Origin of the sequence: Methanobacterium sp. (genome assembly GCF_016217785.1) — an archaeon.
GTDB lineage: Archaea > Methanobacteriota > Methanobacteria > Methanobacteriales > Methanobacteriaceae > Methanobacterium.
This window is the reverse complement of record NZ_JACRGA010000016.1, coordinates 57,208-113,455: the sequence shown is the minus strand read 5'-3', so window position 1 is coordinate 113,455 and position 56,248 is coordinate 57,208. Positions and strand designations below refer to the sequence as shown.

Genomic DNA, 56,248 nt, shown 5'->3' with positions numbered 1-56,248 from the left:
CTTAATGAAATCCTCAATTTACGGCGTGAAATGTTAAATATACTATGTAACATTATTAAACAGGGAATAAACGAAGGAAACATCCGTTCGGATGTTAATCCCGTTGAGGCTACTGCATTGTTGACTTTAATAGCAAATAGTCTGGATAACATGCCTCCCGATCTTGAGAATTTGCTTGAAAGCCATGATATTACTCATGAGGAGTTTTTAATGGATGTTGGGGACTTTATAGGCCATATGGTTAGTAGTAAAGTTAGTAAAAAGCTAATATAAAACTAATAATCTTAAAATTTCTATTCTCCTTTTCGAGGTTTTTTTCCAATAATGGCAAAACTATTTATATCATGACACCATGTCATTAAATGACGTAATGTCAGTTTATTGAAGGTGATGCCATATGGAAGATCAGATGAAACCCAATAGAGAAGGACCAAGTAAAATGGCGGAAGGCATTGCAATGCAACGATTTGCAGAGTCATCCAAGGATGAAGATGAACGTATCTGTTATGATCCTTATGCAATCCATTTCATCAATCCAGAGATAGTTGAGTTTGGAATTAAACATCCTGAAGAGGCAAAAGCAAGGATTGAAGCAATGGAAAATCAGTTACCCGGTTTGAGCAGTTCCATCATAGCCCGAGTCAGATACTTCGACGATATTGTAAAGGAATCCATTGGAGATGGGCTTCAACAGCTGGTTATACTGGGTGCAGGCTACGATACCAGGTCTTACAGGATTGAAGGACTGGATGAGAAGGTGAAAGTGTTTGAAGTGGATCACCCCAACACCCAGAACTTCAAAAAGGAAAAAATCATAGAAATCTTCAGATCACTCCCGGATCACGTAACCTATGTGCCAATTGATTTTGAAACCCAACAACTTGGCCAAATGTTATTTGAAAATGGATATAATGAATCATTGAAGACTTTATTTATAATGGAAGGATTAATCATGTACATTCCCCCAGAAGCTGTGGATGAAACACTCAATTTCATTGTAAACAAATCTGGAAAGGACAGCCAGATTATCTTCGATTACTACCCTGAATCAGTGGTGGATGGAACCACTGCACTGGCAGTGGGTCAAAATATTCGAAACTTCCTGATACAAATGGGGGAACCTTTACAATTTGGAATAAAAGAAGGAACCATTGGAAAATTCCTCTCAAGTTACGGATTTTCAAAAATCAATGATGTAACCAGTACAGATTACAAAAAAGCATATTTTGATGGAAAAAATAAAAATAGGAATGTTTGTGACCTTCTATACTTTGCCCAGGCAGTGGTGGAATAAACTAATGCAATTCAACCAATGCAATGAGGATATTTGCGAGGATATTTGCTAATACTAGTTAAAATCCCTCAAAATATTCATTAAAAGGGGTATGCTCTAGGTATAAAATTCAGAACATCAGTAGCTTTGAAATTGTACCCATACTCTTCACAAGCAAGATCACCAGCCAAACCATTAATATATGCGCCTAAAAATGCGGCTTCAAAGGCATCTCGACCCTGGGCAAGTAGTGCCCCGGTTAAACCAGCCAGACAGTCCCCGGTTCCACCTACAGTCATTCCTGGATTTCCAGTACTGTTTAATTTAAGTTTATCATTACGGGCTATGATATCCACCGCTCCCTTTAAAAGTACCGTGGTTTCAGACTCTCTTGAAACCTCTTTAACCACCTTAATTTTGTCTTGCAGATCTTGAGGAGCTCCTATACCGGAAAATTCCCTGAATTCTCCGGCATGAGGTGTGATCACTGTTTCATAGATTCTTCGCGGTAGAACTCCAGGTCCTAGCATTTTCAGGGCATCAGCATCTATGACCATTGGTTTTTCTATTTCCACCACCAGATCATTAACTGCCAGAGAGGTTTCCTCTTCCCTACCTATTCCACATCCTAAAACAACTGAATCAAAGTTTTCAGAAAATTTAACTATCTCATCGGTGTCTTTGGGATTCATGAAGTCATCTGATAAACTGTGAACGATCAGATCAGGAGAATAGGATCGGATTACTTGTGATAATTCTCTGGGGCATGCCACCACAGATATATCTGCACCTGCACCTAGAGATGCTAGTGCAGCCAGTGCCGGTGCACCGGAATACTCTTTACTTCCCCCAATTACCAGAACTTTGCCATTTTGACCTTTATGAGATTTTTTATCCCGGTTGGGAAGTCTTAACAGATCCCCGGGTCCTGTAAATAATTCTGCTTCCCGGGGAATTCCGATATCACAGATCTCTAAATTTCCTATATATTCCACACTGGCAATGTTCAATCCAACTTTCACCTTATGAAAAGTCACGGTAACATCAGCACGAACTGCATTATCAGCAACCATTCCCGAACCAGGGTCAACACCCGTAGGCACATCCACTGCTACTTTAAACCCTTCAGACTGGTTGATAATATCCACTGCAGTAGATACTGGTTCTCGGAGATTTCCACTTACACCCGTGCCAAGAATAGCATCAACTACTACTTCTGCATCTGTTTCGTGGAGATAGGATGAGTCTCTGATTATGTTAAGTGAGAGTGGGCTGGTTCCATTACTCATCTTCTCCAGAACATTCCAGTTCAGCCGAGTTTCTGATGATTTAATGAGGGAAGGTTCAGATAAAAGGAATACTTCAACTTCGAAACCATGATTTATGAGATATCTGGCAGCTACAAACCCATCACCACCGTTACCACCGTTACCCGAAAATATAGCAACTTTACAAGGGTTCCTGTTATTTATAATTCTTCTGGCCAGGCAGCTTCCAGCGTTTTCCATTAGAGACGTTCGGGGAATGCCCATTGCCTCAGAGTTAGCATCTGCAACCATCATATCCTTGGGAGTCATGATATCACTACTTATAATTATAAGAAAGATGATATTTAACCATACCCATAATATTTCAAGGATTCCTGATTTAAAAAATCACTAGAATTTGTATAATAATGGTTTACATCATGGTGATGACTTGCAGACCCCTAAAACTCCCATTCCTTTTGTTCCTTCAATTCCATTTTCAGTAATTAGATATCCAATAATTGCTGTGGTAGGGCTGTTAATCTATGGGATAATTGGATCGCTCCTAATCATGCGCCTTGATATTATAAACTCCATTTATTTCACGGTTATAACCACAGCTACTGTGGGTTACGGAGATATAAGCCCCCAAAGTCCAATACAGAAATTTTTCGTTATTACACTGGTGCTGGGAGGGGCCAGTTTGATTGCTTATGCTTTTACTTTAATAATAATGGTGGTTTCCATGACTGTAGAAGATATTACTTCAGGAGCAAGGCATAGAAGAATGATCAGAGGTGCCAAGAACCATTTCGTCCTCTGTGGATATGGGCGAGTGGGTAGCGCCGTTCATAAAGAGCTTTTAAAAAGAAATCAGAATGTCATTATAATTGAAAAAAACCCCACAATCGTTGAAAAGGAACTCTGGGATGATCCGGGTGTACTGGCCATTCCAGGCGATGCCACCGATGAAAGTGTAATGATTGAGGCCGGGATAAAAAAGGCCAGAGGAGTTATCATCACCACTGGTGAAGATGTGGACAATCTTTTCATCACCCTTACTGCCCGAGAAATACATCCTGAGATATGGATCGTCACGAGAGCTAGTAAAAAGGTAAACATCAAACGATTATACCGTTCAGGGGCAAATAAGGTCATATCTCCCGAAAGTAGTGGTGCTGAGGACATTTACTTCGCAGCAATCCAACCCACCATCATGAAGATCACCGAGATGCATGAAGTGGCAGACATCCGAAAAGAGTCTGAAATCATCCTCAAACACGGCTGTGCCCTGGAAAATATAGAATATCACCTGCCAGAATTCAAAGAACCACTGGCCAGGAAGATAGGTATTACAGAAATGAACCAGCTGGACCGGTTTTTAGATAGTCTGGATAAAGATCCCAAACGGAAAAAATCACTGGAGAGAATCTATGAATCAGTGAGTGGAATCCACTCTCACTGGATCTCAGGACCTGACAAGGAAACCCTGGAAAAAGTAGCCAAAGAACTTAAAAAAGAAGGATTCCTTCTGGGTGTGGACCTTGACGAAGAAGAAATCAAAGAAGTTGCTCGTAAATACGGTCGGCTGGTGGAAGTGGTTATCAAACCCGAGATTAAGATCACCGAAACCCATGATGTGTCGGACATCAGGGCAGAAGCAGAAATCATCCTCAAACACGGCTGTACCCTTAAAGACATAGAATATTATCTTCCTGGTTTCCACGAGCCCCTGAAGAGAAAAGTTGATCTTTCAGAGACAGGTGAGATGGAGAGGTTCCTCAAACGGCTTGAAGAGGATTCGGCCAGAATGGAAGCCTTAGAACGGCTTTACACCCTTTCTGGTGGGGGTATACACTCCCATCACATAACTGGTCCTGACACCAAAAGTTTGGGTCGTGTGGAAGAAGAACTTAAAGAAAGAGGATTCCTTTTAGGTGTCAATCTCAGTCAGGAAGAGATTGTTAAGAAGATCAAAGAATACGGAAGGGTTAGTGAGCTGTTACTCCGACATGATCCTGGTTCAACAGATGATAAAAATATCATCATCAATCATGGAGGGCGAATACTGGATTCAAAACACTACCTCCCCGGTTTAGAGCAAGTAGTAACCAGGAAACTCTATTTAAAAGATTATGAAGACCTTAAAAAGTGTGAAGAAGAATATAAAAAGCCAGATGCCAAACGATCACTTGACACCCTATCACAGATATCTCGAAATATTCACTCCCATACTGTTTCAGCAGCAGATGTTAAAACCATTGCAAAAATCATCAAGGCATTGGATAAATCCGGGGAACTTTTAGGAGTGGATTTACCTGAAAAAGGAATATGGGACATTGTAGAAAGTGCAGAACCTGCAGGTTTCTGCGTGGAATAGTAATATATTAAAATTTTAAAATATGAAATACTTAAATTTAAAAAAGAAATAAAATATATTAAAAGGGAGTAAATAGAGAATAATATTTAATCCCTTTAACCTATAATCCCTTTAAATAGTTTTTTACGTATTTAAAACAAGTCGTGCAGACTTATTTTATAAGCACCCAGGTTTCCACCGAAGTTACCGGCACTCATTTTCAGAACACCTGGAACCTGTACTGCTGCTTCTATACCTGCTTTCATGGCTGCTTTAACTGCGTCTTCATCCACACCGTCGATAACGATTTCGTAAACTCCATCTACATTGGTGGGGATCTGGCATCCTTCCACATCGTCCTTGAGGGTTACGCACATTTTTTCGTTGGTGGAGGCATCCAGGAATTTGTACTTGTTGGATCCCACTTTGGAACCTGAAGCTACTATTCCTCCAGGGAATGGTGTGATTGTTCCGGGGATTGATTCAATAGCATTCACCACTGCTTCTGCAGCCAGTAAACCTGATGCGGGTGCATCAGCCATTATGAATAGGTTTCCTCCGGCAACACCAGATTTTATTCCCAGTTCTTCTTCCACCAGGAAGTCTCCAGCCATGAGTGGGATGGAGTGTATGGTTCTTCCATCAATTTCAGTCATTTTCTCATAACCATCACCGTAGAATTTGAGTTTCTTACCGGTGGTCATCTTCTCATCAGGGTCTTCCATGGCATCGAAGACTGCGGTGGTGGCCGCGGTTAATATACACATTCCCACTCGTTCCAGTAGTTCGTGGTCCAGTTTCTTCTTGCTCATGTTACAGATCATTATGATGTAACCCGGCCGACCGTCGGGGGTTTCTTCTGGTGGGACGTAACAGTCGATTCCGGCCTCTGCGGGGCATCCAATGACTGATGTTCCGTATCCAGTGGCTTCTGTAGCTGCGATCTTCGCCAGTTTTTTGGTTGCTGCGGTTACCAGCAGTCGGGATACCTGTATACCGAATGCTTCTGCAAAAGTATCTTCTATTTCCACTCCGTTTATTTCCATGATAATCACCGACTTGATCTAGTGCTGGAGGTTTTATATATTTTTCCATTTGTTCTTAGGACAATACAACCGATTTAAAAGATTTTAAGGATAAAAATAGCTTTGATTTGATCCAGTGGAGCTTAGATTAATTATTTTGAATACTGCTAATATTTAAATTGATTCTGATAAAAATGATTCGGATAAATCATGATTATATGCTAAAGTTTCTGGGACATTTTCTCCACTGCATCTGCACCGAAGTAGGGCAGTACTGCCACTCCTAAAATTGAAGTCATCCAGAAGGATATCAGTCTCTCCACGAGGGTTGCGGCTGCACTTACCGATGGGGGTATCCCTGCATAGGAGTAGAGGAGTATCATCATACCATCTACTGCACCTAAACCTCCAGGGAGTAATGGAATCATCCCTATAAGGGTTGAAATGACAAAAACAGCGGCTATGATCTCCAGGGGGGCGTTGATATTTAAGGCAATGAAAACAACGTAAACCCTCATGATTTCAAGGCCCCATATTAAAAAAGAAAGTGGTATCCCGTATAAGAGAACCTTACGGTCGGTGATCATTACCTTCATACTATCCTGGAACCCTTCAACCGCGTTAATGGCTCTTTGTTCTACTTTACTGTGCATTTTACTGGAAATTCTTTTTAAAATCCTTAAAAACCAGCGTATAACTCTGTCCCCAAATTCACGGTTTATAGACATATAAAGAGCCAAGCCAAAAGCAATTATTAGTACTATAAGGCACACTATCAGGGTAATAACCATCCATTGGGGCAGGTTAATGTAAAGGACTGCTGTTATTATGGTTATTATGGCTAAAGTTATGAATGGGAATGTGTCAAGCCCTCTGTCTGCAATTACCGTTGCAAAGGCATTTTCAGTGGGAGAATTAGTATATTTACCCAGTATATATGCCCTGACGGGTTCTCCCCCTCCCCTGCCACTGGGGGTGAGGTTGTTAATGGCCAGTCCCACCAGGAGCATTGGAAGAAGATGTCTTCTTTTAATGGGTATGTTCAGTGCAGAAGTGGTAATTGACCATCTTTCAGTCCAAAGACCGTATATGGCCAGCTGAATTACTACAGCCAATGCCAGGTACCATGGGTTGGACTGCTGAATGGCACTTTCAATCTGTTCCGGACCAATGAACAGCACCATTAAACCCAGCACCCCAATACCCGCCAGCATCAGAAGCAGAGTCTTATGCTTCATATCTGATCCATCCTATCTGCATTAATTCTTAAAATCAACCATTATCACTCCACTGACATATCCTCGGTAAAATTCATTGAATATCCAACCCATAATCATTAGATGGGATTTAGCCCATCTTAAATCCGGCATTAGACATGAAAATCATTGATAATATTATACTAATCTATTAAAATGACTATTTAAAATTTAAATCCTGAAAATTTAAATCCCTGATTAAATTTGCACTGTTTCCCAACTGAGATCATGAGTATCCAGTAATATAACTGTTTTCACACCAGATACATACCCGCAGGTTTCGCCAGGATTGATAACCATTGTTTGTCCTTTTACTATTTCTGTGTGATGAGTGTGGCCCCTTATAACCAGATCATATTTTCCGCTTTTCCTAAGGGCATCCACCAGTAATTCATTTGTTCCATGGATGACAGCTATTTTTCTACCACCTATTTCCAATTCCTTGAAATCTTCCAGTGTACATAGTTCAGCGTAGGCTGCCCTTAAACCACGCCTTTCACCATCATTGTTGCCAAAAATTGCTTCTAATGGTGCTTGAAGTTTCTCAAATTCCTTTGACGTGAATGGAGCTATGAGATCACCGGCATGTACAACCAGTTTCACTCCTGCCTGGTTAAATACTTCCACTGCAGCTCTGATTGCTTCCAGATGGTCGTGGCTGTCCGACATTATACCTATCATTTTCATCCCTCAAAACAATCAAATCATGAAAATCAGTAAAATAAAATCACACCAAAAATATTATGTTATGAAAATATATATAACTTTCTATAAATGATAAAAATGGAAAATAAAGGATGATTACCCATTATTAGCTATTTAAATTGATATTAAATTTAATTGATTATTTAAAGAATATATTTCATTCCATGAGAATATTGGAGAATAAACTGTAATTATTTCATATAATAACAAGTAATATTTCTTACTTTTAACATTTAACTTATTTTTCTTTTATTAAACTTATATTTCAATGCCCTTCGAGGATGGTTAATTTTTAAACCGCTGTCGACCCATTACTCATTAAAAAGGGGATTTTTTCATGATTTTCCCCTTATTAATCCTTACACTCTTCATATGATTTATTAGGCAGTTGGACACATTATTAATAAACGAATGATTTTATAATCCACAGTATTGGAGGTAAAAAAGATGGATTTAATTACTATGATCATTATCGGCATAGTGATATTGATTATACTGGGACTTTCCATAAGGATCGTGAACCAGTACGAAAAAGGGGTTGTTTTTAGATTAGGAAAGGTTATTGGGATTAAAGAACCAGGGCTTCGTCTTATAATTCCCCTGGTGGACAGGATGGTTAAACCATCCCTGCAGATAGTTACCATGCCCATCCCTTCCCAGAAGATCATAACCCAGGATAATGTATCCATTGATGTTGCTGCAGTAGCTTACTTCAAGGTGGTAGATGCTTACAAAGCTGTGGTTGAAATTGAAAATTACAACCGTGCCGTGAACCAGATTTCACAAACCACCGTAAGGAGTGTGGTGGGACAGTTCACCCTGGATGAGGTTCTCTCCGAAACACCCAAAATCAACCAGAAGATTCAGGAAATCATCGACGGGCACAGTGAACCATGGGGTATTAAAGTTACCAACGTGGAGATCAAGGATATCAAATTGCCAGATAGCATGCAAAGAGCTATTGCACTCCAAGCAGAGGCTGAAAGGGAGAAAAGGGCTAAGATCATATCTGCTGAAGGTGAATACCTGGCTGCTGGTAAACTGGGTGAAGCTGCAGACATCATCACCGAACACCCTGTGGCATTGCAACTCAGAATCATGCAGGTTTTGAGTAACATTGCTGCCGAGAAGAACTCCACCATAGTATTCCCTGCACAGTTACTCAACAGTATAAGGGATATTAAAGACTTCCTTGGATCAGAACTGGAAGTAATGGAAAAAGACAAAAAATAAAGCTCAGATGGAAGGAGAATGTTGACTGAACTTATTTAATCAGTTATAACAAACACGATAAGCTCAATATGTCAATTTTCTCCTTACCCCCACAGTAAAGCGCCAGATCCATGGAGCAACATTCATCTGAACATCCCATATTTTTTTTATTCAAGTGATGAAACCTTTTCATATGAATCCACTTCACATGAATATTTTTTTTAATTTAAACCCATTTAAAGACAATTTAATTGTAAATCTGTCCTTAGTGAGATTTATATATTAGATTAACCATCTTCTGATTATATGAGAAATTATCTGGGAAAGAAGGATCTAATATTAATTGCCAATCCATTAGGCATGATAATGCAGGGTATAGGCGCAGTGATACTGATACCCATAATAATAGCCCTGATATACGGCGAACATGATTATATCGGTTTTTTGGTCTTTGGATTGTTTTCAATTGGTTTAGGATCCGTCTTGAGAAGGCTACCCGCTGATTACAACCGATTGAAACTCAAACATGGTATGATTATTGCGTCGTTGGCCTGGTTGTGGGCTGCCCTTATTGGGAGCTTTTGTTTGATGTATTCCACCAACATAGACTTTTTAAATGCTTATTTTGAGAGTATGTCTGCCTGGAGTGGAAGCGGACTCAGCATCTACACCAACGTGGAAATACTGCCCAAATCTATTCTGTTTTTAAGGAGTCTCGAACAGTGGGTAGGGGGCTTAGGAGTAGTCATTGTAGTGATAGGAGTTTTAATACGGCCCGGAACAGCAGCAGCCCGTTTATATAAATCCGAAGCACGTGAAGAAAAAATAAAGCCCAGTATCACCGGCACTGTGAAGACCATCTGGTGGATATACCTCCTCTACACCATCCTGGGAATTGTGCTCTATGTGATAGCCGGTATGCCCCTTTTTGATGCTATTAACAATACTTTTACCAACCTATCCACCGGTGGTATGTCCATTAAAAATGACAACATCGGAGCCTATGGCAGCACCGCAATTTACATTATCACCATGATCTTGATGATCATTGGAGGTACCAGTTTCCTGGTTCATTACAAGGCTTTAAAGGGACGGGTTATTGATGTTTTTCATGACATTCAGTTTCAGGCTATGATAATTATAATTAGCGTTTTTTATATTCTTCTGGTGGTTAATGCTAATTTCACCTCAATGGATTCTGCTTTCTTTGTCATATCCGCCCTGAGCTGTACTGGATCAAATATACAGCCAGTAAGTGCCATGGTTAACTGGTCAGATTATGCCAAGGTGATTATTTTAGGGGCCATGATCATTGGTATGTCCGCCGGTTCCACCACTGGAGCTATAAAACTCATAAGGGTAGTAACCCTGGTTAAAGGATTTTACTGGGAGATCAAGAGGATATTGTCTCCCCAAGGTTCGATTATTCCCCGTAAGATCAGTGGTAAACCCGTGGGAGACGTGGAAATAAGGGAAGCTGGAAGTTATACATTCATATACCTGCTTTTCATATTCGTAAGTTGGTTAGTTTTGCTAAGTTATGGTTTTGGAGGAATAGATTCATTATTCGAAGTGGCATCAGCCCAGGGGAATGTGGGGCTTTCCATGGGAATCGTCTCCTCCACAATGCCAGATTTAGCGGAGATTTTCCTGATATTGAACATGTGGATTGGTCGAATTGAGATCATACCTGCACTGGTGCTGTTAAAAGGTTTATGGGATGTTTTTAAAGGTTAGATTTTTCTAAGGAAAATGACTTATATTTTCATTGGATAAGAAATTTATAAAAAGTTCTATTAAGATAAAAATTATCACTTCTAGCTTAAAAAATCAATAAAGAAGTATTATTATGGATCTTTTCACCCATTTCATTGTGCCCTTTGCAATTTTAACTCTCTTAAAGGTTAAAGGTTTTAATGTTAAAGACAGGCTAGCAGGGGGTTTTGGAGGGATTTCTGTTGATTTTGATGTTATTCTATTTGCGGTTGGTTTCCTTGCCCCGGAACTGTTCATATTCACCCACCGGGGAATAACCCATAGTTTCGTTTTTGGACTGGTGACCGCCATCATATTTATTTACATCATCTCCCGACCCTCGGTAAATGGCTTCATCGGCCATTTAATTCAAAGAGACATTAAGGTCAAATTCAACAAACGAAGTGTTCTTTTAGCATATTTTGGAGTTCTCACCCATCTCTTCCTGGACTTCCTGACCACAGGGGGCATACCATTATTTTATCCATTTTCCCTGACCCGTTACACTGCCAATCTTTACTATTACACTGATCTGATCACTACCATTGTTGCCCTGATGGTACTCATCATCCTTTACCTGCGTCTGGATCCCAAGTACAAAAAAATTGCCCTACTAACCTTCATGATCATGCTCATCTCCTTTGGTGGGATTCGTGGCTACGCCAAAATGGATGCCCTATCCAGTCAGACCATGGGTGATGGTTACAACCATATAACTGCCTATCCCACTCAAGATATGTTCACCTGGACTGTGGTAGAAAGTGACAGTGCCACCAACTACCGGGTTTTCACCTACAACACCCTGCAAAAAGAGTCTTCCAATTTAATGGAGTTTAAGAATCTCACTGTTAAAAACGGAAGCTATCAATCTGCTCAGGAGGCCATAAAATATGCTAACATCATCCCCGATGTGGAGAAATTCCGGTGGAATTCCCCTTACACAGTTATAAACGCGACGAAAACCGGTACTGGTTGGAATGTGACCTATTCTGATATTGTCGGAACACATTATGGACCCGGTGAGTTATCAGTGCTGGTGCCTTAAAATAAATAGTAAAAAGATAAATAATCAGGGGATCTAATGCATTCCTCATAACTAATCTCTTTTAACCTTAAATTAAACCTTAATCCAAATTAATCATTAATAATACCCTGTTGACATGTCACGGGCCAGTTTAACATGCCTGGAGCCATCCTCAACTGCTGGACCATGGCCGGGTAAGAGATATTTGATATTCAGTTTACTCAGTCTTTCCAGGGATTTTCTCATTTGGCCCATATCTCCACCCAGATCCACACGACCAAAACCCCCACCAGAGAACACTGTGTCCCCTGAAATTAGAGTTTCCCCATCATATAGGCATATGCTACCAGAGGTGTGGCCAGGGGTGAGTAAAACTTCAAAGTCATGAATTTTGTCCCCTTCTTCCAGTTTATGGGTTACTTCCATTTTTTCCATGGTTTTTCCGAACATAGTGGCCAGGAGGGCATCTTCATCCCCTTCTTCCAGTGCCCGGGCATCAATAGGGTGCATGGCCACTTCCAGATCCAGATAGCGGTTTCCACCAACATGGTCATAGTGGTTGTGGGTGTTTACAATTAGAGATAGATCATCAACGCTGGATCCTGCTTCTTTAATGGATCTTATGATGTAATCCATGTTCTGACCGGTTCCAGTATCCACGATAACATCTTCAAATACATAGACATTGGAATCATATCCCATTCCCTCAATTACAATGATGTCGTTGATTTTCGGCAACAGTTTCACATCCTGAATAAATAATTTTAGAATATTAGATTGTATTTTAGAAGACAAAATATAAAAAAAGTTAGTGGGGTCACCGGGATTTGAACCCAGATCCTAGGATTTCTCTTGTCTCAGTACTCCAATCGATCATCATCCGATTGGTAATACCTAACGTCAGAGCGCGCGTTTCATCAAAGACAACTGGAGTCCCAGATGATAGCCAGGTTACACTATGACCCCTAATGAATTGGCCTTCATAAATGACCTTTTAAATGGTTTAAAGCCAAGGGAGAGATTTGAACTCCCGTGTAATGGATCTGCAGTCCACCGCTTCGCCTCTAAGCTACCTTGGCTCATTAGATACGTTATGTGCTGTTGCTATTTAAACCTTACGGAGAAAATATTCAAACACTAGAACACGGACAGTTGTGCTAACATCATGCTCAAAAAAGATTTAAATCTAATTACCGGATTTAAATCTAATTAGCCCAAAAAATTACCTTTACATCTTAAAAATCAATGAAACTTTTGATATTATTGAATAACACCAGCAGATAATGATAATTGAGATATATCCATTGATTTAAGAGGGGATAATGACAATTTCTTTAGCCATTGTCTGGGGAGGGTAGGACTCCAGGAAGGGTCCGGTGAACATAACCGCCACCTTATCACCAGTTTTCATATCGGTGAAAGACGCGTTATCACGTTTATTTCCATTTTTCTTGAGTATGACTGTTTCTTTGTTAACTTTAACCGATAAATTATAGGCTTGGCTGTTCCCAGTAATCATTCCTTCAACTAAAATGGAATCTTGAGTGTTATTTTCATCTTGAGGATCAGCCTGGCATATGCCTATTATATTACCATTCATATCTGCTTTTTCTTCTCCAGTTGCAAACATAACCCCGTAAACCACCCCCATCATTAACACGACTAATATTGCAAACAAGGTTATGATCTTCATCTTCTCAAATCCTATTCTTTGATGATTACTGGCATTCTATCCCATTTCTAAGAATTGTATAAGTTAATTCTACTATAAATGGTTTATTACTCATCATCATCTTTCTAGGTTATCAAAAAACTTATTAACATTTCCAGAGATAAAAATAATTCACTTAGGAGGTTTCACATGGCAATAATCCCAGATCCAGTAACTATTCTAAACCTGATTTTTTGTATAATAATCGTTTTCCTAGGTTATTGGGAGTATCGTAAAAAAGAGAGTTTAATTGCCCTTTATATAGCTATAACTTTTGGTCTTTTCGGTGTAGCTCATTTGGCTATAATTTTAGGGGTGAAAAGCTCTGATATTTTCATTCTGACCATCAGATCCATTGCTTACCTAGTGATTATCTACGCATTATATAAAACCGCTTTAGGGCATTGGAATAAGGAATAAAACCACTTTATTAACATTAAATTTTCTTTTTCCAATCTATATCCTAATTTCAATTTTTTTCCACCTATTCAATTTTGTCCTATTCAATTTTGTATTTCCTATCCATTAATCCACTATTTAAATTTTGTATTCCTTATCCAATTCTATTTCCAGCGTTTCATATTTTTCCAGGGTACTTTCAAAGAGTTCATCAAATACTGAGGGTAACTCACTATCCAGCACATTCAATCCTTCCTCGGTGATACCTCCCCGGGTTGCTACCAGTTTAATAACATCATGCAATGTCAGATCGGTGCTATGGAGAAGTTTGGCTGTTCCGTAAAGAGTTTCTATAACCATTTCCTCGGCCTCTTTCCGGGTGAAACCACCCTTTTTCAGGGAGGATTCTGTGAATTTCATCAGAATAAAGGAAATGAATGCCGGGGCAGAGCTGGTTAAATCAGCTCCAAGTGCAAACTGGTCTTCTTCAACTATTTTAACCTTGCCCATGACCTTGAAGATTTCTTCCACAAATTCAGCATCCTCCTCTTCCACCTGAAGATTATGGGCCACTAGAGAGATTCCCTCCTTCACTTCAGAGGTTAAACTGGGAATTACCTTGCTTATCTTGCCCGGAAAAATCTTTCCAAAATTTCCCATGGTTAATCCGGCGGCTATGTATATGATGTGGGTGTTAAGTGAGAGATGATCCTTTATTTCTTCCAGTACTTCTTTTACCATACCAGTATTTACGAATATGAATAGTTTTCGTGATTTTCGTGCTACAATTATGTTATCTGGAGCTATTTCAACCCAGGGATATGATTTCTCTAAATCTTTCAATTTAGGGATAGTGCGGGTGGTGAGGATGAGATCAGATTCTTTTAAAACTCCAGATGAGAGAATTCCCCTGATAATCATACTTCCCATGGCACCGTACCCAATGAATCCAATTTTTTCCATGTATTCTCCCCTTTATTCAATGATCTTAGTTTCTTTAAAAACTAATAATTAAAAATCTGTAATCAGCCATTATTACATATTTATGATAAATTTTGCCGTGCCTAACATATTATTTCATTCCCCCGTAGATGGAAAATATCCCATACTTGTAATAGCAGTCCACTTGAGAGAATCCAGCTGATTCCAGTGCATTTAACTGCATTTGGAGTTTATCAGGATTGTTATCAGGGTTGTCTTTGTACTGTTCTGGCAGATACTCAAAACTTTTCTTAACATCCAGTTTCACCTGGTTTTCCTCTATCCATTCACTCCAGAGCACCCGGTACCAGCTTTCCAGTTCATCTGTGGGGGCCTTTACAGTTTCAATATTTAAAAAAAATCCACCGGATTCCAGATGATCATACAGGTACTGGAAGAGGGATTTTTTTTCTTCAGTGTGGAGGTGGTGGATGGCCAGGGAGGAAACTACAAAATCAAAGTTATGGGGTAAAATGTCATCATCCTGTGATCCATTCTCCAATAATTCCTGGAAGGTTTTATGCATGAAATTCATGTTAGGGTAGTCTGAAAGATTTTCCCGAGCATTTTCAAGCATTTCCAATGAACCATCAACCAGAGTGGCATTGATCTTCTTATCTTCTTTTAATAACTCCATGGTAAGTGCAGCATTGCCACATCCAAGATCCAAAACCTTGACTGGTCTTTTAGATGGATTATTCCCTAAAAAATAGCGGTAAAATGATTTTAATATCGCGAATAACCTTTTTCGTTCCAGTATGTATATGTCTGCGTTTTCCATGAATTCCTTTGCATGTTCTCTTTCAGCCCATTCTGATTTCTCGAATTTACTCATGTTAATCGCCTTCTACATTTAATAAAATATGTTAAACCTCAAATATTAACCTTGCACGCAACATCTTTGAAGCTTAAAAAGATGTTTAAAAAAAATTTTGTGATATTTATAAGAAACTTAAAGAAAGAAAACTTAAGAAAAATAAAGGAAATGATTTAAAAAAATAGTATATCAATTTTTACTACTTTTTAGCAGTTCCCTTGAAGAAATTGTAGAAAAATGTTCCAGAGGGTTCTGCTGTTAAATACAAGTCTTTAATACCCTTATCCCATGTTTGGGGTGTGATGAGTCCTGAAATGATGGCCTGGTCTTTTACTCCCTCTACCATGGCAATTATAGTCTTTTTAATGAATCCATCCACCAATTTGGGTTTACTTTCATCCACATAAACCACCCGGGGATCTATCTGGATATCTTCAAAACCAGCTTCCTTTATGAGGGGGTAAAGTTCTCTTCCCATTAATGGATTGCAGTTTAAATCTGTTTGAACCTTGATCAAGCATTGCCAGGCTTTAACTGCCTCCTCAGTTTCAGGGTAGAAGTAACAGGATCCATGATCTCCTTCAATAACTGTGATGGAACCCCCTTTTTTGAGGACTCTCTTCAAACTTACCAGGGCCCCCACCGGGTCAGGGAGATGCTCCAGAACAAAGCATATGAACACATGGTCAAAGGTTTCATCATCAAATGGCAGTTCCATGATGTCCGCAGTTTGAAACTGGACGTTTGAAATTCCTTCTTTATTAATTAAAGCTTTAGCATGATTTAAGGAGGGTGTTGATATGTCTACTGAAGTTATCCCTGCTTGGGGGCTGTTTCTGGCCAGAGTAATGGTCTGTGCACCCACACCACAACCAGCTTCCAGTACCCTACTTCCCTCCGGATAACTGGTGTCATGATGCATGAGGGGAGCCAGTGTTTTTGCCTGATCAACCAGTCTAATTGCTTCTCTTTCAGAATACCCGTGAACGTAATCTTCTCTCATTTAAAATAACTCCAATAATTAAATAATTTACACCGAATTGATAATTTGCAATTTATGATATTTCATTGAATAGTTAAATAGAGTACTATTTAAAACTTCATAGCATACATATGTACATCCCAATTTGGTGGTGGAATTTAATAAAATCCATATTTAAAAAAATGATTGAAATTAGTTTACCAGTTGAGAACACGGGGGAGAATTTTCATGACTTCTTCTAGGCTTTTTGATAACATTAATATACTTAGAATCCCTTTATCCGGCTGGGAGAATATGTATGGATAATCCTTTTCACCTTCTTCCAGGGGATAGAAAGCCAGACTCGCTTTACCCATGAAAATTGGGCGTCTACATCAGCACGGTTTCCACGAGCATCCAATCTGAACCATCCCCCATCCAAATAAACTGCATTCAGACCGTGAAGAACGAAACCATCTTCATGAGTCAGGGTCTGATAACAGAATCCAGTAGGAATATCCATAAATCTTAAAAGAGCAGCTAATAAATTTGATTTGGCAAAACATATACCCTGACCTTCTTTTAAAACATCTGATGCTTGACAGGTCACTATATCACTTTCAATGTCCAGAGAGTGATGAATTTCATCCCTTATAAAGTGGTAAATGGATTTCGCCATTTCAATCTGTTCCAGACCCTGTGCCAATTCCCAAGCTTTCAGTTGAATTTTGGGATTGTTGTAATCTACTACTTCTGAAGGTTTCAGATACGCATTTGAGTCATCTTTTTGTATTAAAGAAAGCATACACATTACCCATACAAATTCTACTCATTAACCCCCAGTTTTACTATTTACAACTTAAACATTCCATCAAGGATCCTGTACTGGAGGTAAATAATATCATCCTTAATTTTCTCCATACTCTCCAAGTACAGCTTAATTGGAACCTCGTCATCATCCAGATCCGGTGCCTGGAAAATGGAATTTGTTGTGGTGCCTCCCACCAGTTCGGGGTGTATCAGCAGGTGTACTTCATCCACCATTCCTGCGCGGAGTAAAACCCCGTTAAGAATACCACCACTGTCGACTCTTACCCTTTTAACCCTAAATTTGGTGTTAAGTTCTTCAAGGGCATTTTCCAGATCCACTTGCTGGTATCCCACCACCAAATAGTCAATGTAACGCTCATCTAAGAAGTCCAGATACTCAGTGGGTGTGGATCTGCTGCATAACACCAGAATATCGTTGATGTAGGGCATTTTAAGTAATTCGCTCCAGATGCGAATCCGTCCTTTGCTATCTGGAACCACCAGTAACGGCAGTTTATCCTCAGGATCCTTCACTCGGGGTTTGAATGATTCTTCAGATTCTTCAAGTGTTTCCCCGGGTTAACACCAAAGCCCTTTAACACAGTGTTGCTGCCCATTAAAACTGCGTCCACATTCCACTTAGAAGCCAAATCATAATAAAGCTCCACATCTGCATTAAAACCTGTTATTCTCCCGTCTAAACTCACTGCATTGTAAAGGATAACCAGCGGTATCATAATAAAAATCCCCTTTTAATTTTTCACCACTTGATTCTTTATTTATATTTTATTCCAATGTATAACAAGTTAGTAGAAATCTATAACAAATTAGTTAGATCATCAACTGAGTACAGATCATCATTTTCCAGGAGTTTCTCCATTTCATTCATTTTAACATGACTAAGAGCCCTTTCCATACCTTTTAAACTGGAATAAATCAGTAAACTAGGTAAGCTTATTCTAGCCACTCCATATTTTTCAAGATCAGAAATACCGAAGTTTTGGAGATTGTAGGGCATCCCTGCAGCAATGGTAACCGGGCCTTTGACTTCTTGAGTGATGGTCTGAACTTCTTCCAGGGTGGCGGTGTATACTATGAAAGCCAGAGTGGCCCCCGCATCCAGATAGGAGTTAGCTCGTTCAATTGCCACGTTCAAAGCCTCTTCCCTGTCAGGTATAGCTTTTAATGCATCAGTACGGCCATTTATAACCAGATCAGGATTTCCCTCAAATTCAGCTGTCTCCCTGGCCAACATGATCTTTTCTACCATTAGTTCTTGGCCAATAAGTTCCATTGGTCCTGATTTCCCCAGTATCTGATCTTCCAGGTTCATACCCGCTGCCCCCGTCCCCATGAACCTGCGCACAGTTTCAGAGATAGTTCCTGCATCCCCGTATCCATCTTCAGCATCGGCCATCACCGGCACATCAACTGCATTCACTATCTGGCGGGTCCATTCCAGGTTATCCTCCAGAGTAACTTCACTCTCCTTTGAATAAGCAGCTCTTATGGAAAAACTGTAACCAGAACACTGCACTCCTTTAAAACCAGCATTTTCAATCATCCGGGCACTGATGGGGTCAAAGGCATTGGGCATTATGAGAGTTTCTTTATCCAAAATAAAATCTTTTAATAGCTTGCTTTTGTTCAAAGATTCCACCTCTATTTATTTATAATGAATATATCACTAAATGTTTTGATTTCCCCTAAAATAGAGTGGTATGAATTCTTTTTAAAAAAATTTAAGTGAAAATTTTTCATCTATTTTTTTGGGAAGTACTGGTTAACGATTTTTTGAACCTCTTCTAACCATAATATACGTTCCTTTGGGGTGCTACTAGCCACCACCCGGAACATTTTCCGGTGGAAATTCTTTATTCCACAGAAATCGAATACGCAGTCCTTCCATATTTTTTCCAGCGGGTCGCCAAAAACTTGTTTTTCCCTTTCTTCAGGTGTGTTGGATGTGTTGAATACAATGGCTGCTTTTGCTACCAGTAAACCCTCTGGCACTCCTGAACCATCATCTCCCTCTTCAAATTCATAGGCCACACCTGATCTAAGCACACGGTCAGTCCATCCTTTCAATATTGCCGGGGGTTGACCCCACCAGTTGGGATGTATTATAATAATTCCCTGGGCCGTTTTTATCTCCTGACGGTGTTTCAAGACCATTACATCGGATGTTTGCCCGGTGGCTAGTTCAGAACCCTCCAGGAGTGGGTTGAACTCTTCTTCATAGAGGTTGTGGGCATGAACCTGGTGTCCGTTTTTCTTTAAAGTATCTAGGATAGTCTGGTAAATGGCATGATTGAAGCTTTCGGGGTAAGGGTGGGCCAGTATGACTGAGATTTCCATGATATAAACTCCGCAATGTTTTTAAATGGTTATTTTTAGCAGTACTGAAAGGGCTATGAATAATATGAGGTTGTTGATGGCCAGTAACAATCCCATTCCCTGGTTGAAGCCCCCGTGGAATAAGATGCTCAGAGTCAAGAAAATGCTCTGCAACAGGAGGAATGATGCGAAAAATATCAGTCCCAAATTGAATTTTGATTTTATTTCCTTATAGTTCTGCCAGTAAATATAAAATAATCCCAGTAGTAGAGCTATGTTGCCTATTCCAATAATTGCTGCAATGTAAAGTGTCCATAGCTCTGTTGTGATACCTACTGCCATTTTTCTACCTCTCTAAGATTATTTTTCAATTGAGTACGCTTTTTTATTATTTATCCACTATTTCTTTCCAGATTTCCAGGAAAGTCTGGTAGTTTTCTTCCATTTTACTGGTTAAAAAGTACATGGTACCGTATTTCTCCCCGGCTGGTGTGACTATCTCATTTTCTTCAAGAACGTCAATGTGGTACCTTATTGTTTTATAGTCCACATTCAGCATTTCTGCAAGTTGGTTAACATTATAGGGTCTTTGGTTCAGGAAATTTATGATTTTTGCCCGATTTACACCGCCCCTGGTGCCTGCAATCAAATACCATAGCATCCTTCTCATGTTAACCTCTTTTAAAAAAACCCTAATTCCGCCTATCTTTTATTAGAGTTATATTAAGGTTATCAGATTTATGTTTGTATATCCAATTTGGATATGAGAGGCTTAAAAAATAAGCCTCTCTTTAATACTGGTCTGAATAATGGAAGTATATTAAAAGAGCACTGATAAACAAGCCTGCATATACCAAAATAGAGGTCAGTGGATAGACAGTATCTATGTTATTTAAGTATCCTGCTGCTTTTAACACTATTACTTCCGGAACACCCCATGGCGATAGATAACACTTATCCCAGTGATAAACCGCGAAATTAGGAATAGTCCCCGCAACTGAAATTATCATTGCTGGAATAAAACTCCGGAATATTACGGTTAAGAGCAGTGCCAGTGGCACAATTACAAGGGTGGTTACCCCCGCCAGTAGCAAATAACTGGTGTAATCAATTAATTCCGTGTTGGTTATAGTGAAACCCAGAATAATAGCACAGAGAATGTTAGTTAAGGCCACACAAACATAAAATCCAATTATCAGGAGAGATACATACCCTAATTTCCCCAGAATAATTTTTAATCGCGAATATGGAGTAGTCAATATATTTCCCATGGTATGGGACTGGTATTCATGTGTAACCGCGCTTATTGCAATAAATGAAGTAAGCAGCGGTCCAATTAAATACACAAAAAATGCTACCAACCTTCCATAAAAGGAGTGCCAGGTATAAATTCCTTGGGTAATCAGGTCATCCCTTACCATAAAGGTAGCTATGGCAATGAGGATTACAGGAGACACCATCCCTAAAAGTCCTAAACTGTAGATATAAGTATTTTTATACTTCTTATATTCAGATTGAAGCAAATTTATCATATTACAAGCTCCTGTGAGTTTGTAATTCCTAAAAATCTCTCTTCCAGTGTTTTAGAAACTGACTCGAGGTTGTAAACGTTTATTTGATTATCGACCAGTTTTTTATTTATAATAACATTTTCTTCACGATTACAGAATATTTTAAACCCACTATCTATCTTTTCATAATCAAAACCTAGAGATTCGAGTAGTTGACTAGTTTTCTGTAATTCGTCAGTTTCCAGAACCAAGAAGTTTTGTTCATTTGCATTAAACATATTTATACTGCCTTCCTGAATCAGCTTCCCCTGATCAATAATTCCTATATAATCAGCGACCTGCTGTACTTCCAGGAGCAGGTGGCTGGATACAAAAATGGTTATACCCATGGATTGGGAGAGATGGCGAATTAACTTCCGCATTTCTATGATTCCAGCAGGATCTAGGCCATTTGTTGGTTCATCTAGGATGAGTATTCTGGGAGAATGTACTAGGGCATTGGCTATTCCCAGACGTTGCTTCATCCCCAGAGAGAATTTGCCCACTTTTTTAGTATTAATACTTGGATCCCCGCTCAGGCCCACTGTCTCCAGTGACTCATTTATCCGCTCTTCAGGTGCTTTGAACATTTTGGCAGTTATCTCCAGGTTCTCATAGGCGGGAAGGTTGGGGTAAAATCCGGGAGTTTCTATTATAGCACCAATATCTGCCAGGTATTCACTGCGGTTTCTACCGATTTTACGGCCAAAAATCTTAACATTTCCATTATCAGGCCTTATAATACCCATTATCATTCGTATAGTTGTGGTTTTTCCGGATCCGTTTCTTCCCAGGAACCCGTAAACCTTTCCTGCTGGGACCCTGATTTCCAGATCACTTACTGCCTTATAATCACCATAGGCCTTGGTGAGATGGTTGGTTTCAATTGCATAATTCATAATACACCTCATTCTAGCTTTTAGACATTTAAGTTCAAATTAACGAGTAAAGAAATTAAAAATCGTTACTGAACTTTTTTTAATTAATCCATAGCTAAAATGAGATTTATTTAGAATAAAAAGATTTTTCCAGTTCCTTTCCGGATCAGTTCCAGGTTTATTCCAGATCTTTTCCACATGAATGTTAAAAAGAATAGTATATTTTAATATATTCTCCTTAAATTAAAAAAAATGATTTTATTACTCTTTATTTAGTTTATTTCCTTGTTATTTTAACGAGAATGGATAGTGCAACCAGCTGCACCAGATTAACCAGAAATAGGGGTAGTCGGGTACCATGTAATTCTGAAATCTTAACATCAATAGGGATTACCAAGAGTAAAGCAATGAAAATGGTGGATACTATATTTTGAAGTAGAAGAAAAGATGAAAAATACAGTAAACCTATGGTGAATTCTGATTTTATTTGTTTATATGTTTTCCAGTATGTTTTGATTAAAAACATTAACAAAACAATGTTTGCAATTCCCATGGCAACTGCCACAATAATCAGTGATAGACCAATTTCTCCCGTTATCATTGTATCAACCATAAATCATGAACTGTGAATAATAAGGGGATGAAATTCCCCTAAATCCAGAAATTCAAATTAATTCACACTTTTCTCTTCGTATCTTTGATTCTTGTCCAAATAGTTCCTTTGATCCTGTATTTTCCCATCAAGCACGTTTACAATCCTTTCGGCCATGTTTCCCACGTATGGTTCGTGGGTTATCATTACCAGGGTAACGTTTTCTTTTTCATGCAGATCACGCAGGAGTTTCAGGATCACATCTCCGGTCTGGGAGTCCAAAGACCCGGTGGGTTCATCTGCCAGGATTATAGAGGGACGATTCACCAGTGCCCTGGCAATGGCCACCCTCTGGCGCTGCCCACCTGAGAGTTTGGTGGGTATCTGATCTGCCCTGTCCTCCAGACCAACTGCCTTTAAAAGTTCCATTGCCCGATCTTTCATCTGTTTACTGGATAGATCTGTCTCATACATGGGTATTTCCACGTTTTCCAGGACTGTGAGGTTGGGTATCAGGTTATGCATCTGGAAGACGAATCCAATCTCCTTGGAACGGAATTCATTCAGTTGGCTGGTTTTCATGAGATCAATACCTGCCACTTCAATGGTTCCTTCATCAGCTATATCCAGGGCTCCGATCATGTTGAGGAGGGTTGATTTCCCGGAACCAGAGGGCCCCATTATGGAAACGAATTCTCCCTCCTTCACTTCCAGGTTGAGGCCGTTTAATGCTTTTATCGTCCCATCATCGTAGCTTTTTTTAAGGCCCCTGATTTCGATGATGTTCTTTCCATTGTCCATAGTTCCATCCTCATGATTTTGATTATTCATAGCGCAACGCCTCGGTTGGGGATAAACGGGATGCTCGGTATGCCGGGTATAATCCTCCGATTATTCCCACTGCAAATGCAACCACGAATGCTTCCAGGAATATTTCCGGTGCAAAGGATGGTTGTATGGTTCCTCCAAATGAAAAGGCCAGCAAAGTCACCACTCCAACCACTGCGATTATGGTTCCCACCACTGCGGCGATTATGGTTAAAACCACGGATTCACCCAGAATCATTCCCAGGATCCTCCTTTCTTTCCATCCTACTGCTTTTAAGACACCAATTTCCCTTGTTCTTTCAAAAACTGACATTATCATGGTGTTTATCACTCCCACACCACCGATTATAATTGCCAGGAGGGAAATAGCCCATGAGGCTGCATCTATGGTGCTGAGTGCACTGTTCATTCTGCCGGCCATTGCTTCGGCAGTGGTAGTGGACAGTTCATTGGGATAGGCTGTTTCAATTGATTTACTTACCTCAGTGGTGTTGGCATCCTCATTGATCTTCACGGCTATGGTACTAACTGTATTGTTATTGCTGGTTAAGTTCTGTAGTGTGGTGAGGGACATGAAAACTCCACCATCAGTCATGAAGCTTCCAGTCTCATATACTCCAGTGATGGTGAAATCCTTCCCGAATAAGTTTATAGTATCTCCCACGCTCTTGTTAAGATCTGTAGAAGCAGTTTTACCAATTATTACTTCATTTTCGCTGGTGCTGGAGTATAAGGATCCAGTTACGTTTTCAATTCCAGCAAGGCTCAGTTTACTAGGATCCATACCAGTCACTGAAAACCCACCAAAACTGCCCGAACCCCCAGATCCTGCACTGGTAGTACCAGTCCCGGTCGATGTTCCAGTCGAACCTGTAGATACTGATGAACCGCTGGTGGAGGTGTTAGTTGCCTTCAGTAGCCCGGCAGTTTCCTTCACTCCAGATATGCTCTGTATATCTGCAACCCGGGTTTCATTGATCCGTCCCGATCCAAAATTACCAGAACCAGTTTGCATTACATTAATTTCAGCAGCTCCTGCTTTCAGGGTGCTGGTTGTTGACTGTTTAAGACCACCTGTGACCATACCCAGGGCCACGATGACCATGATTCCAATTGCAATCCCCACAATTGCAAGGGCACCTCTTGTTTTATTCCTAAAGGGATTTTTTAGGATCAACTTTAAGTACGACATAGTTCTTTCTATTTAAGTGAATTATTAAATGCTTATGCCGAATTCAAGCATTAATCATGCAATAATCATACATAGATTGTGCACAAATTCGCCCAATCTAACATTCACTTACTAAAAATTCACTAAATCCTACTCTAAATTACCTATTCACGCGTAATTTTAAAGAGAATGGATAGTGCAATGAGTTGGACTATGTTTATCAAAAATAAAGGCAATCTTGGCCCACCAATCTCAGATCCATGGAATTCTATTGGTACGAAAAGGGGCAGGGCCAGGAAAATAGTGGAAACCATGTTCTGGAAGAGAAGGAACGTGGAGAAATACAGTAGGCCTATGGTGAATTTGGATTTTACTTGACGGTAAGTTCCCCAGTATGAATATAATAATCCCAATAAAAGGCAAACATTTGCAATTCCAATTGCCACTGCTACAAAGATTACCACACTACCAAACTGCCCATATTCTGCCAATACCATCTTTTAACCCCTTACCTAACTCACCAGATATAGAATTTTAGTTTATTTTAATTCTTTCCAGATTTCCTGGAATGTATCATAATTTCCTTCCATTTTGTCAGTGAGGAAATACATTTCCCCGTACTTATTCTTACCAGTAGATGTGATGACGTTATTTTCTTCTAAAACCTTAATATGATGCCTAATTGTTTTATAATTTAAATTTAATTCTTCTGAAAGCTGATTAGCATTGTAAGGCCTTTGGTGTAGTGCCATGATTATTTTAGCACGGTTAGGTCCTCCAGTTGAGCCGGCGATTAACCACCAAAGCAGCTTCTTCATGCGATCACGTTAGTTCAATTGATTATAAGAATGACTAAGTTTAGTATGATTTCAATTACTAAAATATCATTCTATTGTAATGCACCCAATATAAAAGTTTAATTCATCAAAAAAAGCCCAAACGCACTATGATTATCTGCTACGATTACAGATCCAATACCATGAATACATCTTCACCAGGACCATAATCACCTTGGGCGAATTCATCTATAAAATCTGTTTTATAATACTCACAGGGCACTAGTTCCTTTTCCATGAACCCTACTTTCTTATAGGATTTAATGGCTACTTTATTGTGTTTTGAAGGGCGCATTATCACTTTATCATATCCAAATCCCCTAACCATGCCAGCAAGCACCAATATGGCCTTTGTCCCATGACCATGGCCGATGTAGCTGAGCCCCTTTAACCATATATCAAATTCTGTGATTTTATCTAAAAGATGGAACGATGTGTAGGATATAATCCCCAAATCCTCAGTTATACCTTCCTTTTTGCATATTATAAAACAGCACCCATCCTCTAGCTGGGATCCATCAAAGAAATAATCCATATAATCCTTTTTAAAGTCTTTGTAGGAGGGTATGTTCCCTGATGTATGACCCTGTAACTTGTTCAGGAAATCTGAAAAGTCTGAATAATAAAGCCACTGGTAGGCCTTTTTTCTGTCCCCGAGAGTTGCTTTTCTAAGTTTTATCATTCCAATCACAGTTAAATTATTTACCAAAATCAATTGGTGTTTTTAAACTTAATTATTGTTTTATGAACTCAATCTAGGTCAATTTATTTGTTATTATGTTTCTTCATGACCGCTCCTTCCATGCTAAAAGTAAATTCTTAAAACCTATTCATCCTCACTCACCTTTAAAAATAGGGTCAAAACTATGAATTCACATCCTAAAAATAATAATGGCCCCATGGTGCCAGTACAACTTTTAGACAAGTATGGTAAGAAATAAGCAGTAAATAGCAAGTTTTGGAGTAGGACCATTAAAAATAACAGTATCAGACTAATGGTGAATTTTGATTTAACTTCCCTGTATTGTCCCCAGTAGATGGGAATGATCATTGTTATACAGATTATGTTTGCAACGCTGGTTACTATGACAGCAAACTGGAATATGTGCGGTGAAATCAGCACAGCCTGGAAAATCATCCCCCCAATTGGGTTAAAGACTGAATGTAATGAATTTAAGTACATATTTTAACCTGAAACTCTAATTGTAAAAGATTATGAGAATGATACCCTGATCTATTTTTTTTTATTCAGAATTTTATTCAGAGCAAAAAAATGATTAAAAAAGTTAATAATTGTCAGTAGGCAATTAAAAACTTTTTATTTTTCATCTACTTTGATCTTACCGTCTTGCATATGGATTATTTCATCAGCGAAAGCGGCAGATGCCTGGTTGTGGGTTACGATTACAATGCTCACTCCATCATTCCGGTTTAGATCCTGCAGCACCTGCATTATGGAATTGGCATTTGCAGTATCAAGTTCTCCAGTGGGTTCATCAGCCAGGATGATTGATGGATCATTTATAAGAGCTCTGGCAATTGCTACTCGCTGTTGTTCTCCACCGGAAAGCTGGTTGGGGAATTTATGGTACTTATCATGTAAGCCCATTTTATCCAGAATCATTTTTGCTTTCTCAGAATCCTCATGGATCATGGGTAAAGTGACATTTTCCAGGGCAGAAAGCTGAGATAGCAGATTGAATCTCTGGAATATGAAGCCAATCTCATTTCTCCTAAGAATTGCCTGCTCTTTGACCGATAATTCACTGGTTTGCCTTCCTTTTATCCGGAATAGACCTTTAGAAGGAATATCCAGTATCCCTGCCACGTGCAAGAATGTGGATTTACCAGATCCCGAGGGCCCCATGACTGCAGTGAATGAACCTTCTTCCAGGGTCAGGTTTAAACCTGCAAGGGCATTTACATCCGAATCACCCATGTGATAGATTTTCCAAACATCTTCAAATTCAAGTATATGATTAGTCATTCCTCAACGCCTCCACAACTTGTAGTTTAGAAGCTTTAGTGGCAGGATAAAGTCCTGCAAGTACGCTTAAAATGGTAGCACCAGCAATAACTCCTAAAATTAACCATACAGGCATCATTCCAGGAATATAGTCGGCTAGATTCAGTGCATTGGCAACTACATATATTCCAATAATTCCCAGGATCACACCTATAACTCCTCCAAAAAATCCTAAAAGGCCTGATTCAAAGAGTATACTTCCTTTTATTTCCCAGTTAGTGAAACCAATAGCTTTTAATACTCCCAGTTCCCTGGTTCGTTCCATGACACTGATTAACATGGTGTTGATCACACTTATGATTCCCACCAGTAATGCAATACTGGCTATAAATCCCATGAAGAGCAGGGCCTGATCAGTCATTTCCTGGATTTCCTTCACCTTATCGGATTTGGTTTCCACTGAAACTCCACTTAACTGTTTTTTAACTTCATCAGCAACGGTTTTAGGGTCTCCGTTGGTACTGGCATAGATAACAGCTACCTGATCACCAGCCATCTGCCTGGCTGTTGTTTGGTTTATGTAAACGTAAGGCGCCTGTGCTTCTTTAGATATTCCAGTCACAGTTAATTCCTTGCCTTTGACTGTTATTTTACTTCCAATACCATAACCAAGCTTTTCAACAGCAACCTGGTTAACTACAACACCTTGCGTTCCATTTATTATTTTAGCATCCTTCCAGTTATTGACTCCCTCGAAAAACAGTTTGGTGCTATTCATATCCTCTGAGAAAGCAGTTACTTCACGGAAATCGTGAAGATTGGACATGTTCTCCACCTTGGATATGGTTTGACTATCCATTAAATAAGATCCAGAGGTAGATTCTGGAGAAATTGCTATATCATACATGTAAGCATTGGTTTCATCCTTAATAGCCGTGGTTGTCCCGGCAGTTAGCCCCAAAAGTACCATGAGCATTGCGGCACCTATTATTATCCCCAGCATGGTCAGGGCACTTCTGAGTTTTCTTCTTCTAATGTTGTTTAATGCCAATTTATAGAGATCCATTCTTTCACCTCTAATAATAGAATAACAATCAGGCCGAGAAAATATCGGACTTAGATTTTGTTATATAAGATCATATGAAATTTAAATAGATTTTAAAGCTATTTAATCCATTAAAACAATTTAATCACATATTTATTCATAAGTTCAATGTCCCTCCAGCAGGATTAATGAGGCGGTAAAAAGCGAATTTACTGATTTTTTTATTAATCCAAATCCCCACTTTCATCGGGACACACGATCCTTAGAAATTCTGTATTTATACCATAACTTGCAAGATTACCTCCTTTTGAATAATTTCTCGTTATCGGTTAATCTAATAATAGTTTAAACCTTTAAAAATAGTTATTCCAGAATTTAACCTCATTTCCCCCGTTTTTTATTCTATTTCGCCCGGAATTCCCTAAAAATTACACCCAAATTCACCCAGAATGTGAGTGAAAGTTCAAAAAAAATAGAAAACTACAGATTAAATTAAATCGCGTTTAAAATCAGTTATTTAAAAAAAATCATCCCATACTACTAAATTATATTAAAAATAAGTAAATTATTTGGGAAAAATAGCAGGGCAACAGACATTAAATAATGAAAAAAGAATATGGTTCTCTTGAAACATTAGATGATAAGGAAGGCATATCCATCAATGATGAATTGCCTCTGCAGGGACATTGTCCGCCACGTAGTAAATGTTAGTACTTGATCCTCTAAATTCTTCCCATATCTTCAGGAAAACATCAAAATTTTCTTCCATTTTATCAGAGAGGAAATACAATGCACCGTATCCTTTACCGGTAGATATAACTATGCCATTTTTCTCTAAAACTTCAATATGGTACTTTATGGTTTTATAGTTAAGAGAAAGCCTTTCTGCAAGCTGATTTGCATTGTAAGGCCTATTTCTTAACTCGTCTATGATTCTAGCGCGGTTCAATCCACCTTTAGTGCCAGCCAGTAACTTCCAGAGAAATTTTCTCATAGATTAAACCCCCTATTCCGATTTATCATATTAAAAATCCCTTTTCCGTCCTTTAATAATTTTTAAATTCAATTTCAAGTATTTAATCATCAATTCATAGAACCATTTAGTAATGTACGCCATTAACACTACTAAAATAATTCCTCCAGCTGTCAGGCCGATTCCACATAATACTACCACCAAAATATTCAAAATATCATTACCTGGTGAATTGATAAAGGTTGGGATAGCTAATTGAGGAATGATAAGATGTAAAAAGGGTAATAAAACCCAATATATCCCTGTAAAGATAATGATAAATCCGGCTACAAATAAGATCAATATAATTACTGCAACCACCAGGACTGGTATTGCTACAAATATCAGATTAAAAAGACCTAACCCCATTGTTGCCAGTATTGCCCCAATTATACTGCCAATTGAGGGTTTATTCTGAGCAATTTTAACCATATTGTCTGCTTTAATCTGTCTAGCAACGTTTTTAGGGTTGCCCAGTGCCTTTGAAATTTCTTCTTCAGTTCTACCTTTCTCCAAGCCTATTGCAAAGTGCTCTTCATAATCCGAGATTATGTCTTCTCTGTCCTCCTTTGGAAGTTTTCTCAGGAGTTTGCTGAGCGCTTCAAGATATTCTTTTTTATTCATCCTTAATATCCCCCAAATTATTCGTAATTTCAGAATTCAATAAATTATTTACACCAATAGAGAAGTTCCGCCATTCTTCAACTAATTTTTCCTTTTTTTCTTTCCCCAAGTCAGTTAACTTGTAATATTTTCGGGGAGGGCCATCTTGGGACTCTTTTAAGTATGAAATCACGAACCTCTCCTTTTTTAACCTTTTGAGAAGGGGGTAGATGGTTCCCTCGGAAATGGAAATGTTCTTCGAGATTTCATCCACCATCTCGTAACCGTAACAGTCTTTTCTGTCAAGTAGGACCAAAACACACAGTTCCAGTACTCCTTTTTTAAATTGAGTATTCATGATTATCACTGCATCTTACAAGGTACTGTATAATGCAAGGTACTATTTATAGTTTTAGACTTGACCAGATTGGCATGATCAGGTGAAGATTTTTTCCTCACAGGTCTCGTTAATATAAAAAAGAAGTCACATGAAAACTAAAAACCAAATGTGACATATATACCTCATATAATGGCCCTAAAAACTTTAGAAATGAGTTATTTTAAGGATTAACTGAAACTCATTATTCAAATCATTAATGAAATCGCATTATCCCCTGAAAATGATTCTTCAACTATTCAAATCATAATCCTATTGATTCAAATAATCTGATGTAGATGATAATGATTTGACAGTTACTTCTGAATTCTTCTTAATTACAAATTCGCTGAGGCCTATCTTTGATTCATTATTTTCCCAATGGTAAGTGTAACCTAATCTTGTCCAGGGGAGTCTTTTGGTGAAATAGGAGTATTTAGTGTTATTTATGAACCATATTTTATAGGAGAGATCTGTGGAATTGGGGAAGTTTAACTGGGCTACAGTATCGTTTATCTCATTATCAGCTGAAGGTCTAAATAGATCAGTAGGTTTAACCCATAATTCCACGAAATATGAGTTATTTGTATTTGGGGGTAGACCTAATAGCTGGGCAACCTGTAATTTCAGGTCTTCATCAGTCGTTGGGTTATTGGTAAAGTAACTCTGAATTTCAGGGTAAACTGTCACCCATGTATCACCCCACGAAGTCCTTACACTCTGCCCCACAGGATAACTAGAAGGATATTTCGTCCATGCAACCATTAAAACTCTTTTATCTGCTCCTTCACCCTGCCAGGATAATTTATTGTTGGATTCAGCAATAGGGGTAAGATTATTATAGATATCACTTTCATCAGGAAGCATGGCATTAAATACCGCCCCTCGATAAAATAAATCATAACAGGGGCAGTTATCTGTTGCGTATGAACCAACTGTCAGAACTAAAACCGAACCAAACAGCAGGAACAGTAGAGATCTTTTAATTTTCATACCACCATTATTATTTTTTTAATAAACTTTTTATCCGACCTTTTTTTTGAAACCTTAGCCGAATTTAAGGCATTTTCTAATATTCGGCTATAACCAGTATTTCAAAGTCTTCAGTGGTCAAAGGATTATCTCTGCTGAATTCACCTAACTTACATCCATAAATATCAATTTCATTAAAACCGAGTGATTTAAGAAGCCAAGTGATCTCTGAGGGCACATAGTATCGTTCATTACAGTTTAATGTCATTTTATTTCCATCATCATCTTCAGTTTCCAGCTGGTACTTGTCCCTGAAGGTCATGAGGTCAAATGTGTTTTCACGGTTGGTTGAATAATTGGAATTGGCATTTATGAAATCCTTAACTGAATGGAACAAAGGATAAAGTCCATTGAGGGTTGTGAAGATTAATTTTCCATTATTATTTAATGAACGGGCCGCACTTTCTAATATCTGGAAGTTCATTTCATCGGTTTCCATGAGTGGAAATGCACCCTCACATAACATGATAACCAGGTCAAATTCCCCTTCAAAGGGAAGGCTTCTGGCATTACCTAATCTAAAATCTATTTCCACCCCAACCATACTAGCCTTTTCTCTGGCCCTATTTAACATATTTTCTGATAAGTCAACACCAGTGACATGATAACCTCTTTTAGAAAGTTCAATGGCATGCCTACCTGTTCCACAGCCAACATCCAGTATTTTAGAGGATTTATCATGATTAATCTCTGACTCTATAAAATCAACTTCCCCCATGGTTCCCTGGGTGAATGATTCGTTTTCATATTTTTCTACGTAATTGGTAAATAGCTCTTCGTACCATTGCTTCATTTCTGACACCTAATCTTAATAATCTGATTATAGCATGTATAATCGGTTCATAATTAAAACAGTGTTATTCTAGGAGAGTATTATCTCAGATATTCGATATTTATATCTGGATTTAAGGCAACACCCGGTTTTGCCAATAGCTCCACAAATCTGAAACCCTTTGAAGGGTGGAAGAGATTGGCTGATGCGCAGCTTTTAAGAACCCATAAAGTATCCAAACCCATTTCTGTCCCAGCGCAAGCCAATACCAATTCGTCTTCAGGAATCACCCCTGCATCAGTTGCCATCAAAACGGCCTCCATTGTTACCAGCGTACCTGGGGAGATTAGTTCCAGTGTCTTGGCCATTACATCCAGTGAACTTGGTCTTTGTAGGTGTAGTCTCATGGAAAAAGTTGGTCCAAAAAGAGGGATGGTCCCACGAACAATTTCAACATTCAATCGATCCAGTTGAACTTTGTTTTCAGATGTTATGTTCATAGGCACCTGTTTTAAACCTTTCTTAACCCATTCATCACGTGCTTTTCTGAGTTCTGGTATTTCAGCGAAGAGATCTTTATCCATCTCCTCCACTTCCCAGTACATGCCCTGAGGACAGGTGACACAGACTATATTCTTATCTTTCAGGGTTTCTGCAATCTTAACTGCACTACTCCCAGTGACCGAAGCAACTACCACTGTTTCATATTCAGATGATGCTTTTTTAAGGATTTTTATCAGTTTATCAGTGTTCACCGGACCCGGTCGTTTGAAAACTTTCATATAAACACCCCATATTTACTTAAGATTATCCATTCATATTTTCACTCAAATTCAAAGATGGTCTTTTCAAATAAAATAAATAAACTGGAATGTTAATAACCTACCCCCTGAAGTCCAACCCCCATTTCATAAATTCTCATCTTTAAAAAGCACATGCATCTATTTCAATTCTAATTTCAGGATTACTGAATCATCATTACGTTGAAAGACCTTGAAATCATTCTTCTCTAATACTCGGACTGATGAAATATTATCCACTTCAGTTTCGGCCCTGATTATTTTAACTCTTTTATTATCTATTTTAAGCCATTGAATCAATCCGGCTATGGTTTCCGTCATTATACCTTTATTTCTATACCCGTAGTCTGTTCCGTATCCAATTTCAACTTCTCCATTTCCATCAGGTTCACCATGGAAACAGATCCCCCCAACAATTGCCCTTTTATTTTTCTCTATAATGATCCACATTGTATAAAACAAAGGATCTTTATTTGAATCTTCTATGTTAGGTAGCAGATCATTTATTATTACTTCTTTGGTATTTTCATCAGCCAATGTTTGCGAAGGTAGCAAACCCAGGTCTTTAGCCAATTCTTCTGGTGAATCAATATGTTTTTTTAATTCATCACAGGTTAATGGCATAATTGTTAATCGTTTAGTTTTAATCATACTTACTTTCTGTGGGGTTTTTAAAGAAGGCAATTTTTTCCATAAAAATGCAGAATTTCCATAAAATAGGAGGTGTTGTTTTAATGCGTTAATTAAAAAGGTTGTTAATTAAAAAAGTTCATCACCACTTTGATGGTCGAAGGCTGGGTGCAAATCAAAACGTACAACCCCTACCACTGCTTTTCCCTTCACAGCCCTGGCAATCCTGGATGTTCCTTCACTTCCAAACCCAGCACATAGTTCTATGGCTGTTATTCCATCTGCAACAAGGTTTAGGGCAACATTTTCTGCTTCATCATAGTTTTTCACACCCACCACCGAAAGTTCAATCACTGGCGAATCAATTACTGCACGATGCTGGTCAGGATCGTTTTCCGGTGCAATGAATATGAATGCGGCTTTAGTTGACATGATCTTTATTTAATAAAACATACCCTAATAATGTGCCGTTCGAAAAAAAGTGAACATAAATGAATAATATGAATGAAACTATTATTCATTGAAAAAATTTGTTGAAAAATCAAAAAAAATAAATTATTCAGTATGAAAATTATTTCAGTTTATTAAGGAGGGTCTTATACTACATGTTATACCGAAACTTTGGAAAAACCGGTAGGAAAGTTTCAATACTTGGATTTGGGTGTATGCGCCTCCCCATACTGGAGGGCAACCCTGAAAAGATAAACGAACCCCTGGCAACCCAGATGCTTCATTACGCCATAGATCATGGTGTGAACTACGTGGACACTGCCTATCCCTACCACGGTGCCACCGCAACCCAGGGAGGTATGGGTGAGATCCTGGTTGGAAATGCCCTTAAAAATGATTACCGGGACAAGGTTTATCTGTCCACCAAGTTACCAAGCTGGCTTATCCAGAAAAAAGAGGATATGGATTATTATTTAAATGAACAACTCAGACGTCTTCAAACTGATCATATTGATTTCTACCTCCTGCACGGTCTGGGCCACAGTACCTGGGAAACACTGCAAGAACTGGATGTTTTCCAGTTTCTGGACTCTGCACTGGATGATGGTAGAATAGGATACGCTGGTTTTTCATTCCATGATGAACTTAAACTCTACACTGAAATTGTGGACTCTTATCCCTGGAGTTTTTCCCAGATTCAGTACAATTACATGGATCAGAACTTCCAAGCAGGAAGACCTGGACTGGAATACGCAGCATCCAGGGGTTTGGGAACAGTTATCATGGAACCACTGCGTGGTGGTTGCCTTGCAAAGAACATCCCCCCAGATATTAAAGCCATATGGGAAAGCGCCCCAGTTAAAAGAACACCAGCAGAATGGGCTTTACGTTTCCTCTGGGACCAGAGCGAAGTGGATGTGGTTTTAAGTGGTATGAGTGCCATGGAACATGTTAAAGAGAATATCCAGATTGCCGAGGAGGGTCATGCCCATAGTTTAACTGATGCTGAGAGGAATCTGATCCAGGAAGTTCAGGAGGCTTACCAGGCCCGGACCCATGTTGGTTGCACTGCATGCAATTACTGCATGCCCTGTCCGGAGGGTGTGGATATTCCCCTGAATCTGAACCTGTTGAATGATGTTTATCTATACCAGAATATGGAAAAACCCTCTGGAAATTACAAATTCCTGAAAGCTAAAAGGGGTAGTGCATCATTCTGCACAGAATGTGGGGAGTGTGAAGAAAAATGCACCCAGAACATAGCTATACGCAGGTATCTCAAGGAGACTGTGGAAACATTTGAAAAACCTTAGAAAAAATAATGAATGAATAGAAAATGGGGGGATACTATGGTAAATAATTATCATATTAACCTTGAAGAGTTTCCTTTGAATAAATTCAAACGGGAATTAAAGGATTCTGAACCTTTACCCAGCAGGAAAATATTGAAAGACAATCTTGATGAGAGATTTGAGGTTTTAAAGGAAAATGGAGTTTGTAACCTCCAGGATCTTGTTAATTTATTGAAAACTCCTAAAAAGGCCCGGGAGTTTGCGGGAAAATCAGACTTACCTGAAGATTATCTTCTGATTTTAAGAAGAGAAGTTAACAGTTACAATCCCAACCCAGTTAATCTGGACAAATTCCCTGGTGTTGAAGATGAAACTCTTACTAAATTAAACAGTGCCGGAATTAAGAACACTTCTCATCTATTTAGAAGAGTTAAAACCGTGGTTGATAGGGAAAAGTTAGCTACAGAGCTTGGAATAAAGGATAGTACGCTCTTGAACTGACAAAATTAACAGACATGGTGAGGATTAAATGGGTGGGACCTGTTTTTGCCAGGATTTTCCTGGATTCTGGTGTGGATACTGTGCAGAAAGTGTCAGAGGCGGATGCGAAAACATTTTATAAGAAACTGATTGAAATTAACAGAGAAAAAAATTATACTAAAGGCACATTCACAGAAAGCGACGTTGAACTGTGTGTTAAAGTTGCGAGTATGGTGCCTAAAGTAATAGAATACTAAACTAGGATAAAATACTAAAGTATGGTCCTTTTTTTATCCTTAATTTCTATTAAATCATAATGTTTTTATATAGTTAGTATACAAATTAATATTACTTCGATAGTTATCGAATTATAGAATTGATCATGAGCGTATCCCCATGGACACCCAGAAAATGGCGAAGGTTTTTAAAGCTCTTTCCAACCCCAACCGGTTAGAGTTATACTTGCAAATTGTAGAAAAACATGAAACCAGTTATGAAACTAACTGCGGATGTTTAATTAATGAGATAAGCAAATCACTGAACATCGGCGCCCCTACTGTTTCTCATCACCTTAAAGAGTTATCCAACGCTGAATTAATCTTCACCGAGAGAAAAGGTAAATATTTAGTGGCTAGAGTTAATGAAAAAATGGTTAATAAAGTTAATGAACTTTTAAAGCTCCATAAATGTGAATCTTAATTTTATTTTTAAAACTCAATTCGAAAGTTGTCAAATTGATAAAGTGTATAAAAAGTTGATTAAAAAGGAGGAAGTTTAAAATGAAAACCGCAATAATTTACAAGTCCATACATCATGGAAACACTAAAATAATTGCCGAAATACTGGCCAACTCGTTAGAAGGAGATTTATTTGATTTAAAAGATGTAAATCAAGATATTATCAGGGAATATGATTTAATTGGCTTTGGTTCTGGAATATATTATTTTAGACCCCATAAAAGTTTGAGAAAATTTGTAGAAAGCCTGGATGAAGTGAAAAACAAAAAAGTATTCACATTCATCACCAGCGGTGATGGTAAACCAAACCAGTGGTTAAATAAAAAATTATCCAGTAAAGGTTTCCAAGTCCTGGGAGATTATAATTGCAAAGGACTTGATAGTTATGGACCCTATAAGTTGATAGGAGGACATAATAAAAGCCATCCCAATGAAGAAGACTTCGATAATGCTCGAAATTTTGCAAAGGGATTAAATAAATACTTTGATGTGGATTAAAAGTAGCCTGATTCCTATGTATTGAAATTGCCACTATCGTCTGCACCCAGTTTTCAATAAAAGGGAATTATGTCATGAACTTTAACATTCCATAACTGGTTTAAAACAATGCACTGAATTTTTGAACCAGTTCGTTTATGTCTTTTTCACGGCTGCCCCTCCAAACTATGATCCCAGTTCCCAGGATTGTTCCGCCTTTGGACTGGCAGAGTTTTTTCATCTGGGATATGGCCTGGTTTCCACCGGTTCTGTGGAATGGTAAACCTTTGGTAACATAACAGGCTATATTCTTATCCTGAAGCGAAGGAAGCTGCTCCAAGTAGGCCTTCATCGCGGGTGCCAGGGAGAATGCGTGTACTGGGGAGCCAAATATCAGGGCATCGTATTCCTGGATGTCCGGTTTATTCTGAAAAGTTATATCATTTGAATTTGATTTCACTTTCCCGGCGGTTGTTACCCGTTCAATATTTACTGAATGTCCTGCTGCCAGGAGTTTTACCTGGAGACTCTCCGCCACAGAATATGTATGTTCAGTCTGAGAATAGACTATTATTCCAATTTCCATAATTTATACCCCCTTTACCTGCTTCTATTGGATGATGTTTGATGTATATCCAATGAATTTTTTTACATTACCATCTATGTATTCCATCCTGCTTAATTCTTAGGTTTAATTTCTTTAACATCACTGGTTCTAGGGAGACTCTTATTATTAATTCATGAAAGGGTTGTATGATCATGACTCTACTAGTTTTCAGGGAAACTTATATATTCTATGACTATATAATTATAAATAGTCATAGAGTTTTAATGTGTTATAGGAGATTAGTTATGCCCAGGCCATGGAGTGAAAAGGAAAAGGAGATCATCAAAAAAAACCTTTTAGTTGAAGCCAGAAGACTTTTTGAAAAATATGGTCTTAAGAAAACAACCGTGGATGAAATTGTAAGGGCAGCGAATATATCCAAGGGATCATTCTACATTTTCTACCAGTCCAAGGAAGAACTGTATTTTGATGTTTTGGAAGAGGTGGAACGTGAATTCAAGGATAATATGTTTGAAAAGGCGTTTAATCCAAGTATGAACCGTCGTGAAAGTTTTAAATCTTTTCTTAATCAAATGATTGAATTATTGATTACCATGCCCTTATATAAAGAGATAACTTCTTCCAATTACGAATTACTCCTGCGAAAGCTCCCTGAAGAAACTCTGGAAAAACATGTGAAACGTGATCAGGAGGATGTTTCCAAGTTTTTTAATTACTGGATGAATCAGGGCTGGATGAAAAAAGTGGACATGGACGCCATTAATGGCCTTTTTTTATCCCTGATACACTTTGTTATTCATCGGGATGATTTTAAAGGAAGCAATTTTGAAGCTGCAAAGGATTTATGGATTGACGCCCTGGCGAATTATCTAATAATTGAAGAAAACAAGGCAAAATAATAGAAATTTTTACGAGGGGTGTTATCATTGAAAACAACCATTGAAGATGGGATCATCCGAACCAATAACCTTTCCAAAAATTATGGTCCAGTGAAAGCTGTGCAGGAGATATCTCTTAATGTGAATAAGGGAGAGATATACGGATTTCTGGGCTTGAATGGTGCTGGTAAAACCACAACCATCCGAATGCTTCTGGGTATGATAAACCCTACCACCGGGGAATCCTATTTAAAAGGGGAAAAAGTTCATGCTGGAAGCCATGAACTGTGGAACAGTGTGGGTTATCTGGTGGAAATACCTTATTCATATCCCGAACTGACAGTACGGGAAAATTTAGAGATCACCCGCCGTTTACGTTTTATCAAAGATGCAAGTACAGTTGATTCTGTTATTGAAAAACTTAAGCTAACCCCTTACCAGGATAGAAAGGCAAAAAATCTTTCTTTAGGAAATGCTCAGCGGTTAGGGCTTGCAAAGGCCCTGATACATAATCCTGAAATTCTCATCCTGGATGAACCCTCAAATGGACTAGATCCTGCAGGTATTGTTGAAATAAGAGAACTTTTACGCGACCTGGCCTTCAATAAAGGAGTTACTATATTTATTTCCAGCCATATACTGGGTGAGATCTCCAGGATCGCCACCCGTATAGGAATTATCCATAAAGGAAGACTGATTCAAGAAATGGATGCAGAAAAACTACATCAACTTAGAAACAGGAGCCTTTTAATTGATTTAAAGGATAAAAATGGTGCAATTGCACTTTTAGTCAATGATGGTTTTAATGCAACTGTGAATGAGGATGGATTAATTGAAATTACCAGCAAAAAGGCGGTTCTTCGTCCGGAAAATGTGAATTTAAATTTGGTGAATGCGGGGTTTCCACCGTCAATGTTAAAGGTGGAAGAAGAAGACCTTGAATCCTATTTCCTGAGGATCATTAGCGAAGAGGGGGTGGTGTGAATGAAAGGTCTAAAAGCAGCAGTTTGGGCTGAAACTCTGAAAGTGAGAAAGTCAAAAATGCTCATAATAACGTTACTTGCTTTTTCAGGTATTGCCATCACCATGGGTTTGATGGTATTTGTTTCCCGATATCCTGAACTGGTAGGAAACTCTGCCATGGTGAGTGCCAAAGCTTCCATGTTTAAGGATGACTGGTCTTCCTATTTTGAATTATTGATTATGATCCTATTAACGCTGGGTACCATTGGTTTTGGAACCATCACTGCATGGGTTTTTGGACGAGAATACTCTGATCGGGTGGTGCAGGACCTACTGGCATTACCAGTACCTCGTTACACCATAGTCTTATCCAAGTTCATTACTATTATTGCCTGGAGTCTTCTGCTGTCATTAATTCTCTTTACCTGCGGACTTTTAACCGGATTTGCAGTGGACATTGCCCATTGGTCAGTTGGAACAGCATACCATTACTTTACTATTTTCATGGTAACCTCCTGTTTTACAATACTACTGTGTACCCCCGTAGCCCTAGTAGCCAGTTACGCAAGAGGATATCTAGCACCACTGGGTTTTGTGATTGGTACATTGATTGTAACCCAAATATTGTTTGTGGGGATCCCCAACACCACCTTATATTTCCCATGGGCCATTCCAGCACTTTATAGTGGTGTGTCCGGAGGTGGTGCGCTAAATCCAAATTTAATTAGTTATGTAGTGCTGATTCTAACAATTTTATTGGGTTTTGTGGGAACTGTGGCCTGGTGGCGTTTTGCTGACCAATCCTAAATGTAAATATCATTTATTAAAAAAGAGTAAAGGCCCCTACCGGGACCTTTATTTAGTTTTTATCATTCAAATTTCTTCTGAATCAGTACCATCATCTTCTGAACTGATTTTGATTAGCTCCAGCTCATGAATATATCGCTTTCCACGGAGGGCAGATAATATAGCAGCCAAACCACAGAATAAAGCCCCAATATAGAACGAAACTCGTAGTGATGGCATGAATGCCTCGGCCAGGGTGGATGGGAACCAAGTAGTTCCGGTGAGGGTGATTAATGTTGCATGAGGTATCTGGCTAACCACCGCTGCTGGAACACTACTTAAGATGGTTTCAACTGGGTTGTAACCTAAAAATGCTGAAAACAACGCTCCAGTGGGTGGTATGTTACTTAGGATAGGGGTCAGCTGCAATGCACCTATACTTGCCAGAGACGAAGCCAATGCATCAGGGAAGCGTTGAGTTATTCCCACAATAACTATGGTAAAGAAAATAGCCATGCTCGCTGTGAAGGCAGTATTCATTATGGTGGTCAGCATTCCTGAAGCCACACCCCGATCTTGAGGAGGTACCGAGTTCATTATAGCAGCACTGTTGGGAGAACCGAACATTCCACTGCCCAATCCCATGAAAAACAGTGCTAATCCGAATTCCAGATAGTTGAAGTTGTAGGGAAGTGATGCCAGCACCAAGAAGCCTATTGTGTTCATTACCATCCCCATAGTGGCTATCCAGCGAGGCCCGTACTTATCGGAGAGCATTCCTGAGATGGGCCCCATTATAATCACCCCAATAGTCAGGGGCAACATGTACACTCCTGCCCAGAAGGGTGTGGATTCGTAGCTGTATCCGTGCAGTGGGAGCCATATTCCCTGCAGGAGAAGTATTAACATGAACATCATTCCTCCCCTGCTTAATGAGCTCAGGAACCCTGCAAGGTTGGCATAGGTGAACATTTTTATCCGGAAAAGATCCAGGCGGAACATGGGATTTTCCACCTTGCTTTCCACCACCGGGAACAGTGCCAGGAGGAGGAATCCCACTATCATTGAGGCGATCACCAATGGATTGTTCCATCCCATGGCATCACTACCATAGGGCATTAGACCATAGGTTACTCCGAGGAGGAGGAGTGTTATACCCGAGACGAAGATGATGTTTCCCCATATGTCTAGTTTGGTCTTGGGAGCGCGGAGTGATACTTCTTTAAGTTTATAGGTGGACCAAATTGTTCCCAGAATACCGAAGGGCACACTTACCAGGAATACGTATCTCCAGTTGAAAACTGCTAGTATACCTCCCAGTAGAAGGCCTATGAACTGACCTGACATCAGAGCCACCATGTTTATACCCAGAGCTTTTCCCCTTTCACTGACCGGGAATGCATCGGTGAGTATGGCGGAACTGTTGGCCATGGTAAGGGCACTTCCCACTGCCTGGACTATCCTGAACAGTATGATCTCTATGGCCCCGGCATCACCAGTGGAGGGTGTGAGGTAAAGGAGTATGGATCCGATGGTGAATATCAGAAATCCCAGCTTAAAAAGCTTGACCCGCCCGTACATATCAGACAGACGTCCGAAACTTAAAAGCAGGGTGGCGGTTACCAATCCGTATCCCATCAGTATCCACAAGAGATACTGGAAAGATGTTAAAGGGTCGATATTAATACCATTGAAGATAGCGGGAAGGGATATCAAGGTTATACTACCATTAATCATTCCCATCAGGGATGCTATTAAGACATTGGATAATGCTATCCATTTATAATCTATACCACGCCCTCCTTTATCTTCTGACGGATTGTGAGGTAAGTTGCCTCCTTTAGAAATATTATTACTCATTCAGGTTTTCCTCCGCATCATATAATTTGTTCAAACTTTTCAGGGTCAGTTTTTTCAGAAGTTCCTTTATTTGTTTCTTTTCTGCTTTTGAAAAGTCTTCATTCATTGATTCTTCCCAATATGTAGTTATTTTGCATATTTCAGGCATTAGCGATCTTCCTTCATTGGTAAGGTAAAGAAGGTATCTTCTGCGATTATTTGGATCAGTCCTTCGACAGATGAATCCCTTATCTTCCAGCTTCTTTACACCACGAGCCACAGTTCCCTTATCTATGAAAAAATGAGTGGCCAGATCTTCCTGTGTCTGACCTTCCTTTCTGTAAAGTCCAATGAGATAAAGAAATTGACTGGCAGTAATGTTCAAACTTTTCAGTTTGTTATTTAAATACATCATACGAGTCCGGTGGATTATTGAGATGAAAATACCCAGTGGAATGTCATTAAGGTCTTCATCGATTATTTTTTTAACCTTATGCATATATTCAACTCCAAAAAAAAAATGATTCTAAATAATTCAATTTGTTTTTAAAAATAGTCGGTAATGCTATTTAAATATGTTGCCTATGCAACAATTGTTTATACAACATTAATTAAAAAAAGGTGTATTCTATTTCATCCTCTTCGCAATTTTTGATAACTCTCCAGGTGCATTATCCAATCTGACTGGCTCACCATGAGCAGTGCATATCCATTTAAAATCATAACCAGCAATTTTTTCAATAGAATTCTTTAAGACAGATTCATTCCAGTTCATACTGGATTTCATGGTATCTAATTTTCCTTTGGAAGTTCTAACCAGATCTCCTACAAATAGAACATCGTTATAAAGAAGGCAAACATGGCCAGGAGTATGTCCTGGAGTGGGAATGACTTCTAATCCTGAAATTGTTTGGTTTTCTTCGTAGGCCATTATTTTCTCCGGTTTTTTAGCCCTCATGAACATAGATATTATTCTTTTATGTCCCGGGCGGTGTTTATCACCATAAATATAGGGAATATCCTCCTGTGACGCCCATACCGTAGCCCCAGTTTCCTCCTGAAGAAAAGCCAGGTTTCCCACATGATCTACATCATGATGGGTGATTAGAATGTGTTTGATATCTTCCGGGTTGATTTTCATAGATTTTAATTCTTTAATGATGCCCTTTCCTTGTCCCGGACGTCCAGTGTCAATTAATATTTTATCTTTACCTGAAACTAGATAAGCATAATTCCAGTTTTTAGTCGCCTCCAGGGCAAAAACTTCATCATTTACTTTCATTTTTAAACCTCCTCCCTATCTTTTAATCCCCATATTCTCCTAATTGCTCAACACACTCTTCAGCCCATCGTATTACGGTTTTTAATGTCATTTTACCCCTTTTAATTGTGAAGTTCCAGAAAAGTTGATCCTTTTCTGGAGATTCTGATGAAAACTCGTTGCAGTAAACATTAAAAGTACTCTCAATTTCCTCTAAAACCTTTAAATACGCCTTTTTTTGAGATATAAATCGTTCAAATTGTATTATTAATTCTTCTTTCTCCAGTTTCGAACCGAAAAATATTCTGAGCATAAAACCATCCCGGAGGGGATAAGAAAGCTTATCCGGGAAATCCTGTAACCATTCCTGGAATGCAAGTTCCCCTGCCCCAGTTATATTGTAAATTCTTTTATTAGGCCTATCATCCTGTTTTTGAATGGTAGAATAAACATAACCTTTTTTTTCCAGTACAGATAGCTCACGGTAAATTTGACTTAAACTAGCAACCCATACCTGAGATATGGATTTATCAAAGACTTTTTTTAAGCTGTATCCAGTTCGGGGACCGTATGATAAGATACCCAGCATTGCATATGATAGTGACATGAATTCCTCCAATCATATATAACTTGTTATATATTACTTATTCTATAATATGGTACATGTTATATATAAGTAAGTGTTAAAGACCCCACTATAAGGGAGAAAATAGAAAAAATTGTAAAAAATAATATTAATCCAAGAATAAATTAACGTGACCCTATAAACAGTTATTAACATTATATAACCAGTATAAAGCTGAAACATTACACATGACATTAACTAAGTAACTATTTACCCATCATAATTCTTTAACCATTACTGTCCTTTCTTCATTATTGTAGAACCCATTTTTAAGATAAAAAGCCTCAGCAGGTATATTTTTATTGGTTAAAAGAGTTATGCGAGTGTATCCATCTTCGCGAAGGGTGTTTACCAGCAAATCTACTGTTTTAGTTCCAATACCATTTCCCTGCCTTTCATTTTCAACAAAGAATTCATCTACAAAGAACTCTTTGCCCATCCACCATGACCTCCGGTGCCCCAAACAGGCTGCCATGATTTTAGAGTCCTCACACATTACAAATCCTTCGAAAACGGGGTTTTTAATGAGTTCCTTCAAATAATTTCTGGATTGATCTAGGGATACCCATTCATCATACCAGGGATCAGCAGAAAATACGTTTTTAAACAGACAGGCACATTCATCCAGATCTCCCCAACTAAATCTCCTGAAACCTAGAACTCTCCTTAAGTTCAGATCACCTTCAAGATGGATCTGATTTGAAAGTGCAAGCTCCAGGTTATCCTGGAAAAAATAATCCCAATGGCTTTTTAAAGAGCCATTTTCAAAATGATTCCTTATATTAAGATGGTTATTAGTGAAATGTTCCTTAATTGAGGTTTTAATAGACATATTTCAAGCCACCTTCCATTAATTCCAATGAACCCTTAAAATCCATTTTATAATAATGAATATCTTCAAGTGAAATCTGATTATAATCTTAATTCATGGCCATTTTTCAAAAACCATGAATAACTGGTCGGGTAAAAAATCATATTTTTCCAGAAGAGAGAACCCAGCTTGTTTCATAACATCTAAAAGAACAATTTCAGGAGTGTAATGTCCAAAAAGACCTGTAAAACTGAGTTTTCTTTTATTATAATCAATAATGGCTATTTTTCCATTATCTTTTAGAAATTTTCCAATGCCTTTAAAATATTCAGCTTGATTGGGGATGTGATGTAACACGTTTCTTAAAAAGAATAGATCCACACTCTTTTCAGGCAAATCAAGGCCATCTAAATTAGCTCGGATTGTTTCCACATTCTGAATGTCTTCCGTTATAATATGAGTCTTTATAAAATCAAGAGCCTTTTCATCGGTATCAATGGCATAAAGGTGACCTTCGCTTCCCACTTTTCTGGAAAATTCATAGGTGAAATACCCTCCACCGGAGCCAATGTCCCCCACTACCATCTCATCATGAAGATTAAGATGTTCTATGATTTCAGAGGATTTATTTTTTGGTGAAGAAGCCTCTTGGTTTAACATTTTAAACCTGAATCCATTTAGCATTTTTATCATCCCCTTTTAAAACAGCTCAATTTCATAGATTTATTAAATAATCTAAATTTTTAAATAATTAAATTGGTGCATTGGTGAGTACGGTCCCCCAATTAACCTTTGAACCTACTTCTGGAGCCACCAGTAGATTTTTTTCTATTTTCCCCATATCTGCCAGATGAGCCACCACTTCGTGGAATGAAATATCCGGTCCATCGTCCATTTCCCTGGCCTTGGGCATGGACAGTGCCCGGTATCCATTTTCCTCCAGTAAACTGCTTAAACTCGATGTGATGGATTTTAACTGACAATTTGTCACGTCATATGGCTGTTTTTTAGCCATTGACAATTCATCAGGAATTAAATAGGGCAAAGTTATTCCTATAGAGATTGCTCTGGGGTATTCTGCAATTAATGACCCGTATTTTTCAACCATAGCATTATCAACCTGGGATAAATCCACCGTGCCCAAAAAGTAATCCTCACACTCGGTTTCAATAACATTTCTGAGTACACTCTCACATTTCATGATACGTTCACCTCGTTAAATTTTTTTAAAAAGGGGTTAACCCTTGACATTATTTTCAATGAATTAATTCTTCAGGATTGAATGAATTGGAATAAATGCAGTTAGCTGAATAATCTGCTTTAAAACTGCAATATCCCCTTTTTAATCCATTTCACTTTATTTTCCGTTTATATTTCATTTATCTGTCCTTTCACTGGCTTCCGTCACCTATCTGGTCATTGATTTACGGAATAGTGGCACGGCAATTGCCATGGTAACCACTCCAAAACCAATCAAGATGATCATCTGGTATAGTACATCACCAATCCCTGCGTTCAGGAGGATTATCTTACGCAGGGCATCAGCTGCATAGGTTAAGGGGATGAACTGGGATATGGTCTGCATGAACCAGGGCATCTGCTGGATGGGGTAGAAAACACCTCCCAGAAAGATCATTGGGAACATCAGCAGGTTCACGATCATTGTTCCTGATGCCTGGTCTCCCGACATGGAAATAGCCAGAATTCCCAGACCTATGAAGCTGAATATTCCCAGTAGGAGCATGAAGAATGCCAGTATGAGACTTCCCTGGACTGTAACTCCAAACAGGAGCATTGCCAGTCCCAGTATTATGATGCACTGAATGAATCCCCTGGTGCAGAGTGCTGCGGTTTTGCCGATGATAACAGATATCTGACTGATTGGTGCGGATAACATTCCATCAAAGGTTCCCAATTCCTTTTCCTTGGAGATGGCTTCCGGAATACCAGTCATTACACTCATCATCACGATCATGATCATGAGGCCCGGTGCCAGGAAGTTGAAGTAATTTGTTTCACCGGGTATGGTGGTTGACACAGTAGGCACATAGGGAAATATGATGGCCTGAGGATTAACCGGCTGACTTGTCTCTTTAGAAAGCTCCAAAACAGTGGCCTGTGCCTTCATGTCATTCAAGCCATTTACAGTACTGGATAAGACCTGCTGGATCTGAGTGGCACTCTGAGGGTTGCTGTTATCTATGTAAACCGTGAACCCACCTGATTTCCCACTACTCAAGTTTTCAGAGAATCCCGGGGGTATGATAAATGCTCCGTATATTTTTCCCTGATTAATCTGGGTTTTAGCCTCATCCACACTGGAATAATTCTTGAAATCCATGAAACTGGTATTCTGGTTCATCAACTCCAGCTGGGCTAGGAATTCATTGCTCCCCTGACCCTGGTCCAGGTTGACCACTCCCATGGGCATGTGCTGCTGGGTGCTGCCACTGGGGAATATGAACCCGAACATCACCAGGAATATTAGGGGCATGATAACCAGGGATGCCAGTTGCATGCGGTTTCGCCTGAATTCCAGCATGTCCTTGGCCATCACATGGTAACTGTCTTTTAATATCTTCACGGCATCCATGATCTCACCTCACCCTTGCTTTAGGTGCTATTCCATGCCTGTGTGGAGCAGGTGCTGCTTTTTCATTGGCCTGATCACGCATTTCTTTACCAGTTACTGCCAGGAACACGTCTTCCAGTGTGGATTCATTGCTATTGGTCAGGGAGGCGATGTTTCCACCTTCAACACGGATGGTGTCAATGATATCACCCAAGGCATTTTCTCCATGTGCACTTACTTTTAAATTGTAATCATCCTGCTGTGCCACTGCAGTGACCATTTCCAGGGATTCAATATTTTTAATGAGTTCTGCATTGAGGTTATCAATTTTAACTCCAAATACTGTTGTTTTTCCATGAGATATCATGTTTTTAAGGTTTTGTGGTGTGTCCAATGCAGCGATTTTACCATGATCGATTATGGCAACCCGGTCACTGAGTGCTTCTGCCTCAGCCATTGCATGTGTGGTTAGAATGACTGTCATTCCACTCTGGTTGATTTCTCGGGTGATGTCCCTTATGGAGAAAGTGGTCTGTGGGTCGAGGCCCAGTGTGGGTTCATCCATGAACAATATCTCTGGTTCAGATAGAAGTGCCCGTATAACATTGATTCGTTGCTTCATACCTGTTGAAAACTTGCTGATCTGGGTATTCTTCCATTCCTGCATGTCCACCAGTTCCAGTAATTCATCGATCCTTTCTTCCAGCTTCTGTTTGGGCATGGAATAGAGTTTTCCGAAGAATCTGAGGTTTTCAGCTGCAGTTAAGCGGTCGTACATAATCATCTTCTCAGCCACCAGGCCAATGTTCTGGCGAACTCGGTCTGATTCTTTAATTAAATCAAATCCAGCAACCTGGGCAGATCCTGATGTTGGCTGGGCAAGGGTGCACAGCATTCGGATAGTGGTACTTTTACCTGCACCGTTGGGGCCTAAAAATCCAAATATCTCCCCTTCCTTCACTGTAAGTGACAGATCATCCACTGCTGTAAAATCACCGAACTTTTTAGTAAGGTTATTAAGTTCTATAGCGTGTTCAGTCATTTTTCCCTCCAATTAGTTTTATTATCTTTTTATTAAGCTCCATAGCTTTTTTTAATCCGTTAGTTTAATTAATTCAATCCGCACCAGGGTTACATAGCCTTCGCTAACCTAAACCACAGCTACAGAATCAGTTCAACAATCACTGTTCATGCAGTTTTCATTAAGATTCTTAATAATTAATTATTCACTTTAAACAGCAATTATGTCGAATTATTCTTCTGGAGTGATTCCCTGATGGTTTTTAGCCTTTCGCTTAATTCACCTATTAATTCTTCATGGGGAACCAGTTTTTCTTCTTTAATATCCTCCAAATACGAAACATAACCCTCGATTTCTGTTAATGCTTTTGTTACTGAATATTCTCCACGGTCCATTTTTTCATGTGGTTTAAAACGCCCGTAAAGTTTGTTAATAACTTTATTTCCTTTTTCAGTTAATTCATATCTTCCATCTTCGCATTTTACGAGGAGACCTTCATTAACCATTTTTTTCAGCATGGGATATACTGACCCGGGAGATGGTCGTGGGGGTCTAGGTCCCCTGTGTGACATGTTGCAGGATTCATGGTGTGCCTGTATGGCATCCATGATTTCCACCCCATTTCCAGGACCGTTTTCATCCAGGACATGGAGTATCAATATTCTTATTCCCCCAAATCGCTGCATTTGTTCCATTTTTTCATGAAATTCTTTGTGAAGATTTTTAAAGGCATCCCACATGTTGAATCAAAACCTCCATTAGATCTATTGTATTGAATCCATTCCTACTGAATCTATTTATCGTATGATCGATTTAATATCGTTAAATTGATATCATGAAGCAATCTATATATGATTTAAATGAATTTTAATGGATTTTCAATAATTGAATATCAAGTTACCGATATCGACTAATCGATATTAAGAAGATTCTCATATAAATAGTTTGTGATCCAAAGAGAGTGCTCACTAAAACAATTGCAAAAATCAGAAATTATGTCAAACCATGAACTTGGAACGTTTACTACCGGTGAGGACATAATGGTTCAACCACATTGGGAATAGGGTTTCCAGTTATGAAGCTTCTTAATACTTGGTTGAAAAGTTCTGGAGATTCCATATTCCAAACATGCCCCCTTTTAGGGACCACATAGGCTTCTGAATTTGGAAGAACCTTAACCAAATCCCTGGCAGATTCCTTGATAACTTTATAATCTTTTTCACCCATCATCACCAATACCGGGACATTTGCTTTTTCCAGGCCAGAGGGTAATTTGAAGAACAGGTTCTCGTGGAGTATTCTATTCAATGAATCCGCTTTAAGTTGTAATGTGGCTTCCTTGAACTTTTCGAAATAACTTTTAGAAATGTTATAAGTCCGCATGTTGGCTTTTATAAAAAAATCAGTATCTTTCACAGGTTCATAAACCTTAAAAGTATAATCCAAAAGTTTTAAAAGAATATCTCCATGGGGGATGCCACGAATCAAGGTTCCACTAATGAGGGCATGATCAACTACCTCGGGATGAGTGGCTAGAATTTGGACGATGATCTGTGCTCCCAGGGATAACCCCACCAGGTGGGCTTTCCCATTATGTGCCCGGCTTCTAATGAGATCAATCACCATCCCAGCAGCACCGACAATGGTGAAGGGCTTCACTTCTGCACTTTGCCCGTGTTCGGGGAGGTCTGGAACTAAACAATGATAATCCGGGAAGGCTTTTACCTGTTCATCCCATATCCAGCCAGCCAGTCCACCCCCATGTAGGAAGATTATGGTTTCGGGGTTTTTCTGGCTGGTTTCTTTAACAAATAAATTCATAGGAAATCCCCTCAACATGATATCATTCTTGATTTAAAGTAAATATTCCATATTAAAAGCTCCCTTTTTCCACCCCAACAGAGATAAACTTTTCTCCTTGAATTTCCTAAAACCAACTCGCTGGTACAACCTCAAAGCACCTTCATTTTCTATGTCAACATCCAGTACTGCCCTTTTGCATCCTTTTTCCCTGGCCAGTTTTATTCCCTCTTCCAGGATAAAGGAACCTATCCCCTGCCCCCTGGAGTTTTCATCCACGGCTACTATGGCGTAGTAAAAGTCATCTTCTTCCAGACGAGATAAAAAAATGTTGTCTATTATTTCAATCATGATGAACCTTAAAGAGTCAAGAATATTAAAATTATGGAAGAGAACTTTCAATTCCTGGATATTTCCCATTTTTTCCCCTGCAGAATACACCATGACTCCCACGATTTCCTGGTCATTGGTTACCACGTAGATCTGTTGGTATCCCAGATTATTATCCCCTTCTTGTACCAGTATTCCTATTTTTTGGGAAGCATTCTTCTTGTTGCCAAAGAAAAAGTCAAAGGTTTCAGAATCAGCTTCGTAAATAATTTCGGCTACCTTGAAGGAGTCATGCTTCTTTTTATCCATTTTTTGAAGGTACATTTATCGTTTAACTCCTTTAATGTATTTATATCGCCCAAAATAGAGTTCACATAGGATTTTAGTAAAACAGATATTAATAATTCCCTGTTAATTAACCTATTGTTGCTCATTATTATCAATATTTACACTTGAAATATATGGCTAAATTAGCAACATAGTATGATCATATCAATATCTATACCATTCAATACTGACATTATTTTTCACTTGCAATGTAAGCCCAAGTAAAATGATGAGTATTACATGTGAAACTCTTCACTACATGTGAACCTTCACCACCCCGTTAAATATCCACCATATTCTACACTCTAATCAGGGTTTTAATGACAAATGCGGGATGAATTTAGGAGTATTAGATTTAACAAATTATATAGCATGATACATATAAATTAGAAGGTGTATGGAAACCAAAAGAATGGTGCTCCTGGACATTGATTACATCACCAGGAACGATAAAGCAGTGGTAAGGCTCTTCGGAAGAGAAAAAAACAGCCAAGGGGGAAATTCCATCATTGTAATGGATGGAGGATTCAAACCCTATATCTACGTGGTCCCTCATGATCTGGATCCCTGCCTGGAGCAAATAAAAGAACTGGGCGTTCTACAGGTCGAAAAAGTTATAATGAAAGATCTTGGCCGTGAGAAAGAATTTTTAAAAGTCACACTAAAACATCCACAGGATGTTCCTAAATTAAGAGATAAAATAAGGGATTTATCCCAGGTTAAGGATATCAGGGAGCATGATATTCCATTTTACCGCCGATATCTGATTGATAAGGGATTGTTCCCAATGGCAGAGGTGGAAGTGGAAGTAAAGGCTGAATCTCCCGAAATGCAGGGCATTACTTCTAGTAAAGATACTTCTGTTGTGGAGTTGAAAGGGAACATTCGGCCCATTGACTCTGATTTCCCAGATCTTAAGATTCTCAGCCTGGATATTGAGGTTTACAATCCTAAAGGCATGCCTAATGCAGAAGACGATCCTATCATCATGATCAGTCTCTCCAGTAATCAGGGACTGAGGATGGTACTCTCCACTGCAGAATCCCCCCTGGATTTTGTGGAGACATTGAAAGACGAGGCAGAAATGCTGAGGAAATTCGTGGAAATTGTGGAAGATGAGAATCCTGATATTCTCATTGGCTATAACTCAGACAACTTTGATTTCCCCTACATCCGGGACCGTGCCTCCATTCTAAATGTTCCCCTTAATCTGGGTACTGATGGTTCCAGTCTTAAATTTATGAAGAGAGGGTTTGCCAACGCCGCCCTGGTGAAGGGCAGAATTCACATTGATCTTTATCTTATCATGCGCCGTTACCTCCAACTGGATCGTTACACCCTGGAAAGGGTTTATCTGGAGCTTTTCGGGGAGGAAAAATATGACATCCCGGGTGATGAGATCCACCAGTACTGGGATGATTGTGGCCTTAAACTGGAAAAATTATGCCATTACTCTCTGGATGATGCCGTGGCTGTCACTGAGATTGCGGAGAAAATGATACCACTGACCCTGGAACTCACCCGTATTGTAGGGCAACCATTTTTTGATTTAGCCCGGATGACAACCGGTCAACAGGTGGAATGGTACCTCATACGCAAAGCACATGAACAGGGAGAAGTAGTTCCCAACAAGCCCTCCGCATCACAGTACTCCGACCGGAGGGGTAAACGAGCTGCCGGAGGTTATGTGAAGGATCCAGTTAAGGGGTTGCATGAGAATATCGTTTACTTCGATTTCCGCAGCCTATATCCGAGTATCATCATCTCCAAGAACGTCTCACCCGACACCCTGGTGGATGACTGCAACCCAGAAAAGTGCAATACCTCCCCTGAAGGAGGTTACATGTTTCTTAAGGAACCCCCGGGCTTTGTTCCCTCCATCATTGGCAACATCCTCACAGAAAGGGTTCGCCTTAAGACCATGATGAAGAAATCAGAGGATGATGAGGAGAAAAAAATTTTGAATGTGCAGCAGGAAGCCCTAAAAAGGCTGGCCAACTCCATGTACGGAGTTTATGGTTATTCTCGTTTTAGATGGTACCGTTTAGAATGTGCTGATGCCATCACGGCATGGGGAAGAGATTATATTAAGAAAACAATGGTGAAGGCCGAGAAATTCGGTTTCAAACCTGTTTATGCCGATACAGATGGGTTTTATGCTGTTTATCAGGGTGAAGGTATTTGATTGTTTATTAACGATGAAAATAAGCTGCATCTCGTTAATAAGCTGCTATATCGTGAATAATATTTGATAAAAAAAGTTGGTGTATTTAGCATGTTCCATGTTGCTGGCGAAAAGGAGATCAGAGAGGGTAAAGTCACTGATGTGTACTTCCAGAGGACCCTTCAAATACTGGAAAAGAAAGGGATTAACCCCTGGGTAAAAGCAGAATTTGTGGCCAAATCCCTGCCAGATGAGTGGTCCTGGGCCGTTTTGGCTGGTTTAGATGAAGTTGCCTATCTTTTGAAAGATTTACCAGTTAAGGTACAATCCATGAACGAAGGAACTGTTTTTTATCCCAACCAACCAGTTCTGGAAATAGAGGGATATTACCAGGATTTTTGTGTTTATGAAACTGCTATTCTGGGCCTGATGTGCCAGGCTACCGGTATTGCCACCAAATCTGCTCGTTACAAGAAACTGGCAGGGGATCGTCTGGTTATGAGTTTTGGTGCCAGGAGGATGCACCCAGTTATAGCCCCCATGATCGAAAGAAGCGCATTTATTGGGGGATGTGACGGTGTGTCCGTCATTAAAAGCGGGGAGATTATTGGAGAAGACCCCCTGGGAACCATTCCCCATGCCCTTATAATCTGCATAGGCTCCACTGTAGACTCATTGAAAGCCTTTGATGAAGTGACAGACCCTGATGTTAATCGAGTGGCACTCATTGACACATTCCATGATGAAAAATTTGAATGCCTGAATGTGGCGGAAGCCCTGGGTGAAAAACTCCACGCAGTGAGGTTTGACACACCCTCCTCCCGACGTGGAGATTTCCAACATATCCTCCAGGAAACACGGTGGGAACTTGATTTAAGAGGATTTAATCACGTTAAATTCTTTGTGAGTGGTGGGATTAAAGAACAAGATCTTCCTTTTCTTAATCCCCTGGTGGATGCCTACGGAATTGGAACCTCCATCAGTAACGCGCCAGTGGTTGATTTTTCCATGGACATTGTGGAGGTGGATGGGAAGCCTCTGGCTAAAAGAGGTAAGTGTTCAGGGGCTAAAAAGGTTTTGAGATGTGATGAATGCCATGAAGATCTGGTTTTGCCCCTTAAAAATGAAGTTGAAAGCTGTTCCTGTGGTGGAAGATACGAAAATCTCCTCAGGCCACTGGTGGAAAAAGGGAACCTTCTTTATGACCTTCCAGAGCCGGGTGAAATTAAAGGATACGTGTTAGAACAGGTGAACTACCTACCTGATCTGTAAATATCTCCTGTAGATAGAATGAATCAAACCCAATCCAACAACTTATCCTGCATATTTGGAGAATTAGATTATGAAAAGAGCTTTACTGGTAATAGATGTGCAGAGGGAATATTTTTCGGGAAAATTGCCGGTGACTTATCCTCCTGATAGTCTGGAAAACATTTTAAAGGCTATGGATTCAGCTCAGTCCTGTGATGTTCCCATTATTCTCATCCAGCACACAGCCTTGCAAGAAAACGCGGAAACATTTGTTAAGGGAACTGATGGTTGGGAAATCATCCCCGAAGTTTTAACACGAGAACATGATCATCTGGTGGAGAAAAACCTCCCAGGGAGCTTCACCGGCACTAATCTTGAAACCTGGCTCAGGGAAAAGAATATTAACACTGTTACCATTTCCGGGTACATGACCCAGATGTGCTGTGACACCACTGCTCGGCAGGCCTTTCACCGGGGCTTTAAGGTGGAATTTCTGTCCGATGCCACCGGCACCCTCAGTGTTTCCAACTATGCAGGGAGTGTTACTGGCGAGGAGTTACACCGTTCGATTCTGGTTACCCAGGCCATGCGCTTTAGTAACGTGCTAAGCACTGCTGATTGGATTCAGGAAATAGAAAAATAAACCCCGATTTATTAAGGTGTTATTTAATCGATTACTAGGAAAATAAATGGTATGAACCTAATAATAAGTGAATAAGATAGATGGGGATGGGGGGTTGAAATGGAAGAAAAATGTTATGAAAGTTATCCCCTGCGGATGGTAATTCTTTCGAGTAGTTTACCCACATCCATCTACCTTATTGGTGCTTACATTCTTTATGGGCTGGGAATAATATTTGCAGTTTTATACTTACTATTCTGCCTGGGGATAGAAGTTCAACTTTTACGAAAAGGTTGTACAAGCTGTTACTATTACGGGAAGACTTGCGCGTTTGGTAAAGGTCGTCTGTCATCTTATTTTTTCAAAAAAGGTGATCCTTCCTTTTTTCCCAACAAAGAAGTTTCCTGGTACGCTGTTTTACCTGATTTTCTGGTGTTTTTATTCCCTCTGGCCGGTGGAATAATTCTGCTTTTCAATGTTTTCAACTGGTCAATTCTTTTACTCATTATCATTGTTTTGATCCTTTCTTTAGGCGGAAATGCATTTATCAGATCTTTAACCTGCAAACAATGCAAGCAGAGAGAGTTGGGCTGTCCAGCAGCAGAACTTTTTGGTAAAAATGATTGATATTAAAGATAATGAATATAAACAGGAAAATGGATTTTTTGAGAGGGATTGTGATGAATTCAGGCGTGGATGAATTAAAAATTAACCCCATTCCAGTGTTACTTTCGGTTGGTAATCCTGCAATTGAATATTATACCCGGCGGGATCTTTTGGGTGAAGAAGTGGGGCCTGTGGAGGAGTTATGGCAACTTCCATCTGTTTTGAGGATTCTCAGAAAACAGGAGAAAAATGGTTACTGGAAATATCCAGGTAAAATCAGGGAAGATATACGTTCCAGGGATGACTATAACCAGGTGGAAACATACCGGGTTTTAGGAGAACTTGTCTGTAAATATGGGCTAAACAGAAGCCACCGGCAAATCCAGAAATCCGCAGAATATTTTTTCAACTGCCAGACCATTGAA

General features: G+C 39.2%; 68 protein-coding genes and 2 tRNA genes (2 of these 70 running past the window's edge). 20 read left to right on the top strand and 50 right to left on the bottom strand.

From position 1 onward, the window contains the following. Positions 1-273, top strand: partial view of a TetR/AcrR family transcriptional regulator gene (locus tag HY987_RS07105; RefSeq protein ID WP_292757040.1) — the end only. It extends 501 nt beyond the left edge of the window; the window shows 273 of its 774 coding nt (coding positions 502-774); its start codon lies off the left edge, out of view; it ends in the stop codon at positions 271-273. A gap of 124 nt (positions 274-397) precedes the next feature. Further along, positions 398-1,294, top strand: coding sequence for a class I SAM-dependent methyltransferase (locus tag HY987_RS07100; protein WP_292757038.1), 897 nt, complete (start codon positions 398-400; stop codon positions 1,292-1,294). Between the two features lie 80 nt (positions 1,295-1,374). Here HY987_RS07100 and HY987_RS07095 read toward each other — a convergent pair whose 3' ends face one another. Next, the gene (locus tag HY987_RS07095) at positions 1,375-2,850 is read right to left on the bottom strand and encodes an NAD(P)H-hydrate dehydratase (RefSeq protein WP_292757037.1); all 1,476 of its coding nucleotides are present in this window, start codon (positions 2,848-2,850) and stop codon (positions 1,375-1,377) included. 121 nt (positions 2,851-2,971) lie between these two features. On the opposite strand from HY987_RS07095, the gene HY987_RS07090 reads away from it, so the two are divergent. Further along, a complete protein-coding gene (locus HY987_RS07090; RefSeq protein WP_292757034.1) occupies positions 2,972-4,900 on the top strand; it encodes a 3H domain-containing protein in 1,929 nt (642 codons plus the stop codon). Between the two features lie 131 nt (positions 4,901-5,031). Here HY987_RS07090 and fhcD read toward each other — a convergent pair whose 3' ends face one another. From fhcD to HY987_RS07075, 3 genes are all read right to left on the bottom strand, one after another. Beyond that, on the bottom strand, positions 5,032-5,925 hold the full coding sequence (fhcD, locus tag HY987_RS07085; protein WP_292757032.1) for a formylmethanofuran--tetrahydromethanopterin N-formyltransferase: 894 nt from the start codon (positions 5,923-5,925) through the stop codon (positions 5,032-5,034). A gap of 200 nt (positions 5,926-6,125) precedes the next feature. After that, positions 6,126-7,142, bottom strand: coding sequence for a UPF0104 family protein (locus HY987_RS07080; RefSeq protein ID WP_292757030.1), 1,017 nt, complete (start codon positions 7,140-7,142; stop codon positions 6,126-6,128). A gap of 216 nt (positions 7,143-7,358) precedes the next feature. After that, the gene (locus HY987_RS07075; protein ID WP_292757028.1) at positions 7,359-7,841 is read right to left on the bottom strand and encodes a metallophosphoesterase; all 483 of its coding nucleotides are present in this window, start codon (positions 7,839-7,841) and stop codon (positions 7,359-7,361) included. Positions 7,842-8,312: 471 nt separating this feature from the next. On the opposite strand from HY987_RS07075, the gene HY987_RS07070 reads away from it, so the two are divergent. From HY987_RS07070 to HY987_RS07060, 3 genes are all read left to right on the top strand, one after another. Next, positions 8,313-9,098, top strand: a complete 786-nt coding sequence (locus tag HY987_RS07070; RefSeq protein ID WP_292757026.1) for a slipin family protein — start codon at positions 8,313-8,315, stop codon at positions 9,096-9,098. Positions 9,099-9,383: 285 nt separating this feature from the next. Then, complete coding sequence (locus HY987_RS07065; protein ID WP_292757024.1) at positions 9,384-10,814, top strand: TrkH family potassium uptake protein; 1,431 nt, start codon at positions 9,384-9,386, stop codon at positions 10,812-10,814. A gap of 112 nt (positions 10,815-10,926) precedes the next feature. Then, entirely contained in the window at positions 10,927-11,877 is a 951-nt protein-coding gene (locus HY987_RS07060) for a metal-dependent hydrolase (protein WP_292757022.1), read from the top strand. Positions 11,878-11,973: 96 nt separating this feature from the next. On the opposite strand, the gene HY987_RS07055 is transcribed toward HY987_RS07060, so the two are convergent. The 4 genes from HY987_RS07055 to HY987_RS07040 all read right to left on the bottom strand — a co-directional run bounded on the left by HY987_RS07055 (position 11,974) and on the right by HY987_RS07040 (position 13,549). Continuing rightward, complete coding sequence (locus HY987_RS07055; RefSeq protein WP_292757020.1) at positions 11,974-12,594, bottom strand: MBL fold metallo-hydrolase; 621 nt, start codon at positions 12,592-12,594, stop codon at positions 11,974-11,976. 74 nt (positions 12,595-12,668) lie between these two features. Beyond that, a tRNA-Trp gene (locus HY987_RS07050) sits at positions 12,669-12,822 on the bottom strand. Between the two features lie 41 nt (positions 12,823-12,863). Beyond that, positions 12,864-12,935, bottom strand: a tRNA-Cys gene (locus HY987_RS07045). 230 nt (positions 12,936-13,165) lie between these two features. Further along, positions 13,166-13,549, bottom strand: a complete 384-nt coding sequence (locus HY987_RS07040; RefSeq protein WP_292757018.1) for a DUF3221 domain-containing protein — start codon at positions 13,547-13,549, stop codon at positions 13,166-13,168. Between the two features lie 168 nt (positions 13,550-13,717). On the opposite strand from HY987_RS07040, the gene HY987_RS07035 reads away from it, so the two are divergent. After that, on the top strand, positions 13,718-13,987 hold the full coding sequence (locus HY987_RS07035) for a hypothetical protein (protein WP_292757016.1): 270 nt from the start codon (positions 13,718-13,720) through the stop codon (positions 13,985-13,987). 117 nt (positions 13,988-14,104) lie between these two features. Here HY987_RS07035 and HY987_RS07030 read toward each other — a convergent pair whose 3' ends face one another. The 29 genes from HY987_RS07030 to HY987_RS06890 form a co-directional block, all read right to left on the bottom strand. Next, on the bottom strand, positions 14,105-14,929 hold the full coding sequence (locus tag HY987_RS07030) for a pyrroline-5-carboxylate reductase dimerization domain-containing protein (RefSeq protein ID WP_292757014.1): 825 nt from the start codon (positions 14,927-14,929) through the stop codon (positions 14,105-14,107). Positions 14,930-15,038: 109 nt separating this feature from the next. Beyond that, complete coding sequence (locus tag HY987_RS07025; protein WP_292757012.1) at positions 15,039-15,782, bottom strand: methyltransferase domain-containing protein; 744 nt, start codon at positions 15,780-15,782, stop codon at positions 15,039-15,041. A gap of 181 nt (positions 15,783-15,963) precedes the next feature. Then, entirely contained in the window at positions 15,964-16,767 is an 804-nt protein-coding gene (locus HY987_RS07020; protein ID WP_292757010.1) for a methyltransferase domain-containing protein, read from the bottom strand. 244 nt (positions 16,768-17,011) lie between these two features. Further along, on the bottom strand, positions 17,012-17,530 hold the full coding sequence (locus tag HY987_RS07015; RefSeq protein WP_292757008.1) for a transglutaminase family protein: 519 nt from the start codon (positions 17,528-17,530) through the stop codon (positions 17,012-17,014). 47 nt (positions 17,531-17,577) lie between these two features. Continuing rightward, on the bottom strand, positions 17,578-18,069 hold the full coding sequence (locus tag HY987_RS07010) for a dihydrofolate reductase family protein (protein WP_292757006.1): 492 nt from the start codon (positions 18,067-18,069) through the stop codon (positions 17,578-17,580). Then, the gene (locus HY987_RS07005) at positions 18,066-18,272 is read right to left on the bottom strand and encodes a hypothetical protein (RefSeq protein ID WP_292757004.1); all 207 of its coding nucleotides are present in this window, start codon (positions 18,270-18,272) and stop codon (positions 18,066-18,068) included. Before HY987_RS07005 ends, HY987_RS07010 begins: the two co-directional genes overlap by 4 nt. Before the next feature lie 80 nt (positions 18,273-18,352). Then, positions 18,353-19,195, bottom strand: coding sequence for an oxaloacetate decarboxylase (locus HY987_RS07000; protein WP_292757002.1), 843 nt, complete (start codon positions 19,193-19,195; stop codon positions 18,353-18,355). Positions 19,196-19,296: 101 nt separating this feature from the next. Further along, positions 19,297-19,893: an NAD(P)H-dependent oxidoreductase gene (locus HY987_RS06995; protein WP_292757000.1), complete on the bottom strand. Its 597-nt coding sequence runs from the start codon at positions 19,891-19,893 to the stop codon at positions 19,297-19,299. Between the two features lie 21 nt (positions 19,894-19,914). After that, positions 19,915-20,214, bottom strand: a complete 300-nt coding sequence (locus HY987_RS06990) for a hypothetical protein (protein ID WP_292756998.1) — start codon at positions 20,212-20,214, stop codon at positions 19,915-19,917. Positions 20,215-20,260: 46 nt separating this feature from the next. Beyond that, positions 20,261-20,542: a winged helix-turn-helix domain-containing protein gene (locus HY987_RS06985; RefSeq protein WP_292756996.1), complete on the bottom strand. Its 282-nt coding sequence runs from the start codon at positions 20,540-20,542 to the stop codon at positions 20,261-20,263. A 121-nt stretch (positions 20,543-20,663) separates the two neighbouring features. Continuing rightward, positions 20,664-21,404, bottom strand: a complete 741-nt coding sequence (locus HY987_RS06980) for an ABC transporter permease (RefSeq protein ID WP_292756994.1) — start codon at positions 21,402-21,404, stop codon at positions 20,664-20,666. Then, complete coding sequence (locus HY987_RS06975; RefSeq protein ID WP_292756992.1) at positions 21,401-22,321, bottom strand: ABC transporter ATP-binding protein; 921 nt, start codon at positions 22,319-22,321, stop codon at positions 21,401-21,403. Before HY987_RS06975 ends, HY987_RS06980 begins: the two co-directional genes overlap by 4 nt. Before the next feature lie 256 nt (positions 22,322-22,577). Then, positions 22,578-22,901: a hypothetical protein gene (locus HY987_RS06970; RefSeq protein ID WP_292756990.1), complete on the bottom strand. Its 324-nt coding sequence runs from the start codon at positions 22,899-22,901 to the stop codon at positions 22,578-22,580. 69 nt (positions 22,902-22,970) lie between these two features. Beyond that, on the bottom strand, positions 22,971-23,723 hold the full coding sequence (locus tag HY987_RS06965; RefSeq protein ID WP_292756988.1) for an ABC transporter ATP-binding protein: 753 nt from the start codon (positions 23,721-23,723) through the stop codon (positions 22,971-22,973). Then, positions 23,716-24,912, bottom strand: a complete 1,197-nt coding sequence (locus HY987_RS06960; protein WP_292756986.1) for an ABC transporter permease — start codon at positions 24,910-24,912, stop codon at positions 23,716-23,718. Before HY987_RS06960 ends, HY987_RS06965 begins: the two co-directional genes overlap by 8 nt. A 143-nt stretch (positions 24,913-25,055) precedes the next feature. After that, positions 25,056-25,388, bottom strand: coding sequence for a hypothetical protein (locus HY987_RS06955; protein ID WP_292756984.1), 333 nt, complete (start codon positions 25,386-25,388; stop codon positions 25,056-25,058). A gap of 42 nt (positions 25,389-25,430) precedes the next feature. Further along, on the bottom strand, positions 25,431-25,709 hold the full coding sequence (locus HY987_RS06950) for a winged helix-turn-helix domain-containing protein (RefSeq protein ID WP_292756982.1): 279 nt from the start codon (positions 25,707-25,709) through the stop codon (positions 25,431-25,433). A 145-nt stretch (positions 25,710-25,854) separates the two neighbouring features. Further along, a complete protein-coding gene (locus HY987_RS06945) occupies positions 25,855-26,409 on the bottom strand; it encodes a GNAT family protein (protein WP_292756980.1) in 555 nt (184 codons plus the stop codon). 144 nt (positions 26,410-26,553) lie between these two features. Then, positions 26,554-26,865 (bottom strand): hypothetical protein, encoded by a 312-nt coding sequence (locus tag HY987_RS06940; protein ID WP_292756978.1) that lies wholly within the window; start codon positions 26,863-26,865, stop codon positions 26,554-26,556. Between the two features lie 180 nt (positions 26,866-27,045). Continuing rightward, positions 27,046-27,714, bottom strand: a complete 669-nt coding sequence (locus HY987_RS06935) for an ABC transporter ATP-binding protein (RefSeq protein WP_292756976.1) — start codon at positions 27,712-27,714, stop codon at positions 27,046-27,048. Next, positions 27,707-28,759 carry an FtsX-like permease family protein gene (locus HY987_RS06930; protein WP_292756974.1) on the bottom strand — a complete coding sequence of 351 codons (1,053 nt, stop codon included), beginning with the start codon at positions 28,757-28,759 and terminating at the stop codon, positions 27,707-27,709. Before HY987_RS06930 ends, HY987_RS06935 begins: the two co-directional genes overlap by 8 nt. Positions 28,760-29,396: 637 nt before the next feature. Further along, positions 29,397-29,732, bottom strand: a complete 336-nt coding sequence (locus tag HY987_RS06925) for a winged helix-turn-helix domain-containing protein (protein ID WP_292756972.1) — start codon at positions 29,730-29,732, stop codon at positions 29,397-29,399. Positions 29,733-29,762: 30 nt separating this feature from the next. Continuing rightward, positions 29,763-30,374, bottom strand: coding sequence for a DUF1700 domain-containing protein (locus HY987_RS06920; protein WP_292756970.1), 612 nt, complete (start codon positions 30,372-30,374; stop codon positions 29,763-29,765). Beyond that, positions 30,367-30,711: a PadR family transcriptional regulator gene (locus HY987_RS06915; RefSeq protein ID WP_292756968.1), complete on the bottom strand. Its 345-nt coding sequence runs from the start codon at positions 30,709-30,711 to the stop codon at positions 30,367-30,369. Before HY987_RS06915 ends, HY987_RS06920 begins: the two co-directional genes overlap by 8 nt. A 291-nt stretch (positions 30,712-31,002) precedes the next feature. Continuing rightward, on the bottom strand, positions 31,003-31,722 hold the full coding sequence (locus tag HY987_RS06910; RefSeq protein ID WP_292756967.1) for a hypothetical protein: 720 nt from the start codon (positions 31,720-31,722) through the stop codon (positions 31,003-31,005). Positions 31,723-31,798: 76 nt separating this feature from the next. Continuing rightward, positions 31,799-32,554: a class I SAM-dependent methyltransferase gene (locus HY987_RS06905; protein WP_292756965.1), complete on the bottom strand. Its 756-nt coding sequence runs from the start codon at positions 32,552-32,554 to the stop codon at positions 31,799-31,801. An 80-nt stretch (positions 32,555-32,634) separates the two neighbouring features. Continuing rightward, positions 32,635-33,315 carry a pyruvate kinase alpha/beta domain-containing protein gene (locus HY987_RS06900; RefSeq protein WP_292756963.1) on the bottom strand — a complete coding sequence of 227 codons (681 nt, stop codon included), beginning with the start codon at positions 33,313-33,315 and terminating at the stop codon, positions 32,635-32,637. 159 nt (positions 33,316-33,474) lie between these two features. Further along, positions 33,475-34,017, bottom strand: coding sequence for a GNAT family N-acetyltransferase (locus tag HY987_RS06895; protein WP_292756961.1), 543 nt, complete (start codon positions 34,015-34,017; stop codon positions 33,475-33,477). A gap of 75 nt (positions 34,018-34,092) precedes the next feature. Further along, on the bottom strand, positions 34,093-34,395 hold the full coding sequence (locus tag HY987_RS06890) for a DUF6506 family protein (protein WP_292756959.1): 303 nt from the start codon (positions 34,393-34,395) through the stop codon (positions 34,093-34,095). A 173-nt stretch (positions 34,396-34,568) separates the two neighbouring features. Here HY987_RS06890 and HY987_RS06885 point away from each other — a divergent pair, with 173 nt between their 5' ends. From HY987_RS06885 to HY987_RS06865, 5 genes are all read left to right on the top strand, one after another. Beyond that, entirely contained in the window at positions 34,569-35,726 is a 1,158-nt protein-coding gene (locus HY987_RS06885; RefSeq protein WP_292756958.1) for an aldo/keto reductase, read from the top strand. A 36-nt stretch (positions 35,727-35,762) separates the two neighbouring features. Next, entirely contained in the window at positions 35,763-36,206 is a 444-nt protein-coding gene (locus HY987_RS06880) for a hypothetical protein (protein WP_292756956.1), read from the top strand. A 32-nt stretch (positions 36,207-36,238) separates the two neighbouring features. Further along, a complete protein-coding gene (locus tag HY987_RS06875; RefSeq protein WP_292756955.1) occupies positions 36,239-36,442 on the top strand; it encodes a DUF4332 domain-containing protein in 204 nt (67 codons plus the stop codon). Between the two features lie 139 nt (positions 36,443-36,581). Beyond that, positions 36,582-36,884: a helix-turn-helix transcriptional regulator gene (locus tag HY987_RS06870; RefSeq protein ID WP_292756953.1), complete on the top strand. Its 303-nt coding sequence runs from the start codon at positions 36,582-36,584 to the stop codon at positions 36,882-36,884. A gap of 80 nt (positions 36,885-36,964) precedes the next feature. Continuing rightward, positions 36,965-37,420, top strand: a complete 456-nt coding sequence (locus HY987_RS06865; RefSeq protein ID WP_292756951.1) for a flavodoxin family protein — start codon at positions 36,965-36,967, stop codon at positions 37,418-37,420. A 100-nt stretch (positions 37,421-37,520) separates the two neighbouring features. On the opposite strand, the gene HY987_RS06860 is transcribed toward HY987_RS06865, so the two are convergent. After that, positions 37,521-37,985: a flavodoxin domain-containing protein gene (locus tag HY987_RS06860; protein ID WP_292756949.1), complete on the bottom strand. Its 465-nt coding sequence runs from the start codon at positions 37,983-37,985 to the stop codon at positions 37,521-37,523. Positions 37,986-38,251: 266 nt separating this feature from the next. Between HY987_RS06860 and HY987_RS06855 the strand changes: the two genes are divergently transcribed. The 3 genes from HY987_RS06855 to HY987_RS06845 are packed head-to-tail and all read left to right on the top strand — an operon-like array spanning position 38,252 to position 40,615. Then, the gene (locus HY987_RS06855) at positions 38,252-38,866 is read left to right on the top strand and encodes a TetR/AcrR family transcriptional regulator (RefSeq protein WP_292756947.1); all 615 of its coding nucleotides are present in this window, start codon (positions 38,252-38,254) and stop codon (positions 38,864-38,866) included. Between the two features lie 27 nt (positions 38,867-38,893). After that, on the top strand, positions 38,894-39,829 hold the full coding sequence (locus tag HY987_RS06850; protein WP_292756946.1) for an ABC transporter ATP-binding protein: 936 nt from the start codon (positions 38,894-38,896) through the stop codon (positions 39,827-39,829). Further along, positions 39,830-40,615: an ABC transporter permease gene (locus HY987_RS06845; protein ID WP_292756944.1), complete on the top strand. Its 786-nt coding sequence runs from the start codon at positions 39,830-39,832 to the stop codon at positions 40,613-40,615. Between the two features lie 66 nt (positions 40,616-40,681). Here the strand turns inward: HY987_RS06845 and HY987_RS06840 are convergent, their stop codons facing one another. The 12 genes from HY987_RS06840 to HY987_RS06785 form a co-directional block, all read right to left on the bottom strand. Then, positions 40,682-42,454 carry an MFS transporter gene (locus HY987_RS06840; RefSeq protein WP_292756942.1) on the bottom strand — a complete coding sequence of 591 codons (1,773 nt, stop codon included), beginning with the start codon at positions 42,452-42,454 and terminating at the stop codon, positions 40,682-40,684. After that, positions 42,447-42,932: a MarR family winged helix-turn-helix transcriptional regulator gene (locus HY987_RS06835; RefSeq protein WP_292756941.1), complete on the bottom strand. Its 486-nt coding sequence runs from the start codon at positions 42,930-42,932 to the stop codon at positions 42,447-42,449. The genes HY987_RS06840 and HY987_RS06835 overlap by 8 nt, the downstream gene beginning before the upstream one ends. A 129-nt stretch (positions 42,933-43,061) precedes the next feature. Further along, positions 43,062-43,715, bottom strand: a complete 654-nt coding sequence (locus HY987_RS06830; RefSeq protein ID WP_292756939.1) for an MBL fold metallo-hydrolase — start codon at positions 43,713-43,715, stop codon at positions 43,062-43,064. Between the two features lie 22 nt (positions 43,716-43,737). Next, positions 43,738-44,301, bottom strand: a complete 564-nt coding sequence (locus HY987_RS06825; protein WP_292756937.1) for a PadR family transcriptional regulator — start codon at positions 44,299-44,301, stop codon at positions 43,738-43,740. A 235-nt stretch (positions 44,302-44,536) separates the two neighbouring features. Continuing rightward, positions 44,537-45,151 carry a GNAT family N-acetyltransferase gene (locus tag HY987_RS06820; RefSeq protein ID WP_292756936.1) on the bottom strand — a complete coding sequence of 205 codons (615 nt, stop codon included), beginning with the start codon at positions 45,149-45,151 and terminating at the stop codon, positions 44,537-44,539. A gap of 93 nt (positions 45,152-45,244) precedes the next feature. Then, positions 45,245-45,814, bottom strand: coding sequence for a class I SAM-dependent methyltransferase (locus HY987_RS06815; protein WP_292756934.1), 570 nt, complete (start codon positions 45,812-45,814; stop codon positions 45,245-45,247). A 67-nt stretch (positions 45,815-45,881) separates the two neighbouring features. Continuing rightward, entirely contained in the window at positions 45,882-46,331 is a 450-nt protein-coding gene (locus tag HY987_RS06810) for a 4Fe-4S ferredoxin (protein WP_292756932.1), read from the bottom strand. 207 nt (positions 46,332-46,538) lie between these two features. Further along, positions 46,539-47,723, bottom strand: a complete 1,185-nt coding sequence (locus HY987_RS06805) for an ABC transporter permease (RefSeq protein ID WP_292756930.1) — start codon at positions 47,721-47,723, stop codon at positions 46,539-46,541. A 4-nt stretch (positions 47,724-47,727) separates the two neighbouring features. After that, entirely contained in the window at positions 47,728-48,744 is a 1,017-nt protein-coding gene (locus HY987_RS06800) for an ABC transporter ATP-binding protein (RefSeq protein ID WP_292756928.1), read from the bottom strand. Between the two features lie 200 nt (positions 48,745-48,944). Further along, positions 48,945-49,463, bottom strand: a complete 519-nt coding sequence (locus HY987_RS06795) for a PadR family transcriptional regulator (RefSeq protein ID WP_292756926.1) — start codon at positions 49,461-49,463, stop codon at positions 48,945-48,947. A 283-nt stretch (positions 49,464-49,746) separates the two neighbouring features. Continuing rightward, positions 49,747-50,544: an alpha/beta hydrolase gene (locus tag HY987_RS06790; protein WP_292756924.1), complete on the bottom strand. Its 798-nt coding sequence runs from the start codon at positions 50,542-50,544 to the stop codon at positions 49,747-49,749. 33 nt (positions 50,545-50,577) lie between these two features. Beyond that, positions 50,578-51,177 carry an N-acetyltransferase gene (locus HY987_RS06785; RefSeq protein ID WP_292756922.1) on the bottom strand — a complete coding sequence of 200 codons (600 nt, stop codon included), beginning with the start codon at positions 51,175-51,177 and terminating at the stop codon, positions 50,578-50,580. A 400-nt stretch (positions 51,178-51,577) separates the two neighbouring features. Here HY987_RS06785 and HY987_RS06780 point away from each other — a divergent pair, with 400 nt between their 5' ends. The 5 genes from HY987_RS06780 to HY987_RS06760 all read left to right on the top strand — a co-directional run. Continuing rightward, positions 51,578-53,365, top strand: a complete 1,788-nt coding sequence (locus HY987_RS06780; protein ID WP_292756920.1) for a DNA-directed DNA polymerase — start codon at positions 51,578-51,580, stop codon at positions 53,363-53,365. Positions 53,366-53,455: 90 nt separating this feature from the next. Continuing rightward, positions 53,456-54,616: a nicotinate phosphoribosyltransferase gene (locus HY987_RS06775; protein WP_292756918.1), complete on the top strand. Its 1,161-nt coding sequence runs from the start codon at positions 53,456-53,458 to the stop codon at positions 54,614-54,616. Positions 54,617-54,686: 70 nt separating this feature from the next. Continuing rightward, positions 54,687-55,238 carry a cysteine hydrolase family protein gene (locus tag HY987_RS06770; RefSeq protein WP_292756916.1) on the top strand — a complete coding sequence of 184 codons (552 nt, stop codon included), beginning with the start codon at positions 54,687-54,689 and terminating at the stop codon, positions 55,236-55,238. A 99-nt stretch (positions 55,239-55,337) separates the two neighbouring features. Next, entirely contained in the window at positions 55,338-55,844 is a 507-nt protein-coding gene (locus HY987_RS06765; RefSeq protein ID WP_292756914.1) for a hypothetical protein, read from the top strand. Between the two features lie 53 nt (positions 55,845-55,897). Then, on the top strand, positions 55,898-56,248 hold the 5' end (the start) of the coding sequence (locus HY987_RS06760; protein ID WP_292756912.1) for a hypothetical protein. It continues 621 nt past the right edge of the window; 351 of the gene's 972 nt are visible here — the first part of the coding sequence; it begins with the start codon at positions 55,898-55,900; its stop codon lies off the right edge, out of view.

What these genes read in the sequence shown, in the direction of transcription:
- HY987_RS06775 (WP_292756918.1), top strand. Translation starts at nt 53,456, where the DNA reads ATGTTCCATGTTGCTGGCGAAAAGGAGATCAGAGAGGGTAAAGTCACT.
- HY987_RS06770 (WP_292756916.1), top strand. Translation starts at nt 54,687, where the DNA reads ATGAAAAGAGCTTTACTGGTAATAGATGTGCAGAGGGAATATTTTTCG.
- HY987_RS06970 (WP_292756990.1), bottom strand. Translation starts at nt 22,901, where the DNA reads ATGATAACGGGAGAAATTGGTCTATCACTGATTATTGTGGCAGTTGCC.
- HY987_RS06845 (WP_292756944.1), top strand. Translation starts at nt 39,830, where the DNA reads ATGAAAGGTCTAAAAGCAGCAGTTTGGGCTGAAACTCTGAAAGTGAGA.
- HY987_RS06955 (WP_292756984.1), bottom strand. Translation starts at nt 25,388, where the DNA reads ATGGTATTGGCAGAATATGGGCAGTTTGGTAGTGTGGTAATCTTTGTA.
- HY987_RS06985 (WP_292756996.1), bottom strand. Translation starts at nt 20,542, where the DNA reads ATGAGAAGGATGCTATGGTATTTGATTGCAGGCACCAGGGGCGGTGTA.
- HY987_RS06835 (WP_292756941.1), bottom strand. Translation starts at nt 42,932, where the DNA reads ATGCATAAGGTTAAAAAAATAATCGATGAAGACCTTAATGACATTCCA.
- HY987_RS07070 (WP_292757026.1), top strand. Translation starts at nt 8,313, where the DNA reads ATGGATTTAATTACTATGATCATTATCGGCATAGTGATATTGATTATA.
- HY987_RS06890 (WP_292756959.1), bottom strand. Translation starts at nt 34,395, where the DNA reads ATGTCAACTAAAGCCGCATTCATATTCATTGCACCGGAAAACGATCCT.
- HY987_RS07025 (WP_292757012.1), bottom strand. Translation starts at nt 15,782, where the DNA reads ATGAGTAAATTCGAGAAATCAGAATGGGCTGAAAGAGAACATGCAAAG.
- HY987_RS06960 (WP_292756986.1), bottom strand. Translation starts at nt 24,912, where the DNA reads ATGTCGTACTTAAAGTTGATCCTAAAAAATCCCTTTAGGAATAAAACA.
- HY987_RS07060 (WP_292757022.1), top strand. Translation starts at nt 10,927, where the DNA reads ATGGATCTTTTCACCCATTTCATTGTGCCCTTTGCAATTTTAACTCTC.
- HY987_RS06765 (WP_292756914.1), top strand. Translation starts at nt 55,338, where the DNA reads ATGGAAGAAAAATGTTATGAAAGTTATCCCCTGCGGATGGTAATTCTT.
- HY987_RS06965 (WP_292756988.1), bottom strand. Translation starts at nt 23,723, where the DNA reads ATGAATAATCAAAATCATGAGGATGGAACTATGGACAATGGAAAGAAC.
- HY987_RS06855 (WP_292756947.1), top strand. Translation starts at nt 38,252, where the DNA reads ATGCCCAGGCCATGGAGTGAAAAGGAAAAGGAGATCATCAAAAAAAAC.
- HY987_RS06915 (WP_292756968.1), bottom strand. Translation starts at nt 30,711, where the DNA reads ATGAATACTCAATTTAAAAAAGGAGTACTGGAACTGTGTGTTTTGGTC.
- HY987_RS06870 (WP_292756953.1), top strand. Translation starts at nt 36,582, where the DNA reads ATGGACACCCAGAAAATGGCGAAGGTTTTTAAAGCTCTTTCCAACCCC.
- HY987_RS07020 (WP_292757010.1), bottom strand. Translation starts at nt 16,767, where the DNA reads ATGAGAGAAGATTACGTTCACGGGTATTCTGAAAGAGAAGCAATTAGA.
- HY987_RS06940 (WP_292756978.1), bottom strand. Translation starts at nt 26,865, where the DNA reads ATGATTTTCCAGGCTGTGCTGATTTCACCGCACATATTCCAGTTTGCT.
- HY987_RS06780 (WP_292756920.1), top strand. Translation starts at nt 51,578, where the DNA reads ATGGAAACCAAAAGAATGGTGCTCCTGGACATTGATTACATCACCAGG.
- HY987_RS06815 (WP_292756934.1), bottom strand. Translation starts at nt 45,814, where the DNA reads ATGCTAAATGGATTCAGGTTTAAAATGTTAAACCAAGAGGCTTCTTCA.
- HY987_RS06880 (WP_292756956.1), top strand. Translation starts at nt 35,763, where the DNA reads ATGGTAAATAATTATCATATTAACCTTGAAGAGTTTCCTTTGAATAAA.
- HY987_RS06945 (WP_292756980.1), bottom strand. Translation starts at nt 26,409, where the DNA reads ATGATAAAACTTAGAAAAGCAACTCTCGGGGACAGAAAAAAGGCCTAC.
- HY987_RS07035 (WP_292757016.1), top strand. Translation starts at nt 13,718, where the DNA reads ATGGCAATAATCCCAGATCCAGTAACTATTCTAAACCTGATTTTTTGT.
- HY987_RS07015 (WP_292757008.1), bottom strand. Translation starts at nt 17,530, where the DNA reads ATGCTTTCTTTAATACAAAAAGATGACTCAAATGCGTATCTGAAACCT.
- HY987_RS06825 (WP_292756937.1), bottom strand. Translation starts at nt 44,301, where the DNA reads ATGTCACTATCATATGCAATGCTGGGTATCTTATCATACGGTCCCCGA.
- HY987_RS06980 (WP_292756994.1), bottom strand. Translation starts at nt 21,404, where the DNA reads ATGATAAATTTGCTTCAATCTGAATATAAGAAGTATAAAAATACTTAT.
- HY987_RS07075 (WP_292757028.1), bottom strand. Translation starts at nt 7,841, where the DNA reads ATGATAGGTATAATGTCGGACAGCCACGACCATCTGGAAGCAATCAGA.
- HY987_RS06910 (WP_292756967.1), bottom strand. Translation starts at nt 31,722, where the DNA reads ATGAAAATTAAAAGATCTCTACTGTTCCTGCTGTTTGGTTCGGTTTTA.
- HY987_RS06820 (WP_292756936.1), bottom strand. Translation starts at nt 45,151, where the DNA reads ATGTCTATTAAAACCTCAATTAAGGAACATTTCACTAATAACCATCTT.
- HY987_RS06840 (WP_292756942.1), bottom strand. Translation starts at nt 42,454, where the DNA reads ATGAGTAATAATATTTCTAAAGGAGGCAACTTACCTCACAATCCGTCA.
- HY987_RS06805 (WP_292756930.1), bottom strand. Translation starts at nt 47,723, where the DNA reads ATGGATGCCGTGAAGATATTAAAAGACAGTTACCATGTGATGGCCAAG.
- HY987_RS06900 (WP_292756963.1), bottom strand. Translation starts at nt 33,315, where the DNA reads ATGAAAGTTTTCAAACGACCGGGTCCGGTGAACACTGATAAACTGATA.
- HY987_RS07065 (WP_292757024.1), top strand. Translation starts at nt 9,384, where the DNA reads ATGAGAAATTATCTGGGAAAGAAGGATCTAATATTAATTGCCAATCCA.
- HY987_RS06930 (WP_292756974.1), bottom strand. Translation starts at nt 28,759, where the DNA reads ATGGATCTCTATAAATTGGCATTAAACAACATTAGAAGAAGAAAACTC.
- HY987_RS06935 (WP_292756976.1), bottom strand. Translation starts at nt 27,714, where the DNA reads ATGACTAATCATATACTTGAATTTGAAGATGTTTGGAAAATCTATCAC.
- HY987_RS06860 (WP_292756949.1), bottom strand. Translation starts at nt 37,985, where the DNA reads ATGGAAATTGGAATAATAGTCTATTCTCAGACTGAACATACATATTCT.
- HY987_RS06905 (WP_292756965.1), bottom strand. Translation starts at nt 32,554, where the DNA reads ATGAAGCAATGGTACGAAGAGCTATTTACCAATTACGTAGAAAAATAT.
- HY987_RS06790 (WP_292756924.1), bottom strand. Translation starts at nt 50,544, where the DNA reads ATGAATTTATTTGTTAAAGAAACCAGCCAGAAAAACCCCGAAACCATA.
- HY987_RS06925 (WP_292756972.1), bottom strand. Translation starts at nt 29,732, where the DNA reads ATGAGAAAATTTCTCTGGAAGTTACTGGCTGGCACTAAAGGTGGATTG.
- HY987_RS07005 (WP_292757004.1), bottom strand. Translation starts at nt 18,272, where the DNA reads ATGATACCGCTGGTTATCCTTTACAATGCAGTGAGTTTAGACGGGAGA.
- HY987_RS06865 (WP_292756951.1), top strand. Translation starts at nt 36,965, where the DNA reads ATGAAAACCGCAATAATTTACAAGTCCATACATCATGGAAACACTAAA.
- HY987_RS06830 (WP_292756939.1), bottom strand. Translation starts at nt 43,715, where the DNA reads ATGAAAGTAAATGATGAAGTTTTTGCCCTGGAGGCGACTAAAAACTGG.
- HY987_RS07080 (WP_292757030.1), bottom strand. Translation starts at nt 7,142, where the DNA reads ATGAAGCATAAGACTCTGCTTCTGATGCTGGCGGGTATTGGGGTGCTG.
- HY987_RS06885 (WP_292756958.1), top strand. Translation starts at nt 34,569, where the DNA reads ATGTTATACCGAAACTTTGGAAAAACCGGTAGGAAAGTTTCAATACTT.
- HY987_RS07040 (WP_292757018.1), bottom strand. Translation starts at nt 13,549, where the DNA reads ATGAAGATCATAACCTTGTTTGCAATATTAGTCGTGTTAATGATGGGG.
- HY987_RS07030 (WP_292757014.1), bottom strand. Translation starts at nt 14,929, where the DNA reads ATGGAAAAAATTGGATTCATTGGGTACGGTGCCATGGGAAGTATGATT.
- HY987_RS06785 (WP_292756922.1), bottom strand. Translation starts at nt 51,177, where the DNA reads ATGTACCTTCAAAAAATGGATAAAAAGAAGCATGACTCCTTCAAGGTA.
- HY987_RS06800 (WP_292756928.1), bottom strand. Translation starts at nt 48,744, where the DNA reads ATGACTGAACACGCTATAGAACTTAATAACCTTACTAAAAAGTTCGGT.
- HY987_RS07100 (WP_292757038.1), top strand. Translation starts at nt 398, where the DNA reads ATGGAAGATCAGATGAAACCCAATAGAGAAGGACCAAGTAAAATGGCG.
- HY987_RS06950 (WP_292756982.1), bottom strand. Translation starts at nt 25,709, where the DNA reads ATGAAGAAGCTGCTTTGGTGGTTAATCGCCGGCTCAACTGGAGGACCT.
- HY987_RS06920 (WP_292756970.1), bottom strand. Translation starts at nt 30,374, where the DNA reads ATGAATAAAAAAGAATATCTTGAAGCGCTCAGCAAACTCCTGAGAAAA.
- HY987_RS06975 (WP_292756992.1), bottom strand. Translation starts at nt 22,321, where the DNA reads ATGAATTATGCAATTGAAACCAACCATCTCACCAAGGCCTATGGTGAT.
- HY987_RS07095 (WP_292757037.1), bottom strand. Translation starts at nt 2,850, where the DNA reads ATGACTCCCAAGGATATGATGGTTGCAGATGCTAACTCTGAGGCAATG.
- HY987_RS06795 (WP_292756926.1), bottom strand. Translation starts at nt 49,463, where the DNA reads ATGTGGGATGCCTTTAAAAATCTTCACAAAGAATTTCATGAAAAAATG.
- HY987_RS06990 (WP_292756998.1), bottom strand. Translation starts at nt 20,214, where the DNA reads ATGGCAGTAGGTATCACAACAGAGCTATGGACACTTTACATTGCAGCA.
- fhcD (WP_292757032.1), bottom strand. Translation starts at nt 5,925, where the DNA reads ATGGAAATAAACGGAGTGGAAATAGAAGATACTTTTGCAGAAGCATTC.
- HY987_RS06995 (WP_292757000.1), bottom strand. Translation starts at nt 19,893, where the DNA reads ATGGAAATCTCAGTCATACTGGCCCACCCTTACCCCGAAAGCTTCAAT.
- HY987_RS06810 (WP_292756932.1), bottom strand. Translation starts at nt 46,331, where the DNA reads ATGAAATGTGAGAGTGTACTCAGAAATGTTATTGAAACCGAGTGTGAG.